The sequence below is a fragment of the Acidobacteriota bacterium genome (genome assembly GCA_039030395.1).
Classification (GTDB): Bacteria; Acidobacteriota; Thermoanaerobaculia; order Multivoradales; family JBCCEF01; genus JBCCEF01.
Genome location: JBCCEF010000025.1, coordinates 1 through 57671 on the forward strand (window position 1 = coordinate 1; position 57671 = coordinate 57671).

Annotated in this window: 44 protein-coding genes and 2 tRNA genes (1 of these 46 running past the window's edge); 13 read left to right on the forward strand and 33 right to left on the reverse strand. The window is 66.4% G+C overall.

Annotated elements, in window-relative coordinates:
- Positions 1–198 precede the first annotated feature (198 nt).
- The 3 genes from AAF481_17590 to aceE all read right to left on the reverse strand — a co-directional run bounded on the left by AAF481_17590 (position 199) and on the right by aceE (position 4538).
- Complete coding sequence (locus AAF481_17590) at positions 199–960, reverse strand: hypothetical protein (GenBank protein ID MEM7482992.1); 762 nt, start codon at positions 958–960, stop codon at positions 199–201.
- Between the two features lie 103 nt (positions 961–1063).
- On the reverse strand, positions 1064–1672 hold the full coding sequence (locus tag AAF481_17595; GenBank protein MEM7482993.1) for a YceI family protein: 609 nt from the start codon (positions 1670–1672) through the stop codon (positions 1064–1066).
- A 166-nt stretch (positions 1673–1838) separates the two neighbouring features.
- Positions 1839–4538 carry a pyruvate dehydrogenase (acetyl-transferring), homodimeric type gene (gene aceE, locus AAF481_17600; GenBank protein MEM7482994.1) on the reverse strand — a complete coding sequence of 900 codons (2700 nt, stop codon included), beginning with the start codon at positions 4536–4538 and terminating at the stop codon, positions 1839–1841.
- Positions 4539–4656: 118 nt separating this feature from the next.
- Between aceE and AAF481_17605 the strand changes: the two genes are divergently transcribed.
- Entirely contained in the window at positions 4657–5721 is a 1065-nt protein-coding gene (locus AAF481_17605; GenBank protein MEM7482995.1) for a glycosyltransferase family 4 protein, read from the forward strand.
- A 151-nt stretch (positions 5722–5872) separates the two neighbouring features.
- Here AAF481_17605 and add read toward each other — a convergent pair whose 3' ends face one another.
- The 19 genes from add to AAF481_17700 all read right to left on the reverse strand — a co-directional run bounded on the left by add (position 5873) and on the right by AAF481_17700 (position 29506).
- Complete coding sequence (gene add / locus AAF481_17610; protein MEM7482996.1) at positions 5873–6937, reverse strand: adenosine deaminase; 1065 nt, start codon at positions 6935–6937, stop codon at positions 5873–5875.
- 28 nt (positions 6938–6965) lie between these two features.
- Positions 6966–7460 carry a pantetheine-phosphate adenylyltransferase gene (gene coaD / locus AAF481_17615; protein MEM7482997.1) on the reverse strand — a complete coding sequence of 165 codons (495 nt, stop codon included), beginning with the start codon at positions 7458–7460 and terminating at the stop codon, positions 6966–6968.
- Positions 7457–9706 carry a hypothetical protein gene (locus tag AAF481_17620; GenBank protein ID MEM7482998.1) on the reverse strand — a complete coding sequence of 750 codons (2250 nt, stop codon included), beginning with the start codon at positions 9704–9706 and terminating at the stop codon, positions 7457–7459. Before AAF481_17620 ends, coaD begins: the two co-directional genes overlap by 4 nt.
- Complete coding sequence (locus tag AAF481_17625) at positions 9703–11559, reverse strand: hypothetical protein (protein ID MEM7482999.1); 1857 nt, start codon at positions 11557–11559, stop codon at positions 9703–9705. Before AAF481_17625 ends, AAF481_17620 begins: the two co-directional genes overlap by 4 nt.
- A gap of 19 nt (positions 11560–11578) precedes the next feature.
- Positions 11579–12265 carry an L-threonylcarbamoyladenylate synthase gene (locus AAF481_17630; protein ID MEM7483000.1) on the reverse strand — a complete coding sequence of 229 codons (687 nt, stop codon included), beginning with the start codon at positions 12263–12265 and terminating at the stop codon, positions 11579–11581.
- 7 nt (positions 12266–12272) lie between these two features.
- Entirely contained in the window at positions 12273–14045 is a 1773-nt protein-coding gene (gene recN, locus AAF481_17635) for a DNA repair protein RecN (protein MEM7483001.1), read from the reverse strand.
- Positions 14046–14067: 22 nt separating this feature from the next.
- Positions 14068–15090 carry a GGDEF domain-containing protein gene (locus AAF481_17640; protein ID MEM7483002.1) on the reverse strand — a complete coding sequence of 341 codons (1023 nt, stop codon included), beginning with the start codon at positions 15088–15090 and terminating at the stop codon, positions 14068–14070.
- A gap of 231 nt (positions 15091–15321) precedes the next feature.
- A complete protein-coding gene (locus tag AAF481_17645) occupies positions 15322–16020 on the reverse strand; it encodes a type 1 glutamine amidotransferase (protein ID MEM7483003.1) in 699 nt (232 codons plus the stop codon).
- 5 nt (positions 16021–16025) lie between these two features.
- The gene (proC, locus tag AAF481_17650; protein ID MEM7483004.1) at positions 16026–16847 is read right to left on the reverse strand and encodes a pyrroline-5-carboxylate reductase; all 822 of its coding nucleotides are present in this window, start codon (positions 16845–16847) and stop codon (positions 16026–16028) included.
- Positions 16844–17749, reverse strand: coding sequence for a proline dehydrogenase family protein (locus tag AAF481_17655; GenBank protein MEM7483005.1), 906 nt, complete (start codon positions 17747–17749; stop codon positions 16844–16846). Before AAF481_17655 ends, proC begins: the two co-directional genes overlap by 4 nt.
- Before the next feature lie 68 nt (positions 17750–17817).
- Positions 17818–19155: a Phenylacetic acid catabolic protein gene (locus AAF481_17660; GenBank protein ID MEM7483006.1), complete on the reverse strand. Its 1338-nt coding sequence runs from the start codon at positions 19153–19155 to the stop codon at positions 17818–17820.
- A 266-nt stretch (positions 19156–19421) separates the two neighbouring features.
- A complete protein-coding gene (locus AAF481_17665) occupies positions 19422–19877 on the reverse strand; it encodes a GNAT family N-acetyltransferase (GenBank protein ID MEM7483007.1) in 456 nt (151 codons plus the stop codon).
- A 153-nt stretch (positions 19878–20030) separates the two neighbouring features.
- Positions 20031–21038 (reverse strand): hypothetical protein, encoded by a 1008-nt coding sequence (locus AAF481_17670; GenBank protein MEM7483008.1) that lies wholly within the window; start codon positions 21036–21038, stop codon positions 20031–20033.
- 611 nt (positions 21039–21649) lie between these two features.
- On the reverse strand, positions 21650–21886 hold the full coding sequence (locus tag AAF481_17675; protein MEM7483009.1) for a hypothetical protein: 237 nt from the start codon (positions 21884–21886) through the stop codon (positions 21650–21652).
- Positions 21887–22272: 386 nt separating this feature from the next.
- Positions 22273–23250, reverse strand: coding sequence for a lipoyl synthase (gene lipA / locus AAF481_17680; protein ID MEM7483010.1), 978 nt, complete (start codon positions 23248–23250; stop codon positions 22273–22275).
- Positions 23251–23530: 280 nt separating this feature from the next.
- Entirely contained in the window at positions 23531–24406 is an 876-nt protein-coding gene (nadC, locus tag AAF481_17685) for a carboxylating nicotinate-nucleotide diphosphorylase (protein MEM7483011.1), read from the reverse strand.
- Entirely contained in the window at positions 24399–26072 is a 1674-nt protein-coding gene (locus AAF481_17690; GenBank protein ID MEM7483012.1) for an L-aspartate oxidase, read from the reverse strand. Before AAF481_17690 ends, nadC begins: the two co-directional genes overlap by 8 nt.
- A complete protein-coding gene (gene nadA / locus AAF481_17695) occupies positions 26069–27079 on the reverse strand; it encodes a quinolinate synthase NadA (GenBank protein MEM7483013.1) in 1011 nt (336 codons plus the stop codon). Before nadA ends, AAF481_17690 begins: the two co-directional genes overlap by 4 nt.
- 210 nt (positions 27080–27289) lie before the next feature.
- Positions 27290–29506 carry a thioredoxin domain-containing protein gene (locus AAF481_17700; protein ID MEM7483014.1) on the reverse strand — a complete coding sequence of 739 codons (2217 nt, stop codon included), beginning with the start codon at positions 29504–29506 and terminating at the stop codon, positions 27290–27292.
- 153 nt (positions 29507–29659) lie between these two features.
- On the opposite strand from AAF481_17700, the gene AAF481_17705 reads away from it, so the two are divergent.
- Positions 29660–30418 (forward strand): hypothetical protein, encoded by a 759-nt coding sequence (locus tag AAF481_17705; protein ID MEM7483015.1) that lies wholly within the window; start codon positions 29660–29662, stop codon positions 30416–30418.
- On the forward strand, positions 30415–31326 hold the full coding sequence (locus AAF481_17710) for a cobalamin-binding protein (protein ID MEM7483016.1): 912 nt from the start codon (positions 30415–30417) through the stop codon (positions 31324–31326). Before AAF481_17705 ends, AAF481_17710 begins: the two co-directional genes overlap by 4 nt.
- Here AAF481_17710 and AAF481_17715 read toward each other — a convergent pair.
- The 3 genes from AAF481_17715 to AAF481_17725 all read right to left on the reverse strand — a co-directional run bounded on the left by AAF481_17715 (position 31323) and on the right by AAF481_17725 (position 36993).
- Positions 31323–32294: an alpha/beta fold hydrolase gene (locus AAF481_17715; protein ID MEM7483017.1), complete on the reverse strand. Its 972-nt coding sequence runs from the start codon at positions 32292–32294 to the stop codon at positions 31323–31325. The genes AAF481_17710 and AAF481_17715 overlap by 4 nt on opposite strands.
- A 32-nt stretch (positions 32295–32326) precedes the next feature.
- Positions 32327–35059, reverse strand: a complete 2733-nt coding sequence (locus AAF481_17720) for a M20/M25/M40 family metallo-hydrolase (protein ID MEM7483018.1) — start codon at positions 35057–35059, stop codon at positions 32327–32329.
- Between the two features lie 440 nt (positions 35060–35499).
- Positions 35500–36993, reverse strand: a complete 1494-nt coding sequence (locus AAF481_17725) for a peptide MFS transporter (protein MEM7483019.1) — start codon at positions 36991–36993, stop codon at positions 35500–35502.
- Between the two features lie 258 nt (positions 36994–37251).
- Between AAF481_17725 and AAF481_17730 the strand changes: the two genes are divergently transcribed.
- The 4 genes from AAF481_17730 (at position 37252) to AAF481_17745 (ending at position 40555) form a co-directional block, all read left to right on the forward strand.
- Positions 37252–37328, forward strand: a tRNA-Pro gene (locus tag AAF481_17730).
- A gap of 139 nt (positions 37329–37467) precedes the next feature.
- A tRNA-Pro gene (locus AAF481_17735) sits at positions 37468–37546 on the forward strand.
- A gap of 71 nt (positions 37547–37617) precedes the next feature.
- Positions 37618–39405 carry a long-chain fatty acid--CoA ligase gene (locus AAF481_17740; protein ID MEM7483020.1) on the forward strand — a complete coding sequence of 596 codons (1788 nt, stop codon included), beginning with the start codon at positions 37618–37620 and terminating at the stop codon, positions 39403–39405.
- A 37-nt stretch (positions 39406–39442) separates the two neighbouring features.
- On the forward strand, positions 39443–40555 hold the full coding sequence (locus AAF481_17745; protein MEM7483021.1) for a VWA domain-containing protein: 1113 nt from the start codon (positions 39443–39445) through the stop codon (positions 40553–40555).
- 18 nt (positions 40556–40573) lie between these two features.
- Here AAF481_17745 and AAF481_17750 read toward each other — a convergent pair whose 3' ends face one another.
- The 5 genes from AAF481_17750 to AAF481_17770 form a co-directional block, all read right to left on the reverse strand.
- A complete protein-coding gene (locus AAF481_17750) occupies positions 40574–41335 on the reverse strand; it encodes a Stp1/IreP family PP2C-type Ser/Thr phosphatase (GenBank protein ID MEM7483022.1) in 762 nt (253 codons plus the stop codon).
- Positions 41335–41982, reverse strand: coding sequence for a DnaJ domain-containing protein (locus AAF481_17755; GenBank protein ID MEM7483023.1), 648 nt, complete (start codon positions 41980–41982; stop codon positions 41335–41337). Before AAF481_17755 ends, AAF481_17750 begins: the two co-directional genes overlap by 1 nt.
- A gap of 80 nt (positions 41983–42062) precedes the next feature.
- A complete protein-coding gene (locus AAF481_17760) occupies positions 42063–43088 on the reverse strand; it encodes a hypothetical protein (GenBank protein ID MEM7483024.1) in 1026 nt (341 codons plus the stop codon).
- On the reverse strand, positions 43085–44014 hold the full coding sequence (locus tag AAF481_17765; GenBank protein ID MEM7483025.1) for a helix-turn-helix domain-containing protein: 930 nt from the start codon (positions 44012–44014) through the stop codon (positions 43085–43087). Before AAF481_17765 ends, AAF481_17760 begins: the two co-directional genes overlap by 4 nt.
- Positions 44015–44091: 77 nt before the next feature.
- A complete protein-coding gene (locus AAF481_17770) occupies positions 44092–44904 on the reverse strand; it encodes a hypothetical protein (protein ID MEM7483026.1) in 813 nt (270 codons plus the stop codon).
- A gap of 53 nt (positions 44905–44957) precedes the next feature.
- On the opposite strand from AAF481_17770, the gene AAF481_17775 reads away from it, so the two are divergent.
- The 5 genes from AAF481_17775 to AAF481_17795 all read left to right on the forward strand — a co-directional run bounded on the left by AAF481_17775 (position 44958) and on the right by AAF481_17795 (position 51843).
- On the forward strand, positions 44958–47030 hold the full coding sequence (locus AAF481_17775) for a GreA/GreB family elongation factor (GenBank protein ID MEM7483027.1): 2073 nt from the start codon (positions 44958–44960) through the stop codon (positions 47028–47030).
- Between the two features lie 282 nt (positions 47031–47312).
- Positions 47313–47885: a sigma-70 family RNA polymerase sigma factor gene (locus AAF481_17780; protein ID MEM7483028.1), complete on the forward strand. Its 573-nt coding sequence runs from the start codon at positions 47313–47315 to the stop codon at positions 47883–47885.
- Positions 47882–48556, forward strand: coding sequence for a zf-HC2 domain-containing protein (locus tag AAF481_17785; protein MEM7483029.1), 675 nt, complete (start codon positions 47882–47884; stop codon positions 48554–48556). Before AAF481_17780 ends, AAF481_17785 begins: the two co-directional genes overlap by 4 nt.
- A 79-nt stretch (positions 48557–48635) precedes the next feature.
- A complete protein-coding gene (locus AAF481_17790; GenBank protein ID MEM7483030.1) occupies positions 48636–50009 on the forward strand; it encodes a mannose-1-phosphate guanylyltransferase/mannose-6-phosphate isomerase in 1374 nt (457 codons plus the stop codon).
- A gap of 160 nt (positions 50010–50169) precedes the next feature.
- Positions 50170–51843, forward strand: a complete 1674-nt coding sequence (locus AAF481_17795; protein MEM7483031.1) for a proprotein convertase P-domain-containing protein — start codon at positions 50170–50172, stop codon at positions 51841–51843.
- Positions 51844–51934: 91 nt separating this feature from the next.
- On the opposite strand, the gene AAF481_17800 is transcribed toward AAF481_17795, so the two are convergent.
- The 3 genes from AAF481_17800 to AAF481_17810 are packed head-to-tail and all read right to left on the reverse strand — an operon-like array spanning position 51935 to position 56901.
- The gene (locus tag AAF481_17800; GenBank protein MEM7483032.1) at positions 51935–54343 is read right to left on the reverse strand and encodes a DUF87 domain-containing protein; all 2409 of its coding nucleotides are present in this window, start codon (positions 54341–54343) and stop codon (positions 51935–51937) included.
- The gene (locus AAF481_17805) at positions 54340–55461 is read right to left on the reverse strand and encodes an esterase-like activity of phytase family protein (protein MEM7483033.1); all 1122 of its coding nucleotides are present in this window, start codon (positions 55459–55461) and stop codon (positions 54340–54342) included. The genes AAF481_17800 and AAF481_17805 overlap by 4 nt, the downstream gene beginning before the upstream one ends.
- A gap of 24 nt (positions 55462–55485) precedes the next feature.
- A complete protein-coding gene (locus tag AAF481_17810; protein ID MEM7483034.1) occupies positions 55486–56901 on the reverse strand; it encodes a Glu/Leu/Phe/Val dehydrogenase in 1416 nt (471 codons plus the stop codon).
- Positions 56902–57232: 331 nt separating this feature from the next.
- On the opposite strand from AAF481_17810, the gene AAF481_17815 reads away from it, so the two are divergent.
- Positions 57233–57671, forward strand: the 5' portion of a protein-coding gene (locus tag AAF481_17815; protein ID MEM7483035.1) for a hypothetical protein. 209 nt of this gene lie beyond the right edge of the window; only the first 439 of its 648 coding nucleotides appear in the window; its start codon is at positions 57233–57235; the stop codon falls past the right edge of the window.

Consider the following 57671-nt stretch of genomic DNA (forward strand, 5'->3'; position numbering starts at 1 on the left):
AGTTTGCCCAAGGGGGGAGGCTCCTGTCGGGTACACCGACATCCGCCTCGCTGCCAACAACGAAGAGAAACGCTGCTTCTGGGAGCGCCTGAAGGTGAAATATTCCAGTTGACAGTGGGTTCAAACTGGGGAGCACGTCACTCGGTGTAGATTTCAGTAGTGCCTATACTGCGTGGGCGAGCAGCGGCTACCGGGCGGCTAAACCCGCGAACGCGAGCTAGCCGCCGCCTGGGGAATCGCCCGCCGGCGGAGCCGAGGGACGGGCATGGTGCCGAATTCGAAGGACAGCGGCATGGAGTGGCAGAGCCAGGCCGAGTGCAGGGCCGGCCAGAGTACGCCCGGGTAGCGCTCGGCGAGAAGGGCCGCGTCGTGCACCTCGGCCGATACGGGGCTGACCTCGACCTCCGGCACCGCCGCTTCGAGACGGCGGAGGCGGTCGCCTACCTGGACGTAGCTCCGCTCCCGCTCCAGGAAGTAGGCCACCGTTTGGCGCCAGTCGCCCAAGTCCGGGCGGCCGCCGCCCGGTGGGCTTCCGAAACGCGCTTCGACTTCCAGGGCGGTGCCGTTGGTGACGCTCCAGGACCAAGAGTGGTCGTCGCCCTCCTCAGCCGGCTCCGGGAAGCGAAAGCGCGCCCCGGTAGAGGGCTGCCGGGCCAGCAGCGCCGTTGCCGGCGCCACCCAGGCGGGCACCAGCAGGGTGCCGACAAAGAACGACGGCATGCGCACGCCATCGAGGACGCAGAAGCGCAGGTGGAGTTGCGGATAGGAGAGGCGGAAGAACGGCAGCGAAAGACGGTGGAGGCCGAACTGCCGGGAGAGCAGAGCCGAGGCGAAGACGACGTCCTCCCCTTCGACCCGGTGGAGTTCATACCGCAGTGGCGAAGGCAACTCCGGCAAGGCTTCGACCGGCAAGGCCCAATTGAGGAACAGAGCGTCCCGCAGCACCGTTTTGAGTTTCATGGATGAGTGGAGTTTATCGTCTCGCGGCGGCACTTCCCCAGCAAGAGAAAAGGCGGCCGGGACTGCCCGACCGCCTCGGAAGATCCATCCTGAGCCGTCGTTTTCAGCGGCTGGCCTGGTCGCCTTCGGCCTCGGTTACGACCAAGTCCGCTTCGACATCGATCCGCACCTTGACCTCGTCGCCGAGGATGGTGCCGCCCTGGTCGAGGGCGCGGTTCCAGGACACGTCGTAGTCCTTGCGGTCGACCGTGAACTCCGCCGAAAAGCCGGCCTTCTTGCCCATCACGCCGAGCACCTCGACGGGCACGGTGATCGACTTGGTGACGCCGTGCATGGTGAAGTCGCCGGTCACCTGAAGGGTGCTGCCGGAACTTTCGACGGCGGTGCTCTTGAAGCTGAGTTGGGGGTACTTCTCCACGTGGAAGAAGTCCTCGGATTTCAGGTGGCCGTCGCGATTCTCGTTGGCGGTGTCGATGGACGCCGCGTCGACGGTGATGTCGACGGACGAGTTGGACGGCTCGTCGGCGTCGTAGACGATGGTGCCCTCGAAGTCATTGAAGCGGCCGGGCACCTGAGTCAGGAAATGGCGCACCGAAAAGCCGACATGGCTGTGGGACGTGTCCACCGACCACTCGGCGGCGGTGGCGAGAAGCGGCAGGGCGAGAAATGCGACTGCGGCGAAAAAGACTGCAAAACCAGTACGTACCTTCATGACTCTCCTCCTTGTCGTGGTAGATGCCGCGCGTGCACTTCGGCTCGGCGCCCACGGTTTTATTCGTTGCCCATCATACGTGCAAATTTGATTCCCGCGCGCCGGCTCGGCCCCAGAGGTTCGGTCTTCCGGAAAGCGACGGTTCGACGTGGCGAAGAGATCTGCCTCAGGAACGGATCGGATCCGGGCGGTCCGGGTCGATGCCAAAGTCGGCAATCGCCTTGCCGGCCACCGCCGGATCGATCTCGCCCTTCCGTGCCAGGCAAGACAGGGTGCCCACCACCACGTGGGCGGCGTCGACCTCGAAGAAGCGCCGCAGCGCCTCGCGCGTTTCGCTACGGCCGAAGCCGTCGGTGCCCAACGGGAAGATGCCGTTAGGCACCCAGCGGGCGATCTGATCCGGCACCAGCTTCATGTAGTCGGAGACGGCGATCACCGGCCCCGGTGCGTTCTCCAGCAGTTGCGTCACATAGGGCGACCGCGGGGTTTCGCCCGGGTGCAGCATGTTCCAGCGCTCGGCTTCGAGCGCCTCGCGCCGCAGTTCCTTATAGCTGGTGGCGCTCCACACGTCGGCCGCCACGCCGTAGCTCTCGGACAGGATCTGCTGCGCTTCGAGGGCGGTGTTCAAGAGCGGGCCGCTGCCGAAGAGCTGCGCCCGCGGCCGGTCGCCGGAGCCTTCCGGCGCCTCGCGCAGCCGGTAGAGCCCCTTGAGAATGCCCTCCCGGGAACCCTCCGGCATGGCCGGCATCTCGTAGTTCTCGTTGCACAGGGTGATGTAGTAGAAGATGTCCTCGCGATCCTCGTACATGCGCTTCAAGCCGTCTTGAATGATCACCGCGAGTTCGTAGGCGTAGGCCGGATCGTAGGCCAGCAGGTTGGGCACGGTGGTCGCCAGGATGTGGCTGTGGCCGTCTTCGTGCTGCAAACCTTCGCCATTCAGGGTGGTGCGGCCGGAGGTGGCGCCTAGCAGGAAGCCCCGGCCCCGCATGTCGGCGAAGGCCCAGATCGAGTCGCCGATGCGCTGGAAGCCGAACATCGAGTAGAAGATGAAAAACGGGATCATGTCCACGCCGTGGGTGGCGTAGGCGGTACCGGCGGCGGTGAACGACGCCATGGAACCGGCTTCGGTGATCCCCTCCTCGAGAATCTGGCCGTCCTTCGCCTCCTTGTAGTAGAGGAGCATCTTGGCATCCACCGGCTCGTAGACCTGCCCCACCGACGAGTAAATACCACTCTGGCGGAACAGCGACTCCATGCCGAAGGTGCGCGCCTCGTCCGGCACGATCGGCACGATGCGATCGCCGATCTCCTGGTCTTTCAACAGCTTGGAGAGCACCTGCACGAAGGCCATGGTGGTGGACACGGGACGATCGATGCCGTTGATGAAGTCGTCGTAGATCGACTTCGGCGGCTGGGGCATTCCCTGGGCGTACACCTTGCGGACGGGAATTGGCCCACCGAGGGCCGCCCGGCGCTCCTTGAGGTATTGGATCTCCTCGCTGTCCTCCGGCGGCTTGTAGAAAGGCGCCTCGCCGAGTTGGTCATCGGGAATCGGGATGTCGAAGCGATCCCGGAAATTGCGCAGTTCATCTTCGTTGAGCTTCTTCTGCTGGTGGGTGACGTTGCGCCCCTCACCGGCTTCACCCAAGCCGTATCCCTTGATGGTCTTGGCGAGGATCACCGTCGGCTGACCCTGGTGCTCGGCGGCGGCCTTGAAGGCAGCGTAGACCTTGGCCGGATCGTGGCCGCCGCGGCGTAGCTTCTGGAGGTTCTCGTCGGACAGGTGCTCGACCAGCTTCAGGACTTGCGGGTATTTGCCGAAGAAATCCTCGCGGATGTAGCCACCGGACTCGACGGTGTACTTCTGGTATTGGCCGTCGACCACTTCGTTCATGCGGCGGCGCAGCAGGCCGGAGTCGTCCGCCGCCAGCAGCGGATCCCAGTCGTCGCCCCAGATCACCTTGAGCACATTCCAGCCGGCGCCGCGGAAGATGGTCTCCAATTCCTGGATGATTTTGCCGTTGCCGCGCACCGGTCCGTCCAGGCGCTGCAGGTTGCAGTTGATGACAAAGATCAGATTGTCGAGCTTCTGGCGCGACGCCAGGGTGATGGCGCCCAGCGACTCCGGCTCGTCGGACTCGCCGTCTCCCATGAAGAACCACACCTTGCGGCCGGCGGTGTCGACAATGCCGCGGTCCGCCAGGTAGCGATTGAACCGCGCCTGGTAGATGGCGCTGATCGGCCCCAGGCCCATCGATACGGTGGGGTACTCCCAGAAGTCCGGCATCAGCCACGGGTGCGGGTAGGAGGCCAGGCCGCCGCCCGCCTCGAGTTCCCGCCGGAAGTTGTGAAGCTTCTCCACCCCGATGCGCCCTTCGAGGTAGGCCTGGGCGTATATACCCGGCGAACCGTGCCCCTGGAAATACACCGAGTCCCCGGCGAAGCCGCCCTCGCCGCGGCCCCGGAAGAAGTGGTTCATGCCGACCTGGTAGAGAGTCGCCGACGACGCGAAGGTCGAGATGTGGCCGCCGATGCCGTCGACCTTCTTGTTCGCCCGCACCACCATCGCCATGGCGTTCCAGCGGATCAAGCTCTTGATGCGCCGCTCGAGGTCGCGGTCGCCAGGATAGTCCGGCTGCTCCGACAGGGGAATGGAATTGACGTAGGGGGTGCTGGCGACGAACGGGAAGTCGAGACCGTGGCGGTAGGCAGCGCCGATCAGGCGCTTGATCAGGAACTCGGCGCGCTCCGGGCCGTGGGTTTCGACCACGTCTTCGAGGGCTTCGAGCCACTCGCGGGTTTCCTGCGCCTCCGGATCTTCTTCGGCGGTGTACCAAGTGACCGGCAAGGGTATTTCAAAAGCCATGCGGGAATTTCCTATGGGCCTGGTTTGGAAGCAATATCGTCGAGGCCCCATCCTCTCCCGATCACCGGGCTGACCGCAACCGAAACCCAATCCGTTCTACACTTGAGCGAGTTCGCCGGTGATCCCCTACTCCCCGATGCCCGAGTCTCCCTCCAGCACTCCCACCGCCCTCTTCTGGAGCTACGACCGCCAGGTGCCCTCCTTCCGGCTGCGCCTGGAGCCGGTGATCGAGGAGCTGCGCCGGCGCGGCTGGCGGTGCGAAACGGAAATCCTGCCCCGGGGACGGTATCTGCGGCGCATCGTCGAGCGCCGCGCGGCCCTGAAGGCGGCCGACCTGCTGGTGATCGCCAAGCTCAACCTGGCCCCCGGCGAAGGCCCTTTGCTGCGCCGCTGGGCGCGGCGGGTGGCCTTCGACTTCGACGACGCCATCTACCTGCGCAAGCCGAAACGCATCGGCCAGGCGCCGGACCGCTCCTGGATGCGGCGGCACAAGTTCCTGACTACCTGCCGCGCGGCCGATCTGATCCTGGCCGGCAACCGGGAGCTGGCGCGGGCCACCGGCGCCGCGGCGGAGCGCCTCGCCATCACCCCGACCGCCGTCGAGGTGACTAGGTATCCTTCCAAAGCGCCGCCCAACCGGCAGCCGCGCACCCTGGTGTGGATCGGCCTGCCGGAGAACCTGTTGTACCTGGAACCCTTCCGCCCGGTCTTCGAGCGCTTGGCCCGGGAGATGCCGGACGTCAAGCTGCGCATCGTCTCGTCGGAAGCACCGTCCTGGCCGGAGGTACCGATCGAGTTCGTGCCCTGGAGCCTCGAGGGCGAGGTCGAAGCCCTGACCACCGCCGGCGTCGGCCTGATGCCCCTGGCCGACGACGCCTGGACCCGCGGCAAGTGCGCCTTCAAGCTGCTGCAGTACATGGCTGCCGGCCTGCCCTGTGTGGCCTCGCCGGTGGGGGCGAACCTCGAAGTGGTGGTGCCCGGCAAGACCGGCTACCTGCCGCGCACTTCCGAGGAGTGGTGGTTCGCCTTGAAGACGCTGTTGGACGATCGAGCGCACGCCCAGGTACTCGGCTGGACCGGCCGCCGGCAGGTGGAATCCCGCTACGACCGGGAGCGCATCGCGCCGCGGGCGGCGGATCGGCTGGAGGCGTTGGTTAGCCCGACCTTCTCACCAACTTCGTAGCGAGAGGGCGAAGGCACCTGTAGCTGCAAGGAATTAGGTTCTCGAAGCGACGCAGGCGTGCTCGAAGTGCGTCGAGGAGCGGAGAGGCCAAAAGACGCCGCAGATACAGGTGCATCCGCCCGCGCAGCAGAAGGCTGGGGAGAAAGTCGGGCTAAGGGCCCGCCGCCGCGGACGGATTGAGGTCGATTCCCAGTTCTTGGGCCAGAGCGGCGGTTTCCCGCTCGAAGCGCCTCTCGAAGTGCCCCCGCTCCTCGGGCGACAGGAAGGCGTGCTCGAATGCGCGGCGAGCGAACTCCACCAGTTCCACGGGTGTGTAGCCGAAGGTGACCGCCAGGGCGCGGTATTCGTCCGTCAGGGTGGTGCCGAAGAGCGGTGGATCGTCGGAGTTGACGGTTACCGCGGCGCCGGCGCGGTGGAGGGCGTCGAAGGAGTGCTCGGCCAGGGAGGGGAAAACCCCCAGCCGCACGTTCGAGGTCGGACAGACTTCGAGGGGAATACCGCTCGCGGCCAGCTCCGCCACCAGCGCCGGATCCTCCACCGCCCGCACGCCGTGACCGACGCGCTCGGCGCGGCAGACCTCCAACACCGACCGGATGGACTCCGGGCCGGCATGTTCGCCGGCGTGGGCGACGCAGCGCAGGCCCGCCGCCTCGGCGGCCCGAAAATGTTCGCGGTAGGGCTCGTTGGGAAGGCCCTTCTCGATTCCCGAAACGCCCATCGCCACCACCCCCCGATCGCGGCCGGCGAGGGACCATTCGAGGGTCGAGTCGGCGTGCGACAGGGGGGCGTTGCGCACGATGTCCAGGATCAGCCGGATGCCGATACCGTGACGCCGCCGGCCGTCCTCCATCGCCTCGTGTAAGGCGTCGAGCACCGCTCTACCGTCGGCACCGTTGCCGATGTGGGTGGCGAGGGTGAAGTGGACTTCCGTGTAGAGGATGTTCTGGCGCGCCTGTTCGGTGAGGAAGTCCGCCATCAGCAACCGGAAGTCCTCCGGCTCCTTGAGGCAACGGGACAGCGTCAGGTAGACCTCGACGAAGTGCTCGAAGTCGCGAAACCGGAACCACTCGTCGAGCCCTTCCGGACCGCTCACCGGCAGGTCGATGCGGTGACGCTGGGCGAGCGCCCAGAGGGTGGCCGGCGGCATCGACCCTTCGAGGTGGACGTGCAGTTCCGCCTTCGGCAGGCGGAGGAGAAATGAATCGAGCGGCGTCAAGGGAAGCGGGGTTCGGCGATCAGTTCATCTACGGGTTGGGCGACTCGGCGAGGCGGTTCGCCAGGTGGTCGAGGACGACCTCCGGCGCCAGGCCCTCCAGCTTGCCGCCGAGGGAGGCCACCTCCTTGAGCAGCCGGCTGGAGAGGTAGGTGTAGTCCTCCCGCGGCATCATGAACAGGGTTTCCACCCGCGGGTCCAGACGGCGGTTCATCAGCGCCATCTGGAACTCCGTCTCGAAGTCCGACACGGCCCGGAGGCCGCGCACTACCACCCGCGCCCCCACCTGATCGGCGAAGTCCACCAGCAACCCCGAGAAGGTTTCCACCCGGCAGGACGGGTAGGGCTTGAGCACCTCGGAGATCATCGCCACCCGCTCCCGAACCGAGAACATCGGGCTCTTCTCCTCGTTGCGCAGTACCGCCACCACCACCTCGTTGAAGATCGGCACACAGCGCTGGATCAAGTCCAGATGGCCGTTGTGGATGGGATCGAAGGAGCCCGGGTAGATGGCGATTCCACTCATCGGCTCGCTCCGTCCGACTGCGCCTTCCGCAGATCGAAGGTCTTGACGTTGAAGGCCGCGTCCATTGCCCGCAGGAGGACGAGGCGCGCTTCGGAAGGCACTTCCACCTCCACCGACTCCCGGCGGCCGTCGAGCAGGCCGTCCGTCGGCTGAACGGCCCGCCAAGCCTCGCCGTCGACGCTCACTTCGAGCTGGCGCAGGGGATTCCAGCGATCGACCAGTTCCACCGTCGCGGTGGTGCCGCGCCAGAAGGTGGCGGCCAACTCCGGAACCGTGTGGTCGATCAGCACCGGGCCGGTCACCTGCGTCTCGCTGGCCGGTTCACCGCCCTCGTTGCCTTCTCTGTCGTCGGCCTCCAGCCGGAAGCGGTAAATGCCGTCCGGCAGGGCGGTCGCATCGAAGCTGTAGTGGGTCGCCTCGAGATCCTCCTCGACCACCATCCAGGGATCGGCGGCGGTCGCTTCCTCCGGTCGCACCGACAGTCGGTAGCGCAGCTCGTCGCCGTTGCCGTCCTCGGCGGTCCAGCGTAGCGAGCGGTAGCCCTTCTTCCACAGGGTCTTGAGGCGCGCATCGGTCTTGCCGTCGTCCTCGCCGACGGTGGTGAAGATGCCGTCGCGGTTGGGGCTCGCCGGCTCGTAGATCTGATTCGACGGATTGAAGTTACTGCGCACCAGCACCTCGCCCGGGTCGAGGGCCTGGAAGGCGGTGATCTTCGGCGCCACATTGACCTGGCGATAGCTCACCTCGACGGCGGACACCACCGGCGCACCTCGGCCGGCCGCACCTCGGCCGGCGGCAAGGCGCACGCGCCACTGCAGCCTGCGGCCGGGGGGAGCGATCTCGGCCAGCGCCACCTCCGCCAGAGCGACGCCGCCGGTGGGTCGGTCGACCTGCCGCGACACGCCCTTCTGCCAAGTGGACCAGGTGGCGTCCGGCGTCGCACTCAGGCCGCTCCGCACGGACCATTGCAGCTCGGCCCCGGGCGGCAGCTCGCCACGCCAGCGGAGGGTGCCAAAGCGAGCGAGCTGGCCGGCATCGAGCACCACGCTCTGGTAAGTGCCCACCGCCCGTTCCCGACCGGTGGGACGGTAAACGGCTGCGGCGTTGCTGGTGACAAAGGTTGGGCCGGCACCTTCCTCCGCTTCGACGAGGGCGACGATCTGACGATCCTCGACGGTGGCTTCGAGCACCCGCTCGTCGCCATCGAAGGAAAAGACCTGCCCTTCGAGGCCGGTCGCCGCCCACAGGCGGCCGCTGCGCCAGGCGAGGTCGAAGACCGTTTCGTTGTCCGTCTCCCAGCGGGTTTCCACCGCCCCCGAGGGCGCAATGTCGAGCAACCGAGTGCGCGGTCCCTGGTAGCCGCTCCGGCGGCTGCCGGCGGAGCTCCCTTCGACCACCTTGACGGAACCGCCCTCGGCCTGATCCTCATCATCGTCATCGGAGCTGGACGAGCCATTGCCGGAGGAGAGGTCCACCAGACTCGATTCCGACGCCAGGGCGGCCGCGTAGATCGTTCCGTCCGGCGACTCCTCCAGGGCGACGATCTCCGGCTCGTCGGCGTCGTACAGGGTGCGCACGAGGACCTTCGAGCCGGATCCGCGGAGGTGCTGCACCAGGCCCTCCCCGGCGGTGCCGATCAGCACCGAGCCGTCGGAGCGAACGGAGAGGGTGCGGATGTGGCCGCTCCCCAGGTCGTGGAGGGTGGTGGCGACACCCTCCGGGTCCACCTGAAAGAGCTTGCCGGTGGTGCCGGTGGCGACCAGCAGATCCTCACCGCGGCGCTCGAGCGCCCAGACGTAGACCTCGCCGGAGTCGAAGAACACTCGCGCCTCGCTCCCCTCACGCCAGCGGTAAACCTTGCCGCCGGGCGAGCTGCCGGCGTAGACCGTTCCGTCCGGGTCGACCCATAAGGCGAAGACCTGCGGCTCTTCCGTTTCGAACAGGGTGCGCACTTCGCCGGCCTCGGATACATGGAGCACCCGGCCGGAATTGCCTGTCCCCACCACCACCCCGCCCTGAGGGTGAGCGACGGCGGCGAAGGCGAAGGGTTCTTCGAGGGCGACGGTGCGCTCCAGATCCATCCCCAAAGAGAGCCGGCCGGCGGTGTCGACGGACACCCCGTCGAGGGTGCCGGTGAGGAAGGAGGCACGGGTATCGGTCTGAAAGAACTGCACTTCCGCCGCGCTTAGCGTCGCGGCCGTCCACAGGGCGCTCAGGCCGAATACGAGAATCGAAAATCTTCTCACCGGGACTCCTTGCTCAATGAACCTGTCGGCGTCGGCCTCGCTCCGGTGCCGGCCGCCTTGCGGGAAACCTGCAGGTCAATACGGGCAACCCCCTCGATCGGCACTTCGGATGCCACCGTCTCGTCGGCGACGATTTTGAGGCGCACGCCGGACGCCGAGGCAGTGGTGCCGGCGGCCCCCCAAAGAGAGCGCATCGAAGGAGGCAGCTCCGGCAGCAGCTCTCCACCGGCCGCCAGGCCCGCTCCTTCGACCGCCGCCAAAAGCGCCAGGTCCCGCTTCGAGCGATAGGCGCGCAGCCGCTCGAGGGCCTGATCGAGGTTGGTCGGTTCCGCCTTTTCCAGGGTAAAACGGGCCACGTCGACGCTCGGTCCGTCGCCGACGAACAGGTAGAGCTTGCCGTCGTTCAGGTGTTCCGGCACCTCGAAGGTGAGGGTGCGGCGTTCGGTTTCCCCGCGAAACGGCGTCGTTTCCAAGAACAGGCGGACCGTATCGCCCGGCGCCACCACCGAGCGATCGGCGTGGGCCGCCACCAACGAAGCGGTGCGCGGTTCCGGCCACTGGGAGACGTCGATCTCGATCGATTCGACCTCGATCTCTTCGAAAGCGTTCTGGATCAGGAAGCCGCCGAAGGCCAGCACCAGGGTCGACGCCTCGGCCACCGCCGAGCCGCCATCGAAGCTCTGCTCGATTTCGAGATCTTCATAGTCGGCCAAACGGAAGCGTGCCGTGATGTCCAGGCCCTGCAAGCCATTCTGGTAGCTCGACGCCTCCAGAGCGCCGAGCACCGACAGGGAAACCAGCGCCGGCGTCAGGGCCGGAATGGGCGCCAGACGAACGTTGTACTCGTCCAGCGGCTCGTCGCCGGAGCGCATCCTGAGGCGCAGCGGAATCATCTCCGGCGCCGGTCCCACCCGGCCGCGAATCCCCGCCTGGCGATCCTGAGAGAAGGTGCCCACCACCGGGCCGACATTCGAAATCTTGAAGGAACTCGACAGCGAGGACAGCACCATCACGACTTCCGACGTCGCCAGCGGCATGTCGAGGGCACCGGCCCCGAGAAAGGCGTGGCCGAAGGCGAGAACGTCCTCTCCGTCGACATCCGTGACGGTGGCGTTGGCGGCCAGGGTGAGGTCCCCTTCGATCAACACCGCCGCCACGGCACCGCCGGGCACGATGGGCGCCGACGCCCGCGACCGACCGGCCGGGGCCGCCGACCCGAGGGAGCGCTGCAGCACCCCCCCGCCCAGCTCACCGAAGCCCGAAAACGCCCACTGCAAGCCAGTGCGCGCTTCCCCGAAGGGCGTTCGCCCGAGGGCCATCGGTCCCAGGAAGCGAGACAGTTCTTTCTCCAGCAGGTCTGTCGGGAGATCGCCCGTCGCCAGGTCCCGCCAGCTCCAGGCCAGCGAACCGGCCGCCGCCTTGATCGGCGCCTCCGATGGCAGGCCCTGGGCAGGGATTTCCCGCATCAACTCAATCGGAGTGATACCGGCGATCGCCCCCTGGGAGAAAGACCAGGAGAAGGCCACGGCGCCGGCCAGGCGATCGTCGAAGTAGACCGGGCTGCCGCTCATTCCCGCCGCCACGCCGCTCTTCTCCAGGCCGTGGCCGGAGAGGCGCGCCAGGATGTAGCTCACACCGGGGCTGACGTTGCGCATCACTCCGACCACCTCCGCCTCGAAGCGTGCCGGCTCGGTACCGGAGAACACCGACAGCCCATAGCCCCTTTGACCGGGCTGGATCTCATCGAGATCGATGGTCGGAGCGGTGGCGAAGGCGGAAGAGGCGCACAGCAGACCGACCAGCGCCGCAATCAGAGCGAGGGAACCTAAAAGGCGGGGGGATCTTCGGAGCATGGCTGGGTCGGACATCATCTCAATCCCTATACGTCAATGCCGGCGCGGCGGTCTCCATCAGCTCATCGAGGGCCGGTCCCTGAAAGGCGCCGAGGCGCAGCACCCGCGGCGCCGAACCGGAGAGATCGATCAGCGTAGATGGCGGTCCGCCATGCAGCCGGCCACCGTCGATCACCGCATCCCCACCCTGAGAAACACCGTCCCGACGCCCGAATTCCGCCATCCAATCGGCAACCGACAGGGCATCGAGGAATGGCGCCTCGCCGCTACGGTTCGCACTGGTGGCGGTGAGCGGGCCGGTCTCTTCGAGCAGTCGCCGCAGGCCGGCGTGGGCCGGCCGTCGCACCGCCAGGGTCCGACGACCGGCCGAAGCGGCCAAAGGCTCGGCGATCGGCAAGACCGCGGTCAGAGGCGCCGGCCAGTGCGAGCCGAGCACTGTCCGCACCGCTTTCGAAGCCTTCACTCCAAGGCCTGCGAGCTGCGCCATGGAGGCCACCACCACCGGCAGCGGTTGATCCGCTCGGCGCCCCTTGAGGGCGAAGACCCGATCCACCGCCGTTCGATCGTCCGGCGCCGCCGCCAGACCATAGCTCGATTCCGTGGGGATCGCCAAAACACCGCCGGCTGGCGGCAAGGGCCGCCAGCGACTGGCGGCAAAGGCATCGGATTTCGCAACTTCTTCCGCCGGCAGCGGCACGATCTTCACCACCGGCCTACGACACCTTGGCTTTCTCGGCCGGAGCGCCGGTCCCCTGAGCGACCAACTCCCGGGCATGGGAGAGGGTGAGATCGGTCGTCGCCTCGCCACCGAGCATGCGAGCGACCTCCGCCACCCGGGCGTCTTCGTCCAGGACCTGGACCCGAGTGCGGGTTCGCTCCTCCTCGACCGTCTTTTGGATACGGAAATGATGGTGGCCGAAGCTCGCCACCTGCGGCAGATGGGTCACCACCAGCACCTGGGAGGATGCCCCCAACCGCCGCAGCTTGCGCCCAAGGGCCGCCGCCTGGGCGCCGCCGATGCCGGTGTCCACTTCGTCGAAGACCAGCGCCGAGCCCGGCGACACCGGGTCCGTGGACGCCCGATCAGCGGGCGCGGCGAGCTGCAGGGCAAGATAGATGCGCGACAGCTCGCCGCCGGAAGCGATCACCGACAGGGGCCGCTCCTCCTCACCGGGGTTGGGGGCAAACTGAAAAACCACCTGGTCGATTCCCTGAGGACCGAAATCCACTCCTCCATCGAACGCCTCTCCGGACAGAGTGAGGGGACTGTCGGCGCGCGGACGGCGCTCCAAGTCCACTCCCAACCGAGCCTTCTCCAAACCGAGGTCCGACAGCTCACCTTCGATGCTCCGGGCGAGTTGTTCGCCCCATTCCCGGCGGCCGGCGGAAAGGGCGAGGGCTGCCTGCTCGTAGCGCCTGAGCGCCTTCGACGCCTCTTCTTCCAGGGCCGCCCGGTTTTCTTCAGCAGCGGTGAGTTGCTCGATCTCCCGGCGCATTGCCGCGCACCGCTCCAGCAACTCGCCGCAGCTCGCCGCCCGGTGCTTGCGCAGTAGCCGTTCGAGCAAGGCCAGACGCTCTTCGACCTCATCGAGGCGCGCTGGATCGGCCTCCAATCCATCGAGCCGGCGGCGCATCCCCTCGGTCACCTCTTCGAGGCGGGTGCGCACTTCCAGCAGTTCCTTGAGCCAATCTGCGGCGGCCGGCTCCCACTGCTCGATGCGTTCGAGAAGACCTTCGCTGGTGCCCAGCCGATCGACCGCGGCACCGTCCCCCTCGAACAACAGATCGTAGGAGCCGGCGAGGGCCTGGACGATGGCCTCGGCGTTGCGCAGAACGTCGCGTTCCTGGCGCAGCGCCTCGTCCTCCCCTTCGCTGACCCGCGCCGCTTCGATCTCCGCCGCCTGGAAGGACAGCAAATCCAGCCGCTCGGAGCGCTCCGCCTCGTCGCCGGAGAGCCTGTCGAGACCACCGGTGAGCTCGTGCCACTCCCCGTATGCTGTTTCGACGGCACGCAGCCGCTCGGCCGCCTCGCTCCCGCCGCTCAAATCGAGCCAGGCGCGTTGGAGTTCGGGATCGATCAGGCCCAGCTCGTCGCGCTGCCCGTGAATCCGAAGTAGCGTCGGCGCCAGTTCCGCCAGCAGCCGCAGGGTGGTCGGCTGATCATTGACGTAGACGCGGTTGCGGCCGCTCCTGCTGATCTCCCGGCGGATCAAGAGATCTTCGCCCTCGGCCTCGACGCCGGCCGCGGCCAGGATCTCCCGCCAGGCCTCGCCGGCCGGCTGAAATCGGGCGATCACCGACAAGGAATCGGAGCCGGTGCGGATCAGGTCGCTGTCGGCCCGCGAGCCAGCCGCCAGACCGAGGGAATCCACCACGATGGACTTGCCGGCACCGGTTTCGCCGGTGAGAACCGTCAGGCCCGGTTCGAATTCGAGGGAAGTGCTCTCGACGACGGCGAGATTGCGGATATGCAGTTCGCGCAGCATCGTGGACGCCGGGCGCTCGCTCTCAGCTAACCGCCGGGCCGTCCCCGGTCTCGGCCAGGGTCACCCGGTTGCGACCACCCCGCTTGGAGCGCATCAAGGCTTGATCGGCGGCGCCGTAGAGGTCCTCACGGTGCGTCATGCCGGCGCTCAGCTCCGCCACCCCGAAAGAGCAGGTCACCGATACCGTGAAGTTGCAGTAGTGGTACTCCAGCGAGGCAATGCGCTCGCGCAGCTTGGACGCCAGCGCGACCGCGCCCTCGGCCGAGGTCTCCGGCGACAGCACAACGAACTCGTCGCCGCCGACGCGGGCGAAGACCTGTTCCGGCCGCAGCACATCGCGCACCAGGGAGGTGACCCTTTTGAGCACGAAGTCGCCGCACAGGTGGCCGTAGTTGTCGTTGATCAGCTTGAAATCATCGAGGTCGAACATCACCAGGCTCAGGGGCCGGGAGTGGCGCAGGGAACGTGCGAATTCGCGCTCCGCTTCCTCTTCGTACTTCCGCTTGTTGAAGATCTCCGTCAACCCGTCGCGGGTCATCAGGTCGTAGATGGTCTCGTAGTAGGCGTGCTCCGGATCTTCCTCGTGCAGGAACTTGAAGTGCACCGCCGCCACCTGAAACCGGTCGCCGCTCCTGAGCACCGTCGGTTCGTGGATGAGCTGGCCGTTGACGTAGGTGCCGTTGGTGCTCCCCAGATCCTCGAGGGTCACATGGCGGCCACGGAAGTAGATGCGGGCGTGGCGCCGGGAGATGGAGAGAACTTCCGGCAGCGAAATCCCCGCCTTCGGCGACCGCCCCACTTCCAGGCTGGTACCGGAACTCATCCGCAGGCGAGTCCCCAGCCGCTCACCGTCCGGATGGGCGATGAGGATGAGGTTGGCCTCCACCACGGCTCGCTCGCGGGCCTCTTCCATCACCCCCGTTTCGGCGGTGGCGTAGGCCTGCGTCAAGCCGCTCTCGTGCAGGCTCGAGATGTCCAGGTTATCCGTATCGTGGACCTGAGCGGTCACTTCCGTGTCGGACTCGCGATGGGACTCTTCGGTCATCAAAGGGCTCGGAGAAATCAGGCTCGGGACCCTACGGAGAGGTCCGCCGGGAGCCGCGAAACCGCACCGACGGGCGATTCAGCGGCGCCTTGGTACGGTTTGCTGTGCCGCGGATGGGTGGGGGACATTTGGCTGAAAATATCACCCCTTTCGGCGACCGGTCAACGTCGCTGCCCCACCGGATCCTGCACCGAATCCCACAGCAACACCCACGCGCCTCACCGATCTGGATCAGGAATAGAGCTCGACGAACCGGCGCAACAAGCCGTCCGCTTCGGGCGTCGGCCGCACCAGATCTGCCGGCCGTTTGCCGGCGGGGAGGTAGCCGTCGCGGTACCATTCCAGTCGATCCAGCATGTCACCGGCGCTCATCTCGCTGTGGAACTGGGTACCGTAGACCGGCGCGTCCACCTGGCGGATGACCTGGTGGGGACAGGCCGCGGAGTTCGCCAACTCGACGAAATCCGGCGGCAGCCGGGTCACCCGATCGTGGTGACCCAGGTGGACCGGAAACTGCTCCGGAAACGACTCGAACAGCGGATCCGCCCGTCCGGCGAAGGTGAGCGCAATCGGCAGGGTGCCGACCTCTTCGTGAGCCGGATCGGTCACCACCTTCCCGCCGAACATGACGCCGAGGAGTTGATGCCCCCAGCACGAACCGAGAAACGGCCGGCCTTCGTCGATCCATCGACCCACCACGTCGAACAGCGGCGGAAAGAACGGCTCCGGCCGGGTCACCGAGTGCTCGCCGGAACCACCGACAAAAAGGACATCCGCATCGCTCAGGTCTCGCCAGCGATAGGACACATCGCGCGCCGCATTGATCACTTGGAGCTGATCTGCAGTGAGATGGCAGCGGGCGCGGAAACACTGCTGTTCCTGGAGTTCGGCCGCCGGATGGAGGCGCACCTGGAGGAGAACCGCGCGCATCGGGGCTAGCCGAGGTTGCGGGCGCGCTCAGCCGCTTCGGCGACGGCCTTCAAAAGGGTCACCCGCAGGCCCCCCTCTTCGAGCTTCAAAATGCCGTCAACGGTGCAGCCGGCCGGGGTAGTGACGGCATCCTTCAACAACGCCGGGTGCTGGCCCGTTTCGATCACCATCTGCCCCGCTCCGAGGCAGGCCTGGGCAGCCAGCTCGATCGCCACGTCCCGCGGTAAGCCGACCTTGACACCGCCCTCGGCCAGCGCTTCGATCACCACGTAGACAAAGGCCGGACCACTCGCCGAAAGACCCGTTACGGCGTCGAAATGGCGCTCCCCGAGAACCACCGTCCGCCCCACCTGACCGAAGATCCCCTGGGCGGTGGCAATGTGCTCGTCAGTCGCCCGGCGCCCGCCGGCCAGGGCGGTCATGCCGGCCCCCACCAGGCTCGCCGTGTTGGGCATCGCCCGCACCACCGCCGCCTGGCCGGCCGGCACCAGCCGCCCTTCGATGTGTCGCGAGGTGACACCGGCCAGGATCGAGATCAGGAGCTGCTCCGGGCGCCAAACCTCCGCCAGCTCGTCGAGCACCCGCTCGGCGCTCTGCGGCTTGACGCACAGCAACACCACATCGGCTCCTGCCACCGCCGCTTGGTTGTCGAGGGTGGTTTCGATCGCAAGACGCTCGGCCACGCGATCGAGGGATTGCCGATGGAGGGCCGTGGCGACCAGCGCATCGGCTTTCACGAATCCCGAATCGAGCAGTGCCCGGCACAGGGTTACCCCCATTTTGCCGGCGCCGATCACCGCCAGACGGCGGGGTGAAGATGGACTCAAAAGCCTCTCCTACGCAACAAAGCCACGGTCACATGCCGGGCGATCTCAGGGTTCTCGCGCAAGCGGCGAGTGGTGTACGGGTACCAATCGCGACCGTACGGCACATACACCCGCAGCCGGTGCCCTTCGGCGAGCAGGATGCGCCGCAACTCGCCATCGACGCCGAGAAGCATCTGAAACTCATAGCGATCCCGCGGCACCTGCAGCCGATCGATCAGGGCCGTGGCAGCGCAGGCGAGGTATTCATCGTGGGTGGCGATGCCCACGTACACCCCGCGCCGCAGCATCTTCTCCAACGCCGCCAGGTAGTTGGCGCGTACCGTCTCGTAGCCTTTCCAGGCGACTTGCCGGGGCTCCACATAGATACCCTTGCATATTCTAACATTTGCATCCTGGATTGGCAGCCGATCGATGTCCGCCAGGGTCCGACGCATATAGGCCTGCAGCACCACACCAACGTGGCCGAACCGCTCGTGCAAGCTGTCGTAGAGGCGCAGCGTCGCGTCGGTGCAGGAGCGATCCTCCATATCCAGCCGCACGAAGTTGTCGCGCTCCTGCGCCGCCCTCACCAGCTTTTCGATCTGCTCGGCGCAGAACACTTCGTCGATCTTGAGACCGAGCATGGTCGGCTTGACGGACACATTGGAGTCCAGGCCATGGTCCTCGATGGCGTCGAGGACCCGCAGGTACTCGTCCGTCGAGGCCTCCGCCTTTCGCCGCTCGGAAACCTCCTCGCCGAGCAGATCGAGGGTGGCCATAGCCCCCTCGGCGTTGAGTTCTCGAATGGTGGCGATGGCATCGTCCAAGGTCTCGCCGGCGACGTAGCGGGCAGCGACCCGACGGATCAAGAACCGCGGCACGAGCGGCATCGAAGCCACGAGCAAGCGGTCGAAGAAAGCCATCGATCAGAGGCGAGAGAAGAAGGGGGAGGCCCCGCGAGGAAACGAGGGGCCTATCGCGGGCTAGGGTTTCAGGCGGAGATCTCCGTCCGCTCGTCGACGGCCGGTAGCGGATCGTCCACCACCCACCGAACGGCTTTGGAACAAGGACAGGAACCGCCGACCCGCCGGAGGTCCGGCATCTTGCGCGCGGCGTCTCCGATCTCCAGCTCGCCGCCGTCGACCTTCTTGAGCACCTCGAGGTAACCCTTGAAATCGGCGCTCGCCAGGTACGACTCCGGCAACGTGTCGCGCAGATGCGCGATGTACTCCGGCAGGCCGTCGAAGCGGGTGCCATCGTGACCGATTTTCTCGAAGGCCGGCACGCCGCGGCGGCGGAAGTAGCCCGGATCGGGCATGCGCAGAATCTCTTCCGGCTGAATGCCCTGGAAAGAGTCGCCGCCTTCGAGTTTCTCGACGGCGCTGACCGCTTCCCGACGATCGACTTCTTCGAGGCGCGCGCGGACGTAGCGCATATTCACGTCCCGCAGCAGCTTCGCCACTTCTTTCAGGTAGCCCTCCTGCGCTTCGGCGTTTTTCATCGGCTTGAGGCCGTAGCGGACGTTGGTGCCGCCGCCGCGCTCGTCGCCGAACATCTCGGCACCGCGCGGCAGCCACTTGTTGATCGCCTTCTGGAGCATCGACATGGTGACGTAGATCTCGCCCTGGGCCGCCTGCGTCGCCCAACGGCGCATGGGAACGACCCCGGCTGCCAGGTGGAAGGCCTCCTCGCGCAGCATCTGCGGCATCGACTCGGCCATCGGCTTGTAGGCGCTCACCCGCTGCATGGCGAGCTGGAACTTGCCCACTCGATCGATCAGAGCGCAAAACACCACATTGTCGACGAAGGAATCAAACTCGATGTTGAAGGCCGACAGTACGTGCGAGCCGGTGGTCATGGACAGGATCTCCTCCACCATGTCGGCACTCGACTCTTGGGAGACGGAACTCCAGTCGTCGTCGAGTAACAGGTGGAGCATCTGGTAGCCGTGGCGCAGTTCCTCGGCCATCATCCGCAGGATCCAGAACTGCTCCTCCTCTTCCTGCGCCCGGGCGAGGGTCAGGCGGTGCTGCTGGATCGAACCGAACTCGGTGCTCGCCTGAGCTCGAATGGCGCCCAGCAGATGACTCGCGGATTCCGGCGTCAAATCAGCCGCCTTGGTGGCCTTCGGCTCGCCCTTGCGGTCGCCGCACTCGATCTCGTCGCACATCCCGAGTTCGCGGTAGGCGCACAGCTCGAAGCGATCGTTGTTGGGAAATTGCTTCTCCCAGTTCTCGATCAGAAAACCGTAGTCCGGAAGGAAAGTATCGCGCCACCGCAACACGGCATCGTGGTATTTCTTCGGCAGGGTGGTCGTCGTGACAGCCATGGCAACCTCTCTCTTCAGTCTGATTCCGACCGGCCTCGTCCGATGAAGCCGGCGTTCCGTTCCGCGAACTGCGACCTAACTCCTCGGCGTAGGCTTTTAGGCTGCGAAGGGAATCTCACAGCCCGCGACCGAGCCCACAGGGCGAGGCGGCGGCGAAGCCGCCGTGGACGGGGTGAGCCCGAAAGATCCTTTCGGGCGAGGGGACGCCCAGCCCCCATTCTAGAAAACAACCAGCAGGATTGCTGAAGTAATGGGCGAAGCCCTGTTCAGCAGTCGTGCTGGAGACGGCGAACGTATGGGCGAAGACTCGCCGGCTCGAATCCCAGGGCGCTGAAAAACTCGCCAAGGTCCTGCCGTTCGTCGTCTACGAAGGTCCGCACCGCCTTCGCACCGCGTCCCCGGAAGTGCTCGAACATCGCCTCGGCCATCTTGCGCCCGACCGATTGGCCGCGCCGCGCCGGATCGACCCCGAGCACCTCGACCCAACCGGTGGGCTCGTCGAGACCGAACTCGCCGGAGCGTACTTCGCCGAGCATGAAGCCGACCACTTCACCGCCTATCTCGGCCACCAGGGAAGCATCTGGATCCCGCCGTAGGTAATAGCCTACACGGCGCTCCCAAACGTCCGGCTGGTACCGGCCGGAGATCTTTTCGTCAATCGCTCCAATCGCCTCGAGGTCCAACTCATCGAGGGCGCGGACTTGAATCGAGCTTTCAGTCATGGTCGTCCGTCAGCCGGGCGCCTAAGACGTGCAGCGCCCGGGAGATGCTCCCATTCTATGCGGGAACGGTGCCACCGGCAAATGGATCTGCGATCACAGCAGGGAGCGGCGAGGGAACACCGACCTGGGACTTCGTACCTGAGGAATGAATCGCTAACCGGACTGTCGAACCTGATCGAGGCGTCGCTCGACTTCGCGCAGCAAGGCTGCCGTCAGTTCCTTGCGCTCGGCTGCCTGATGAAGCAACAAGTACGCAGCGAGAGCTTCTTTCTCGACCCGGTGGGCCTTGAACACGGCCAGCATTTCAGTTGCGAGGCGGAGAACCTCGGAATGCCGTCGCTGCTGCGACAGGAGGCCGGCGAGATCGAGCGAGACCAGGGCCGCGTCGATCGGAATGCCCTGCTCGATAAAGCGCTTTCGCGCCTCCTGGAAGCAGCCCTCGGCCTGGTCCGGACGATCGAGGGAGCGAGCGATCATGCCCTCGAGCCACTGAAGGTGAACGAGGGCCACGCGATCTCCACAGCTCAAATAGAGCGGCCGTGCTTGCGACAGAAGGGCCAGAGCTTCTCGGCTGTTCCCACACTCGTGCAAGGACCAAAGGAGGTTGTGCCAGCCGGCAAGAGCCAGACGGGCATCCTCCGAGGGGTCCACCAAAGACATGGCCTCGCGAACCAGTCGAATCTCCTGCTCGTGCTGCCCTTCTTGCGCGTAGAGGAAGGCCAAATTCATCGTACTTCTGCCGGCCAGATGTTTCTTTCCGATCGCGAGATACAGCAAGCGAGCCATCTCCGCCGCGAGGCGTCCTTCTCGGAAACGCTCGAGCACGCCACACAAACTGGCACGAACCTCCAAATAGAAGGCCAGCCCGTCCACCGCGCCGGTCCCCTGCAAGAGGTTCTCCTTCGCCGACTCCAGAGCGCTCATCGCCTCGACCAAGGACTCGTTCGACCGGAGGAAGTTCGCTAAATAGCCGTAACAACGCGCTCGCAGATCAGCCAGCGCAAGGTCGCCTTCGATGTCCCCATCGAGCCGCTCCGCCACGCTGACCGCGAAGCGGCAAAGCTCTTCGGCCCGATGAGGATCGTCATATCTCAGCGCCCAGGCCAGCTCGACCATCGCCTCGGCGACTCCCCACCTGCGGTAGGCCTCTGAATTCTCCACCTTCAAGACCTGCCGTGCTGGGGGAAGGGAACCGAGATCGATGACCCGCTGGACGTCTACGGTGCTAGCGCATCCGGATTCTGAAGTCTCGAACTCGTCCAGGCAGACGCCTAGCAGTTGACGTCCCCTCGCCGCGCCTTCAGCCGATTCGCAGTCTGGGTTCCAGGCGAAAAAGCTACCGGGTTTTGAATGATCCAATTCCCGATCCAAAACCGTGAAGGACTGGCGGATCAGCCGTAGCTGAGCACAGCACACCTCACATCCTTCCACCAAATGCCGGAGGGTTAGGCGTGTAGCGTCCACCGGCAAGTCGGCAAGCAAGAACCCCGTCAACGTGGACGAGTCTGGATGGACTTTTGATGTAGTCAAAGCCATATAGAAACCAGTGACATAGCACCTTGGCGCTGGAGCATTACCTCTTGGCAGATGATAGCAGCATCAAACCAAGAGATTCAACAGCTCCGCTCTCGCAGCCGAGTCCTCGGTGCACCTCGGACTCGGCACAAGTCAGTGGCCCCAGACTCCAGGGGTCTTTCGGTTCTGCCGCCTCCCAGCAGAATCGTTGGGGACTTCTTAGGTGGCCCGGCTATGGCAACAGGCCCCCCGGACCCTTAGCTGAGGCTTCGTCCCATCGGGTCGAGTCCCGGGCCCCGCTCGTTGTCCGACGTGGGTCCGAAGCGCTCCATGAGCCACTCGTAAATCTCTACGAAAAGACTCACAGAGGAAGTGTCTTCCTGGGCCCCGGCCGCTTCGGCCTCATCCGCGAAAGCAAAACCGACAGGCATGGTGAGCAGGGCGACGACGACAAACACGACAGATAGACGACGCAGGGTAACGAAAGTGCGCATAACAAATCTCCCCTTGCCGGAGCGACGAGGAACCGGAATTGGTTTTCGACGTCCGACTTCCAGTGAATAGGTTGCCGCTTGACGGCGATCCGAGACAGCTAAGAACAAATTTCAGAATAATCTCTTATGTGACATATTTTATGTCAATTCGCGACCGGAAGCAAAGATAGAGTATAAGTCCCGGCATACGTATCCCGGAAACTTCCCGGAAGAATAACTCCTGAACAGGAAAAAGGCACCCCGCCAAGAGTGTCGAGGGACTTCCCTGCTGGTTACGAAAGCAAGTCGTGCCTAGGCTTGGCCACCCTCGTTCCGCCTCGCCTGAATTTTCGGTTTTCCTCGATCGACCGGGCGGCGGGTGGCTCGCCAGGAAGACTCCACATCCCCTAGCGAGTAGGAGCCGCTTTGACGTGCTCGTGAGCGTGGTAGCTGCTGCGTACCAACGGCCCGGCCTCGCAGTGGTCGAAACCGAGGGACAGTGCAAAGTCCCGGAAATCGGCAAATTGATCCGGCGACACCCAACGATCCACCGGCAGATGGTCCGGCGTCGGCTGAAGGTACTGCCCCATGGTGACGATCTCGACCCCTGCTGCGCGGATGTCCGTCAGGGTGGACCGCAGTTCATCGTCGGTCTCGCCGATGCCGAGCATCAGGCCGGTCTTCACCCGCCCGTCATAGCGGCCTGCATCGCGCTCCTGCGCAGCCGCCGCGAGCAGGTCGAGGGAGCGCTCGTAGCGGCTTCCGGGACGGGCCTTTCGGTACATCTTCGGGACCGTTTCCATGTTGTGCGAGAAGACTTCGGGCCGTGCTCCGAGCACAATGTCCAGCGCGTCGTCCACCTTTCGAAAATCCGGCGTCAGCACTTCGACGGCGGTGCCCGGACTGGTGTCGTGAATGGCTTCGATCACGTGTGCGAAGTGGCCCGCACCGCCGTCCTTCAAGTCGTCCCGGTCGACGGAGGTGATCACCGCGTGCCGCAATCCCATGGTGCGCACCGCCTCGGCGACGTGCTCCGGCTCTTTCTCGTCCACCCCCGCCGCCGGACGGCCGGTGGTCACGGCGCAGAAACCGCAGCGCCGCGTGCAGATGTCGCCCAGGATCATGAACGTCGCCGTACCGTGTTCACCCCAGCACTCGTAGATGTTTGGGCAGCGGGCTTCCTGGCAAACCGTGTGGAGGTCGAGGCGGTCGACCAGCGACTTGACCTTATGGTACTGCGAAGGCGTGGCCAATCGAATGCGCAGCCACTCGGGACGACCTTCCCGCGGCGGCTGCTTCGGAGCCGCTCCGATCTGCACCAAAGACGCGCCGGCGGCAGCGGGGTTGTGAACTCGGGCGGGAGCGGAAGTGCTGATTTCTGACACGATGAGAATCTCGGAAAGAGAGTGAATCGAGGGCGGAGCGATCAGCGGAGAAATGCACCCGACCGCTGGGAGCTACAGTCTAGCAGCCCTTCCGACAGAGCTATTCCCCTACAGACTTTATTGGCTCGATTTCGCGACCGAGCCCGAAGGGCGAGGCGGCAGCACAGCTGCCGAGGACGGGGGGAGGTGGAAAAGGCTTGCCTTTTCTACCGAGGGGGCGCCCAGCCCCCTGGAAAGAAAAGCTAGCGGGGCAGCTGAAATCATAGGCCGAAGGCCTTTTTCAGCAACCCGCTAGCTCGATGTCCAAGCCGACGTCGAGGGCCGGCGCGCTGTGGGTCAACCAGCCGACGGAGAGCAAATCTACCCCGGTGGCGGCGATCTCGGCGGCGGTGTCCGGCCGGATGCCGCCGGATGCCTCGATCACCGTCCTGCCCCCCGTGCGACCCCGGACCCGGCTCACCGCCTCACGCAGTTGATCGAGGGACATGTTGTCGAGCAGCAACGCCTCCACGCCGACTTCCAGCGCTTCGTCCAACTGCTCCAGATCATCCACCTCGACCTCGATCTTGACCAGGTGGCCAACCCGGGCGCGGGTCCGAGCCACCGCCGCCTTCACCCCGCCGGCGAGGGCCAGATGGTTGTCCTTGATCAACACCGCGTCGTCCAGGCCGAAGCGGTGGTTGGCGCCGCCGCCCAGCCGCACGGCGTGTTTTTCGAGCGCCCGCAGACCCGGTGTGGTCTTGCGGGTGCACACCACCCGGGCGCCGTGGCGCTCCACCGTCGCCACCAGGTCGCGGGTGACGGTGGCGATGCCGCACAGGCGCCCCAGCAAGTTGAGGGCGACCCGTTCGGCGGCGAGCACCGCTCGCCCTTCACCTGCCACCCGGGCGACGGCCCGGCCGGCGTCCGCGTCCGCACCGTCCGGCACCAGAATCGAGATTTCCGCCGACGGATCGAGCAGCCGGAAGGTCCTGAGGGCGACTTCCAGTCCGGCCACCCGGCCGGCACTTCGGGCCGCCACCAGCGCCCGGGCACGGGTACCCGGCGGCACGATGGCATCGCTGGTGAGGTCGCCGGCGCGGCCGAGGTCCTCTTCGAGGGCGCGGCGCAGCAGCGGTTCGTAGAGCAGCGGAAAGGGCAGCGTCACCTCACTCACCGGCGGCTCCCTCGCGGACACGACCGCCGGAGCGGGCATCGATGACTTCTTCTCCACGCCAGCGCAGACGATAGGCGAAAGCCGGGTCCACCGCCGGGAAGTCGCGACGGAAATGAGCGCCGCGGCTCTCCCGTCGCCGCTCGGCGGCCCGCGCCACCCCGAGGCCGACGGCCACCAGGTTGCGGGATTCGAGGGCCGCGAAGGTACTCTCCTCGATCGCCGGCAGCTCCTCGGCCAGGCGACGGTACCGGCGCTGGACCGCCTGCAACCCCTCCGCCGACCGCTCGAGCCCCAGGTGTCGCCAGGCCAGGTTGCGCAGCTCCGCCCGTTGAGCGGTGGCATCCTCCGTCGGCGGCCGGGAGGCCGTCTTGCGCACCGCCAAACGCGGCATCGCCATCGGCCGGGGCTTGGCATCGGCCGCCACCCGAGCGCCGAACACCAGCCCCTCCAGCAGCGAGTTGCTCGCCAGGCGGTTGGCCCCGTGAACGCCCGTCGAGGCCACCTCACCGCAGGCCCACAAGCCCGGCAGGGACGTCCGGCCACGGGCATCGACGGCCACTCCGCCCATGCTGTAGTGGGCCGCCGGCACCACCGGCATCGGCTGCCGGCGCGGGTCGATCCCAAATCGGCGGCAGGCCTCGAAGGCCGTTGGGAATCGTTCCGGGAAGCGCTCCCCCACGGCCTCCCGCGCATCGAGAAACACCTCTCCGCCGGCGGCGCTGCGCCGGGCGATGGCGCGGGCCACGATGTCCCGCGGCGCCAGTTCCGCCAGCTCGTGTTCGTCCACCATAAAGCGATGGCCGGCGCCGTCGATCAGCACCGCTCCTTCGCCACGCAGGGCTTCCGTCAACAGCGGCAGCGGCGCCGTCGGGTGGTCTTGGCGGGCGGCGAGGGCGGTGGGATGGAATTGCACCATCTCCAGATCCACCAACTCGGCGCCGGCGCGCGCCGACATCGCCAGACCGTCGCCGGTGACCTCCGGCGGATTGGTCGTCCAGCGGTAGAGCTGGCCGCAGCCACCGGTGGCCAGCACCACCGCGGCGGAGCGGTAGAAAATGCGCCGGTAGGGCTCGCCCGCCCGGCCGCCTTCGACCGCCAACACGCCGAAGACTCTCCCCTTCTCGACCACCAGATCGAGGGCGAAGGTGTGCTCCGCCACCCGGATCCGTGGATCCGACCGCACGGCGCCGATCAGCGTGCGCACCAGTTCGGCGCCGGTGGCGTCACCGCCGGCGTGCAGGATGCGCCGCCGGCTGTGGGCGGCCTCGCGCCCCAGGGCGAGGGGTGCCTCGGCACCCCTATCGACCCGGTCGAAGCGCGCGCCGAGGGCGATGAGCGAAGCGATTCGGGCCGGCCCCTCGCGGGTCAGGATGTCAACCGCCGCCGGATCCGCCAGTCCCCCGCCAACGGCCAGGGTGTCGGCGCCGTGGAGTTGCGGCGAGTCGTCTTGCCCGACGGCGGCGGCGATGCCGCCCTGGGCCCAGCGGCTCGAGCCACCCGCGCCGAAGGCCGTCTTGGTCAACAGCGTCACGGAACGGGCGGCGGAGCCGAGAGCGGCGCTCAAGCCCGCGACACCGCCTCCGACCACCAGAACGTCGCAGCCGCGCACTTCGTCGGCGTAGATGGGATCCCGCCCCTGGGTCGCCGCCTCGATCGATCGCGTCATCGGCCGGCTCCACGGCCCACCGCCAGCATGCGCTCGACCGCCCGCCGGGCGTCCGCCGCCACCGCCGGGTCGACCTCTACCCGATGCCTCATCTCTTCCAGCGAGCGCAGGATCTTCGGCAGAGTGATGCGCTTCATGTGCGGGCAGAGGTTGCAGGGACGAATGAACTCCACCCCCGGGTGATGCACCGCCACGTTGTCGCTCATCGAACACTCGGTGATCATCACCACCCGCCGGGAGCCGCTCTCGCCGACGTGGCGGATCATGCCGGACGTCGAGCCTACGTAGTCGGCCTCCGCCAACACCTCCGGCGGACACTCCGGATGGGCCAACACCTCCAGGTGATCGAAGCGCTCCCGGTAGGCGCGAATCTCGTCCGCAGTGAAGCGCTCGTGCACTTCGCAGTGGCCCCGCCACAGGATGACCTCGACGTCCGTCTGGCTCGCCACCCACTTGCCCAGGAACTCGTCCGGCAGAAAGATCACCCGCTCGACTCCCAGGGACTCCACCACCTCCACGGCGTTGGCCGAAGTGCAGCAGATGTCCGACGCAGCCTTCACCGCCGCCGAGGTGTTGACGTAGGTCACCACCGGCACCCCCGGATAGCGCTGCCGCAGCAGATGAATATCCTCGGCGGTGATCGAGTCAGCAAGGGAGCACCCGGCCCGCTCATCGGGGATCAGAACGGTCTTTTCGGGACTCAGGATCTTGGCCGTCTCGGCCATGAAGTGCACGCCGCACAGCACGATCACGTCGGCATCCGTCTCGGCCCCCTTCTGGGCCAACGCCAGGGAATCGCCCACCACATCCGCCACCCCGTGGAAAATCTCCGGCGTCTGGTAGTTGTGGGCCAGAACCACCGCGTTGCGCTTACTCTTGAGGCGCTCGATCGCGTCGATATGGGGCGCGAAGACCGGCCACTCCACCGCCGGGATGACGTCCTGCACAAGGTCGAACACCGGCGCGGTGCGGCGCTCGACGTCTGGGGTGTAGGCGAGGGTGGTCATGGCTGCTCCTCCTGGGCTCAATGCCCGCATGATCGAATCGATCTGCTGATGCCTGGATCGAATTATGCTCAAATCGAGTATTAATGAGGGCCAAAAAATGCGCGGCCGAAACAAAGCGGTTGTTAACCGCCGACCGCTACGCCCCTTATACTACTAGTGAGTATATCTATCTGTCAAGGAATGTGCGACGGAAGTGGCATGGGGCATGCCTCAGTCGACGGTCAGTTCGATGCGCGCCGGCGCTAGGCAGCGCGCATCATCACAGGCCTGGTAGGCGAGCACCAGCCGCGCCACAGGACCGTCGGAACGCAATCGCCCCCGCAACGTCACCCCGCCATGTAGCACCGGCACCGGTTCGCCAACCACCGCCAGCGGCTCACCGGCGGGAATCTCCACCGCCGCCAGCTCTCCCTCGACCACGGACAGACTCACCGGACGCAAGCCCTGGTCCGCGGCGTCCGGAGCGTAGAGATGCCAGCCGGCGGCGATCTCCAGTTTCAGTTCGAAGGCTCGCCAGCCGTCCTCCCCGGCGGGTTCGACCGCCAGATCGACTTCCACCGAACCGTCTCCCGCCTCCAGCGGCGGTGGTGCATGGCCCTCGGCCTCCGCCCGGAGGTCTGCACCGTGCCAACGACGCGCCGCCAGGCTCAGAGTTCGGGCCGCCTGCGGCAGCGCTTCCGCCTGTGGGCCGAAGGCGGCGAGGGCGGCTTCCGCTTCCTCTCGCCAGCGGTCGCCTTTGGGCCCTTCCGCCAGGCGCAACAGATTCAGAATCGCCACCGAATTGGCGGCCGGCAGGGCGCCGTCGAACACATCGCGGCTGCGAAACAGCAGGTCGTCGCCCTCGGCGGCCACGTAGGATCCACCCTCCGGCGCCCGCAAGCGGGTGATCTGCTGCTCCGTCAGTTCCTCGGCAGCCGCTCGCCAGACCTCCTCCGGCTCGGCGGCGGCGAGGGCCAGGAGACCGGCGACAAAAAAGGCATAGTCCGGGAGCATCGCCGGGATCTTCGCCTCACCTTGGCGCCAGGAGTGCAGCAAGGTGCCGTCAGCAGCCCGCAGATGTGCGAGCACGAAGCGCGCGGCCCGCGCCGCCTGGGCTATCAGCACTTCGTCTTCCAGCACCCGGCCGGCTACGGCGAGGCCGGCGATGGCGGTGCCGTTCCAGTCGGTGAGGATCTTGTCATCGGTCAGTGGCCGCGGGCGTTCGGCCCGGGCGTCGAAGAGCTGCTCCATGCCCGGCGCCATGGCGGACCGCAGCTCGTCGACGGACTGCCGCCGCCGCGCCGCTTGGGCGGCTAAGGTCTCCGGCAGATGCAGAACCCAGTCGCCCTCGAAGAATGCCCGACCGTCCAAGCCGAGAAGAGGCGCCAGAAAGGTCCGGGTCTCGTCGTCCAGTGCGGCGGCGAGCTGGTCCCGGGACCAGGCGTAGAAGGCGCCCTCGCGACCCTCCGTTTCGGCGTCCAGAGCGCTCCAGAAACCGCCTTCCGGCGAGGTCAGCTCGCGGGCCAGAAAAGCCGCCGTTTGGCGGATCACTCGCTCCGCCTGGGAATCGCCGGTGGCCTCGAACCAGCGCCCGTAGACCTCCAGCAACAGGCCGTTGTCGTAGAGCATCTTTTCGAAGTGCGGCACCTTCCACTCGCGGTCCGTCGCATAGCGGTGAAAGCCGCCTCCGAGCTGGTCGTAGATGCCGCCGCGGGCCATCTGGTCAAGGGTCGCTTCGAGCATCGGCCGGGCCGGCGGATGGGATTCGAGGGCTTCCAGCAGCAGCAACAGGTTGGCCGGCGTCGGGAACTTCGGCGCGCCGCCGAAACCGCCCCACTGGGGATCGAAGGTCTCCGTAAGAGAAGTGACGGCCCGACCGAAAACCGCCGCCGACGGCGGTGCGTCACCGGCTTCGAAACGCCCTTCGATGAACTTCGCCATCGCGTCGGCGACTTCCTCGGCCTGCAACTCCACGTCCGTTCGCCGCTCTCCCCAAGCGCGGGCCAAGCCGGCCAGCAGGGTGGAGAATCCCGGCCGGCCGTGGCGATCCTCCGGCGGAAAGTAAGTGCCCGCATAGAACGGCTTGAGATCCGGCGTCAGGAACACCGAATTCGGCCAGCCGCCCTGTCCGGTGAGAATCTGGGTGGCGGTCATGTAGATCTCATCGACATCGGGGCGCTCCTCCCGGTCCAGCTTGATCGACACAAAGCCCTCCGCGAGCTGCCGCCCGATCGCCGGATCGGTGAACGACTCCCGCTCCATGACGTGGCACCAGTAGCAGGTGGAGTACCCGACCGACAGGAAGATCGGTTTGCCTTCCTCCCGGGCGCGCTCGAAGGCCTCCGCCCCCCAGGGGTACCAATCCACCGGGTTGGTCTTGTGAAGGAGCAGGTAGGGACTGCTTTCCTGGGCCAGGCGGTTTTCGCGCCCGGGGGTGATCTGGCTCATGGAGTTCTCCGGCGAATCAGGCGGTGGTGAGATCCCGACCGAGAGGCCAGGATAGCAGCCGGCCGGCCGCGCCGAAATCTCCGGATGGGCTGCTAGGATTCGGCCCTCGCACCGCCCGGTCGGCGGCACCGCAACCATCCCCTGGAGATCGTCATGCGCTTACGAACTGTCTTGCTGCTTATCTTCATCTTCGCTCTCTGCGCCGTCGGCACCCTGCAGGCGGACGATGAGTCCAAGGCCGAAAAAGCCGCCGCCATCGCTGAACGGGTGATGGAAGCCCTCGGCGGCGAGGAGGCCTGGGAGTCCACCCGCTACCTCAAGTTCGGCTTCTTCGAGCGCCGATTCCACACCTGGGATCGGGCGACCGGACACTATCGGCTGGAGGGCACCGACCGCGAAGACCGCCCCTACGTGGTGTTGATGAACCTCAGCAGCAAGCAGGGACGTGCCCAGCGCGACGGCGCGGCACTGGCTGGCGAGGAACTGACCACAGCGCTGGAAAACGCCTGGGCCGCCTGGGTCAACGACACCTACTGGCTGCTGATGCCCTATAAGCTCAGGGACCCCGGAGTGAATCTCACCTGGGATTCCGAGGACACCCTCGATGGCCGCGGCTACGACAAGCTGCTGATGACCTTCGGCGACGACATCGGCCTGACCCCCGGCGATCGCTACTGGGTGTGGGTGGATCGCGAGACCGCGCAGGTCGATCGCTGGGCCTACGTGCTCCAGAGCCAGGAGCCGGATTCCGATCCCACCGCCTGGACCTGGGAAGGCTGGGAGACCTACGGCGGCATCCGCCTGGCGCCGATGCGGCAGCAGGTGGGCGGCGATCGCCAGATCAGCCTGGCGCCGATCGAAGTGCCCACCGAGCTGTCGGAAACCCTGTTCACCGAATTCGAGGCCGATTGACCGCCTCGCCCGAGCGCGTTGTCCCGCCCGGCCGCACCGTCTCTCCCCGAGTCGTCTCACTGGTGCCCGGCGGTACGGAGATCCTCTTTGCGTTGGGCGCCGGTGCCACGGTGGTGGGCGTCAGTCACGAGTGCGACCACCCGCCGGCAGCGGCAAACCTGCCTTCGGTGACCACCACCTCCCTCTCCGCCGGCTCCACGCCGGCGGAGATTGACCAGGCGGTGCGGCAGGCCGTCGCCACCACCACCCCGCTCGCCACCCTCGACGAAGGGCTCCTCCGGCGCCTGCGGCCGGAGGTGATCGTCACCCAGGATCTGTGTCCGGTGTGCGCGGTGGATGAAAGCCAACTCGCTGGGCTGGCGGCCTGCCCGACGGTGGTCTCGCTCGCCGGCGGCACCCTCGAAGGGGTATTCCGGGACATCCAGCGGACCGCCGAGGCGCTGGGCCGGCCGGATGCCGCCACGGAGTTGATCGCGAACCTTCGGCGGCGCCTGCGGAACGTCTCCCAAACCATCGCCCACCGCCGACGCCCGCGGTTGGTGGCGGTGGCCCTGGAGTGGCTGGACCCGCTTTTTCTGGGCGGTCACTGGGTGCCGGAGATGTTCGCCTGGGCGGGTGCCGAGGATGCCCTGGTGGAGGCCGGAGAACCGTCCCGCCGGACGGACTGGAAGGAGCTCGCCGCCGCCGACCCGGACGCCTTGGTGATCATGCCCTGCGGCTTCGACGAGGTATCGGCCCGCCGGCAGATGACCGCCCTCATCGGCCTTTCCGAGTGGCGAGCGCTACGGGCGGTGCGCCAGGGCAGGGTCTATCCGGTGGACGCCAACGGCCTGTTCAGCCGGCCCGGGCCGCGGCTGGTCGACGGGGTGGAGCATTTGGCGCGCTTGCTCCACGGGCCGCCTGCTTAGACGGTGGCCAACCACCCCAGAATCTGCTCCTCGATCACTTCCGGACCGCCGCCGGTACTGGACTCAGCCGGCAGGTGGCCGAGACCGAGGTTCACCGCCTTGGGGAATCCCAGGTGCCCGCCGATCGCCACCCGCCGAACCGTCAGGGCCGCCGGCCGGTCCGCCAGCCGCTCTTCGAGGGCGGTCGCCGGGATCATCGGATCGTCCTCCGAGAGCACCAGCAGGGCCGGTACGGTGAGGTCGCCGAGGCGCGGCCCGACGCTGGCGCGGGCATAGTAGTCGTCCGCGCCGGCGAAGCCGTGGCGGGGGGCGACCACCCGATCGTCCCACTCCCGCAGGAAGCGGATCTTTCTGGCCTCGGCGGGGTCGATGGGGACCTCCCGGCGCTCCGCGACGGCGGCGTAGATGGAGCGCAGGCCATTCAACAGGTAGGTGCGGTACACCACCCGGGAGGCGCGGTCGATGTGCCGAGCGCAGGGTGCCAAATCGAGCGGCGCGCACACCGCCGCCACCGAGTGCAGCCGAGGATCGCAGGCCTCCGTCGCCATCCGCAGAGAAACGTGGCCGCCGATGGAATAGCCCAGAACGTAGAGATGGTCGTAGGCCGCTAGGTCCTGGCAAGCCAAGACGCGCCGCAGATCCTCACCGAGACCCGCGTGGTAATAGTCCTCACCCCGGCGATCGGATCCCCGCAGGTTGATGCGCAGCACATCGAAGCCGGCGGCCAGGGCGGCGCGGGCGGCCCGCGTCATGTAGGGGCTCTCGGAACAGCCGCCGAGGCCGTGCACCAGCAACAGCAGCCGGTCGCCGGCGGCCTCGCAGCGGCTCAACCGGCCGGACAAGCGCACCGTACCCAGTTTCGAATCGGCAATCTCGAGGGCCCATTCTGCCGACGGCGGCTCCGGCACCGGCGAGAAGGCGTAGCGCAGGCGCGGCACGACGGTGTGGAAATGGCCGGCGATATTCATCTCGGGTTCACCAACAACTCTTCGCCAAACGCTCAGGGGGTCATCCGGCCGCTACGGCCGTAGGTGATCTCGAATTCCAGGCGCTCGCCTTCCCGCACCACGACCGCCGTCGCCGTTTCGCCGGGCTTGGCGTCACGCAGGATGTAGACAAAGTCGTAGATGTCGGCCACCGCGCGGCCGCCGAGGGAGACCAGCACATCACCGCGCTGAAGACCGCCTCGATCCGCCGCACTACCCGGCCGCACCCCCGCCAGCAACACGCCGGGGCCGCCGCCGGGGGGACCGGCATAGTCCGGAATGGTGCCCAAGGAGGCGCCACTCGACCGGGAGTCGCCGGCCGGCAGCGGCCGTGGACGCTGCTGATAGCTCAGCGGTTCGGTGCGATCCGCCAATTGGGCCGCCAGGCCCGCCGCCAGAGAGGCGATCTGCGCGCCGCCGGCGGCGTTGAGCAACGGCGTGTCGTCCGTGTCCTTGTGGTAGTCGTTATGGGTCCCGGTGAAGAGATGCAGCACCGGCACACCGGCGGCGTAGAACGGCGTCTGGTCCGACGGACCGTAGCCGTCGCCGCCCAAGGTGCACTCGAGGAGCGCTTCGGCGCACAGCGCCGGCACCAGCTCGCCCCACTCTGCGGCGGACTCACCACCCAAGACCGCCAGCAGGTTGTTGCGCAGCCGGCCGACCATGTCCATGTTGACCATCGCGACCAGATCCTCCACCGACCCCAGATCCGCCGGCGGCTGCCGGGTGAAGTGGGTCGAGCCCAGCAGACCGGACTCCTCGGCGGAGAACGCCACCAGGTAGATGTCGCCGCCGGGCCCTTCCGGGCGCTCCATCAGCTGGCGCGCCGCCTCCAGCAACGAGGCCACGCCGGAGGCGTTGTCGTCCGCCCCGTTGTGCGGCTCACTCGAATCCGGACTGAGCGACGAGGAGCCGCCAAAGCCGAGGTGATCGTAGTGCGCGCCGAGTACCACCGCACCGGCGCCGGAACGGCCCTCACCGGCGGGGATCTTCCCCACCACGTTGAAGGCCTCCTCCGTTCGGCGGGTCAGCCGCAATTCGAGCTGGGCGCGGTGGCCGCCGGAGAACAGCCCTGCGCCCACCGCGCGGGAGATCATGGCCACCGGCAACCCGGCGTCGCCCTTGGAGTCCACCCGTAGGACCGGGAAGGAGGCCTCCTCGGGCATCTCCTCACCGTCCGCCGGCTCCGGCAGGTCGACGATCAACAGCGCCGCGGCGCCGTGCTCGCGGGCGTTCCAAGCCTTGTAACGCAGGTCGCTGTAGCGCCGCTGATCAGCGTCGTTCTCGATGCCCTCCGCCGGCACGAAGCGGCGCACCAGCACGACCTTGCCGGCCACATCGAGGCCGGCGTAGTCGTCGATCGCAAGATCCTCGGCGGTGATGCCGTAGCCCGCCGCGATCACCTCACCGGTCACCGAACCGGAGGTGGCAAAGGGCAGCGGCCGGAAGGCATCGTCGGCCAACGACACGCCGTTGAGAATGAGGGAAGTGCCCTCTTCGACGGCCACCTCCACCTCGACCTCGAAGGGCTGGAACCAGCCGTCCTCGCCGGCCGGCTGAACACCGAGACTGGCGAGGCGACCGGCGATGTAGCGACCCGACGCTTCGAGTCCCTGAGTACCGATGCCGCGGCCCTCTCGCTCGTCGTCCGCCAGCCAGGAGACGTCGTCCAGCCAGCGATCCGCCGCCCGGGGCTCGAATACCGGCTCGAAGTCCCGCCAGTCGGCGACGAACACGTTGGTCTCACCCGGAGCGCCCTGGTTGCGGTTCGAGGCGAAGGCGAGGCGGCGGCCGTCCGGTGAAAACATCGGAAAGCCGTCGAAGCCCGGCGAGCGGGTGATGCGCTCCAGGCGGGTACCCTGTACGTCCACCGCCCAGATCTCGAACTCCCGCGGGCTCTCGGAGCCGTAGTTGGTGGAGAACAGAACGCGGTCGCCGTCCGGATGGAAGTAGGGAGCGAAGGAGCCGGTTTCGAGGTAGGTGATCCGCCGGGCGTTCTCGCCGTCCGCGTCGGCCACCCACAGATCCAGCCGGCCGGGCCGCACCAGGCCCTTTTCGAGCAGGTCACGGTACTCGTCCAGCTCGTTTCCCTCCTGCGGCCGCGAGGCGCGCCACACGATCTGCGAGCAGTCCGGCGAGAAAAAAGCGCCGCCGTCGTAGCCCGGAGCGTGGGTCAACCGCTGGACGTTCTTGCCGTCGAAGTCCATCCGGTAGAGGTCGAGGTCGCCATCGCGGGTGGAGGTGAAGACGATCGAGCCGTCCACCGGACAGACGGTGGCCTCGGCATCGTAGGCCGGATGATCCGTCAGGCGGACCCGCTCCGAGCCGTCGGGCCAGGCGAGGAAGATGTCGTAGGTGTCATAGATCGGCCACACGTAGCCGCGGGAGCGGTCCGGCGGCGGCGGGCAGGCGGCATCGCCCAGGTCCGTCGACGAGTACAGGATGCGCTCGCCGTCCGGATAGGCGAAGTAGGCACAGGTCGTGCGGCCCTCGCCGGTGGAGACCAGAGTCGCCTCCGGCGGCGCCACCCCGCCCACGCCCAACTCCGGCACCGCAATGCGAAAGATCTGGTCGCACTCGTAGGGCGGACGGGAGGACTGGAAGATCAGCTCCTCACCGTCCGGCGACCAGTAGGCCTCGGCGTTCTCACCGCCGAAGGTGAGCTGGGTGATATTCGCCAGGTGAGATTCACCGCCAAGGGATCCGGGCGCGACGGAGGCCGGGGCCGGCGGCGCCTCGGCGGACATCGGTGCCGTCTCCGCGGCCGGCGCCGGAGGAGGAGCCGTTGGAGTAGCCGAAGCACAGCCCAAGAGAGCGCCTCCCAGCAACGCCAGTCCCCCGATTCTGACGAGCCGAGTCGCCGCAACGGTTTCCTTCGCCTGGTGATTCATCGTCTTCCTCTGCATCTCGTCGGTACATCCATCTAGAAGGTTGCTGAAAAAGGCCTTCGGCCTATGATTTCAGCTACCCTGCTAGATTCTTCTCCAGGGGGCTGGGCGCCCGCACGCGGTCCGCCCCTCACCCGAAAACTCCAGAGTTTTCGGCCTCACCCCGTCCTCGGCGCCTCTGGCGCCGCCGAGCCCTATGGGCTCGGCCGCCGGCCCCCAACTTCTGGTGCCCTCGCAAGCAAAAAGGCGGGACCCCTTGAAAGGATCCCGCCTCGGTCGCGCGAAGTCCAGCGGTGAGTCTACTTAATTCCCACCGTCAATCTTCGAATCACCGGCACCAAAATCAAGGCCACCACTGCCGCGATCAGGGTATTGCGGCCGACGGCGCCGAACAGCGGCGCCGGATCGAGGTCCTGCAGGCGTCCGGCGACCAGCCCGGCGTAGACGTTGCCGAGGGCGGTGCCGATGAACCACACACCCATCATCTGACCGACGCGGCCGCGCGGCGCCAGTTTGGTGATAGCGGAGAGGCCGACGGGGCTGATGCACAGTTCTCCGACGGTGTGGAAGAAGTAGGTCACCACCAACCAGTTCGGGCTCACCAGGTTGCCGTCGGTGGCACCGGAGGCGCCCCAGGCCAGCACAAAGAAGCCGACCGCCAGACCCAAGAGACCGAGGAAGGCCTTGAACGGAATGGACGGGCTGCGGCTGCCGAGCTTGGTCCACACCATACCCATCACCGGCGCCAGCAGGATGATGAACAGCGGATTGACGGACTGCAGCCAGGAGGTGGGCATCTCCCAACCGCCGATCATGCGGTCGGTGTAGTCGTTGGCGAACAGGTTCATCGACGAGCCGGCCTGCTCGAAGCCGCTCCAGAACACCGCCACGGCGAGAAACAGGAAGAAGATCACCCCCAGGCGCTTCTTCTCGGTGACGTTGAGGCTCTTCTGCAGCAGCAGATAGAGGAAAAAGAGGGCGACGAGAACCAGGATGATGTAGGTCAAGCTCTCGGCGATCTGGGTCAAGGTGATCGGGAAGACCCCGCTGTAAACGGCATATCCGAAAGCCACCGCCGCCAGGGTCACCGCCCCAAACACGACGTAGGCGGAGTTGCGACGCTTGTTGTAGGTCGGGGTGCCGGCATCGTCTTCAGAGTACAGACCGGCGGTCCCGAGCCGCTTCTCGCCCAGCTTGTACTGGATCAGGCCGAAGACCATGCCGATACCAGCCGCCGAGAAGCCCAAGTGCCAATCGTACTTCTCGCCCAGGAAGCCGCAGATGATCGGTCCCAACAGGGCACCGATATTGATGCCCGAGTAGAACACCGAGAAGCCCGCATCGCGGCGCGCGCCACCCTCCGGATACAGTTCGCCGACCACCGTCGAGACATTCGGCTTGAGCAATCCGGTGCCGATGCACACCAGAATCAAACCTAGGAAGAAGAAGAACTCCGACTCGATGACCATCGAGAAGTGGCCCGCGGCGATGATGCAGCCGCCGACGAAGACGGCTTTGCGCTGACCCCACAGTTTGTCGGCGATCCAGCCGCCGGGAAGCGCCAGCAGGTAGACGAAGCCGGTATAAAGGCCGTAGATCGCGGCCGCTGTCTCGGTTTCGTAACCCAACCCACCGTCCGAGACGGTGGCCACCATGAAGAGCACGAGGATGCCTCGCATACCGTAGTAGCTGAGGCGCTCCCACATCTCCGTAAAGAAGAGGGTCCACAGACCGGCCGGGTGGCCGAGAATCTGCTTAGAAGTGGATGGATCGAAGGTCGCGGACTGGCTCATGACGGGCTCATCCTTTACGCAGGAAGTTGAAACGCATCCCCAGTGGGGCCGCCGGAAACGGGAGCTCCGGAGGCCGTCTGTTCAGCAGGCTCGGCGTAGGATAGCAGGCCTGCCGTGCCCGTCCGTCAACAACTCGCCACTCCCCCGAATACGTTCCCCTCGCCGGTGGGTTGACCCCCCGGTCAGCCTCGGGTTATCGTTCCGCCTTCGCGCGGGCATCGCCCGCGTACCCTCGTGCCCGGATCAGGGCAACGAACTCGGGGCGTAGCTCAGCCTGGTAGAGCGCACGGTTCGGGACCGTGAGGCCGGAGGTTCAAATCCTCTCGCCCCGACCATCCTTCTCCCGCAACAAGCTACGAAATGCGCGACCCGAGCCCAAAGCGGCGAGGCGGCGAGGCGGCGACAGCCTCGCCGAGGACGGGGGTGAACCGCCAAGAATGACACTTCTTGGCGGTGAGGGGGCGGTCCCGCGTGCGGGCGCCCAGCCCCCCCCTTGAGTTCCGTGCGCACGGTTCGGGACCGTGAGGCCGGAGGTTCAAATCCTCTCGCCCGACCCTCCTTCTCCCGCAACAACTGCACTCTTCCCCTCGCTCCACCGGCGAGCAGCCGATAGACTTTCGGATCATGTCGATTCGAACTCTCTGCGATGTCTTCCGAGTGACCTCCGGATTCCACAAGAAGCAGCATCTTCTCCACAAGGTCGATGGCACCTACCAGCCCGTTTCGACGGCCGAACTGACGGATCGGGTGCAGCGAGCAAGCCACGCCCTCGGCACCCTGGGGGTGGCGCCCGGCGACTGTGTGGCCCTAATGGCCGACAACGGACCGCACTGGCCGGTGGTGGATTTCGCCACTCTCTGCCGTGGAGCCGTCACGGTGCCGGTGTACCCCACCCTGCCGGCGGATCAAGCGGCCTATGTGATTTCCGACAGCGAGGCGAAGGTGCTCTTTGTGGAGACCCGCGAACAGCTCGATGGCCTGCTCGAAGAGCGCGCCGCCTTGCCGGCGGTGGAGCATTTCGTGCTGATCGATCCCGCCGCCGCCGGGCCGGAAGAGACGGACGCCGAGGTCACCTCCTTCGCTTCCCTATTGGCCGGCGCCGAAGGCCACGACCCGGCCGAGTTCGAGGCTCTCGCCGCCGCCGTCGAGCCGGACCACCTGGCGAGCCTGGTCTACACCAGCGGCACTACCGGCAAACCCAAGGGCGTGATGCTGTCGCACGACAATTTCGTCTCGAACATCTCCGCCGGTCTCGCTCTCAACGACATCCGAAGCGACCAGACGGCGCTGTCCTTCCTACCGTTGTCGCACGTCTTCGAGCGCACCGTTTCCTACTGCTACTACTACCGCGGCGTCTCCATCGCCTTCGCCGAATCGATCCACTCGGTGGCTCAGAACTTTCAGGAGATCCGGCCGCACGTGTTCGTTTCCGTGCCGCGGGTGTACGAGAAGGTGTTGGCGAAGGTGCGGGAGAACGTCGCCGCCGGCTCGGCGGTGCAGCAGAAGATCTTCCGCTGGGCACAAGGGGTGGCGCGCCGCTCGTTGCCGGAGCGGCTGGCGGGCGACCATCCCTCGGGCTTCCTCGGCCTGCAGCTCGCCCTGGCCGACGGCCTGGTGTTCTCGAAGATTCGCGATCGCCTCGGCGGCCGCTTCGAGTTTGCCGTCTCCGGCGGGGCGCCGCTGGCCAAGGACGTGGCGGAATTTTTCTGGGGCGCCGGCATTCCAATCTACGAAGGCTATGGGCTGACGGAAACCTCCCCGATCATCACCACCAACAGCCCCGGCGCGGTGCGGCTGGGCACCGTCGGCAAGGTGATCCCGCGGGTGGAGGTGAGGATCGCCGACGACGGGGAGATCCTCACCCGCGGCCCAAACGTCATGCAGGGCTACCGCAACCTGCCGGAGGAGACGGCCGAGGCGATCGACGCCGACGGTTGGTTCCACACCGGCGACATCGGCGAGTTGGACGACGACGGTTACTTAAGCATCACCGACCGCAAGAAGGAGCTGATCGTTAACGCCTATGGCAAGAACATCGCGCCGGCGCCGATCGAGAATGCCCTCAAGGCCAGCACCTACATCTCCCAGGCGATGGTGATCGGCGATCGCCAGAAATTCCTCGGCGCCCTGCTGGCGCCGGACTTCGAAAACCTCGCGACCTGGGCGCGAGCCCGCGGCCTGGCGGCCACCGATCCCGACGCGATGATCGCCGACTCGGCGGTGCGCGAACTTCTAGCGTCGGAAGTTCAGAAGGTCAACGCCGAACTGGCGCACTACGAGGAGATCGTTCGCTGGGAGCTCGTGCCGCGGGAGTTCACCGTCGAGGACGGCGAGTTGACCCCCACCCAGAAGCTCAAGCGGCGGGTGATCCGAGAACGCTGGCAGGACGAAATCGCCAAGCTGTTCGCCTGACGGAGCCGGCACACGGCGTGCATGGGAGATGAGGGTTATGAGGCGCCCACATTCCTTCACCGTCGTGTTCACCCTCGCTGCCGCCCTCGCCGTTCCCCTTCTCCTACCGCTGCCGGCGCTGGCCCAGGACGACGCCGGATCCTTCGACGACCGGATCGTCGTCGAGGAAGTCCTGCTCGATGCCCTGGTGACCGATCGCAAGGGCAATACCGTCCTCGGCCTCGGACCCCAGGACTTCCTGGTCAAGGAAGCTGGCGAGCCGGTGAACCTCACCGGAGTGACGTTCTACAGCAGCTCTGAGCTGCTCGATGATCCTGGCGCCATTGCCGGCGATATCGACACGGAACCACGGGACCGCACCTTCATCCTGCTGTTCGAGGACCAGAAGCGCAATCAGACCAATGTCGACCTGATTTCCCGCCAACTGCTCGCCGCCCGCGACGCGGCCCGCTGGATTGAGACGGAGCTGGCGCCGGCGGACTGGGTGGCCGTTGCCGGCTTCGATTACGAGCTGCGCATCTACCAGGACTTCACCCGCGATCGGGCAGCCCTCACCCGCGCCATCGGCCAGGTCGCCAAGGCCACCGGACCGGACGGCAACTGGCGGTCCCGCGGCGGCGGCGAAAACCTCGACCGCTCGCTGCGCGCCCACCTGCCCGCCGGCAAGGAGCTGAGCCGCGAGACGCCGCGCAACTACGACGCCCTGGAGTGGTTGGCGCGAGCCTCCGGCCACATTCCCGGGCGCAAGAACCTGATCTACTTCGGCCTCGGTTTCGGCGAGGTGGACCGGAACGGCATTTATCGCCAGGATCCGCGCTACTACCCGCCCATGGCGCGAGCGCTCAACGACAACAACGTCGCCGTCTACGCCCTCGACATCACGCCGACCAACGTGCGCCACGCCCTCGCCGACTCGATGAGCCAGCTCGCTCAGGAGACTGGCGGCCGATACTTCGAGCGCTTCGTGCGCTTCGGAGCTCCCCTGAAAGAGGTCTCGAAGGAAAACGGCGGCTACTACCTGCTGAGCTACCGCACCGAGCACCCGGCCGGCGACAGCGGCTTCCAGAAAGTGGATGTCGAGTTGAAGGATCCGAGCCTGCGGCTACGGGTGCGGAAGGGCTATGGCTGGGGCGACGTGGACTCCGAGTAGCCGCGCTGGAACCAGCGCCTAGCCTTCGATTCCGAGGGCCACCACCGTCACGTTGTCGTGACCGCCGCGGGAGTTGGCGGCGTCCACCAGGTTGTGGCAGATCTCATCGAGACTGGTGGAAGACTGCGCTCCGGCGAGGATTTCTTCGTCGCTGAGCATGGTGGTCAAGCCGTCGGAGCACAGGATGAAGAGGTCACCGGATTCGACCTCCACTTCCTTGATGTCCACCGCCACTTCCCGCTCGCCGCCCAGCGCCCGGGTCACCACGTTCTTGAGCGGATGCACCCGCGCCTGATCGGCCGACAGAAAACCCGCCACCACCTGCTCGTTGACCCAGGTGTGATCGTCCGTCAGCAGCTCCAGATTGCCGTCGCGCAGGCGGTAGGCGCGGCTGTCCCCGACGTGGGCAATGGCGGCGAAGCCGTCCTCGAGCAGCAGACCCACCACCGTCGTCCCCATGCCGAACAGGCGCCGATCCTCGCGGATCGCGTACATCACCCGATCGTGCGCCAGACGCACCGCCATTTTGAGGATATTGGTGGGCCGCCGAAGCTCCGGCTCCGGCACGAAGGGCCAGGTCGTCTCGGGATTGGCGGTCTTGTCAACGAAGTCCTTGATGGTGCGCACGGCAAGCTGAGAAGCCACCTCGCCGTGGCGATGGCCGCCCATGCCGTCGGCGACGAGAAACAGATTCTGATCCGAATCGATTTCGAAGTAGTCTTCGTTGTGGGGACGCGCCAGGCCGCGATCGGTCAACCCGAAGGCCTTGACCTCAGGCATCAACTACCCCTTCCGAAAAGCCCGCCCTTGGCCTTTTTGCCCTGCCGCAGTTCTTCCACCTGCTGGCGGACGGTATCGTCGTCGCCGCCCCAGGTCAGCGCTTGCTCGTAATACTGCAGCGCCTGCGTGGCGCGCCCGCTTTGGCGATGCAGGCGACCGGCGGTCTTCAGGTAGTTGACGTTCATCGGTGCGAGTTCACAAGCCCTGGCGATGGCCTCCAAAGCGCGCGAGGTCCAACGCTGTTGATGGCTGCAGGCGAGGGCCAAGTTGTACCAGCCGAGGGCGTTGCCGGGCTCCGCCTTGGTCGCCCGATCGAAGTTGTCCGCCGCCTGCAGGTAGTTTTTCTCGCGGTAGGACTTCACCCCGCGCTGCAGATACACCTTTGCCAGCTGCTCCGCGTCGACTCCCTGCTGATCCTGACTTTCGGGCCGGGCAATCTCTTGATCGTGGAGACGCCGCCGCTCGGGGTTGGTCAGGACGTTGAGCGCTTCCGTCAAATCCTGGAAGTCGGTCTCCGCTTGTGCCTTCTCTTCACCCTGATAGCGATCTGGATGCTTTTCACGGGCCATCGCCCGGAAGCGCTCACGAATTTGCTGATCCGTGGCGTGCTGGGAGATCCCGAGAATTGCGTAGTAGTTCTTAGCCAATCGTTCGCTTCCCAGGCGGCCAGCAGAAGGCAGAGGTTTTCAGAACGGCTCAACCTCGGGGAATACCCTCCCCGATGAATCTATCGACGCTTGATTCTATACAAACGACCTGCGGTGGAGCGAACCGGTTCCGGCACGTTTCGATCTCGGGTGAGATTGCGCAGATCCCGCACCGCCAGCCGGGGGACCAAACGCACGGCGGCGCCTAGCGGCGTGCGAGGATTCTTCACCAACGCCGTCACGATTTTGTACTTGCTCATCCACGAACGATTGCGCACCACTTCTTCGAGCACCTCTTCGCACACCATACGGCTGTGGGCGATCTGCTCCACCTCCTGCTCGGTGATGGCGTTGAATTTGACCACCGCCACCGCCACGTAGGGATTGGTATCGCGCACCAGGATGCCGCGCAAGGAATGCCGCGCCCCGCGGGCCAAACGCAGCCGAACGGGCACCGGAAGGCTGCGAATTTGATGATCCGTCAGGCCGGTCGAATCCTCCGCCTCGTCGTCCGAGTCCGCCGGTTCCTCTTCGCGAACTTTCTCGATCGCCTCGGCCACCTCCTCATCGGAGGCCTCCTCGACCGGTCCGGTCTCTTCGTCTTCCTGCTGCTGGCTGCGCGGCAGCAGGTGCTCCCGGTACTCGCGGATGCGGCGGCGAGAATAGCGGCTCAGGTCGGGATTGCGCTCCAGCGCATCGAGGACGGCCGGTTCCTCGACCACCACGTCCTGGCGCAGCAGGAGCAGTTCCTGGTAATCCGGTTCGAGGCTCTCGGCCAGTTCGACCAGCAGCGGCCGCGATACGTCGCGCCGACCGAGGATGGTCTCCATCACCTGGGGATGACGGCGGTGGGAAGCGAAGTAGGCGATCACCTCGTTGCCCGCCTCGCGTTCCAGGAAGTGGCTGACCAAGGCCACCTCGAGGGCGGAGAGAGAATCCTGGGCGATCTCCGCCAGTTCTGCGTCGGAACCGTCCGCCAGGGCGACCTGCACGGGAATCAGCTCCGCCGGTGCCACGGGCAAGAGCCCCTTCGCCGCCAGCACCTTGAGCTGTCGGCTTTCGCCCGCCAGAACTTGGTTTAGGAGATCTTCCGGAGACTCGGTCAAGGGCCTTCGAGCGCCGCCAGCGAGTTCAAATCGATGCGGATGCCACCTACCACGTCGCCAGCGACGCCCTGGAGGTCGAAGGGCCGACCGTTGACTTGCACTTCCACCCCGCCGGCGTTGCCGATCTTGCGCAGGAAGACTTCGCGCTGAGCCGCCAGCAGGAGGGACTCACCCTGCACGTGAAGTTCGCTGATCCGTTGGCGTCCGTCGATCACCGCCTCCACCCAGCACTCGCCGGTGAAATCCAGGGTGACTTCGAGGGGCGCCGAAGGCGGCTCCTCGATCGCCGAAGAACCCTCGCTGGCGTCCCCAGAGGCCGAACTCACGGCGGGAGAGGTCTCCGCGGCGATAGGCGCTCCCCGCAGAGCCGCGGGGGCCACCGCCGCGGACTGTGAAGCGGACGAATCGTCCGCCGGTTCCGGCCGGCGGTTCTCCAGGTAGTAGGCCACATACATAGCGAGGGCGGCGAGCAGAAGCACCACCAGGGCGAGGACCAATCCGTACCGCCAGGAGTTGGATCGGCCAAGGCGCGCGGGCGTTTCATCCTCGTCGGTGACCTCCATGTCCTCATGGGCGGAGAGGTAAAAGTTCACCACTTCGTCGGGACTCAACCCCACATAGCGAGCGTACTCGCGCAGAAAACCGCGGGCAAACACCGGCGCCGGCAGCAGATCGAACCGATCCTGCTCCATCGCTTTCAGGTAGCGCAGACTGATCTTGGTGCGATCCGCGATCTCGCGTAGGTCGATCTCGCGGATCTCCCGTTGGCGTCGCAACCAGCGGCCGAAGGATCCCTCCTCGACTTCCTGATCACCCTTGCTCCAGGGCGTGGCGCGGCCCTCCCCTGCGGAATCTTTCGTTAGATCCTCCGAAGGGGTGGGTACATTCCGCTCCCGCGGCTGAGGTGAGGCTTGTGGCTCGCCCATCGCAACGTACAGACTCTAGCAGAGTTACCCGCTTTTGGTGAAAGGAAAGGCAGGCGCGTTCGAAGCCCTGGCACCGGTCAGGGATGCTCCCCCAACAGGAGCCGCGCCCGGCGCCGCACCACCGGCGACAACTTCGGGTCCGAGGCCACCGCTCGCTGGTCGTTCTTCTTGAGCTGCGGCAGGAGCCGCAAGGCCACCGGATCGGGCGTTCTGCGATTGCGGCTGAGAGCCCGCCGCACCGCATAGCGGCTTCCCCATCGCCGACTTCCGGCGATCGTCTCGAGCACCGCCGGCTCGGCATCATCTCGGCGCAGGAGCGGCGTCAAAAGCCCTTCCGTCAAGCGGGGGTTCTCCAGCACGGCGGCCATCACCCGCGGATTCTTGTCGTTCCGGGCGTGCGCCAGCAGGGTGCCTCCGGCCCGCCGGGCGATGGCCGTTTTCTCGCCCAGGGACAGGCCCGCGAAGCGCCGGATCAAGTTGCGATCAGCGGCCCGCCGCAGCGCCGGATGAACCCGCATCTCGGCTCCGAGGGCCACCAGGTCCCGCCAGTACAGACCGGGGACCAGGTCCAGCGCCCGAGCCTGAGGCGTCGCCGGATGGAAGGCGAGATCCCGCCGCACCTCGTACACCGCCTTGAGGGCCGGCCGCCCCAGCACCCACTCGGTCACCGCGGATCCGGCGAAGGGATTGCGCAGCGCCTGGCGTGCGGCGACGGCGTCGAACCGGTCATCAGGCGTCTCCCGGATCAATCGCAGGAGCCCCTCTTCATCGGCCTCGCGCAAGCGGCGTCGCAGGGTCGCCACGGCGCTTTCGGCGGCGGGATCGGGGCGACCCGCGGGAGCCGGCGCGGCCACCGGGAGGGGCTCCGATTCGGATGAGCTTTCGTTCACCGGGCTATCGTACCGATCAAAGGATTCCTGTGCTATCTTCACCGACTCTTCCTATGGCCGTCTCACGCAACACCCGCGGGCAGATCGAGAAGGGCGATTTTTCCGCCCTGGAAGACGACTGGCTCGCCCGAGTCGAAGAAGATCCCACCGACCTCGACTACTTCGTGGGCGCCGCCCGCGCCCTCGGCGGCACCGGCCAGGACGACCGCTCCCGGGTGCTCCTGGGGGTGCTCGACGAACAGCTCCGGGAGCGCGAGAGCTGGGGCCTGCGCCTGGAACTCCTGCGCCTCGCCGGCCACTTGATGTTCGCCACCGGCGACATCCACCCTCACATCATGGAGACGCTGGCAAAGATCTACCCGGACGGCGAAGCGCTCTCGGCGATGGCCAACAGCGTCGCCCTGGACAAGGCGACCCAGGACATCCCCAAGAGCTGGGAGAAAGTCGAACGGCTCCAGGCCTTGATGCGTTTCGAACAGGGCACCATCGTCGCCATGGAGGGCAAGGGCGTCGGCCGCATCGCCGAGGTCAATTTCGCCCTCTCCACCTTCAAGGTCGATTTCGATCGCATCTCCGGCGTGCCGGTGGGATTCCGGGCGGCGCCCAAGCTGCTCGAATCGCTACCCGAAGGTCACATTCTGCGGCGCAAGCTGGAGGACCCGAAGGGCCTACGGGCCGCCGCCAAGGACGACCCGCCGCAGGTCCTGCGGGCGCTCCTTGAGTCCCACGACCGTCCCCTGAAGGCCGGCGACATCCGCAAGGGCTTGACCGGCATCGTCAAGGACTCCGAATGGACCTCCTGGTGGTCGGCGGCCCGCAAGCACCCGCAGGTTCTCGCCGGCCCCAAGCAGACCTACTCCTGGGCGGAGTCCAGCGACGACGCCGTGGATGCCGTGTGGCGCTCCTTCGAGGGGGCCAAGACCCGGGCGCGGATGGCCATGTTGCGGCGCGACGGCGCCCGCGACGAAGACCTCAAAGCGCGCATGGGAGCGGAACTGGCGAAGAGCGCCGTCGAAGCGTTGGTCTCCGATCCGGGGCTGACCTTCGAGATCTGGCACGCCCTGGAGCGCGCCGGCCTGCCGACGGAGGACCTGCATTTCTCTCCCGACGGCCTGATGCGGGAAACCAAGAACATCCCGGGGTTTTTGGCCGGCATCGAGGATCGAGCCTTGCGGGAAGAGGCATACCGCCTCCTCGCCGACCGTCGGGATGACGCCCAAGGACACCTCCTCGACCGGCTTTCCCAGGAAGACGATCCGCGGGCGATCGACGTGTTGATCGACCTTGTCGGCGGCACCTCGAAGCTCGACCGTTTCCTCGACGGCACCCTCGCCCTGCCCCACCGGGCGCCGGGCGCCTTCACCTGGATCGCCGAGCGTGCCGCGGAAGACGAAACCCTCCGCGACCGCAACCCTCTGCGGCTGCTGCAGCAGATCCTGGTCTACCTCGGGCGGGACGAACTGGCTCCCTTCCGGCAGCGACTCCAAAGACTGATCGAAAGAGGCGGGACGGTCTCCAAGCTGATGGCGGTCTTGTCGCCGGATCAGGCGCCGGCCGCCGCCGATGCCATCGACCGAGCCGGCACCTTGGAACCCTACGAGCGCGAGGAGCTGATGACCGCCCTCGAGCTGCGCTTCCCGACGCTGCGCAAGGACGAGGCAGCGAGCAGTGGCCTGTACGCCACCAGCGAGTCCATCGCCGCCAAGCGCGAGGAATTCGACGAGCTGATGAAGGTCGAGATCCCGGCCAACCGCGAGGCCATCGCCGAGGCCCGGGCGATGGGCGATCTACGGGAGAACTTCGAGTACAAGTCTGCTCGCCAGCGCCACGAGTACTTGAACGCCCGGGCGGCGCAGCTCAATCAAGAGCTCTCCCAGGTGCAGCCCATCGACTTCGATCGCATCGACCCGTCGCAGGTGCGGGTCGGCACCCGGGTGCGCTTGGAGGCGGCGGACGGCGGCGAGCGCGAGTTGGTGATCCTCGGCCCCTGGGAAAGCGATCCGGACGGCGGGGTGATCTCCTACGAGTCGGATCTCGCCGCGGCGCTCCTCGGCAAGGCCGTCGGCGACACCGCCGAAGTGGCCGGCGAGACGGTCACCGTGGCGGCCATCGCGCTGGCGCGCTAGCGGGTCGCTGAAGAGGCCTTCGGCCTATGAGTTCAGCTTCCCTGCTAGTTTTCTATTCCAGGGGGCTGGGCGCCCCCTCGCCCGAAAAGCAAGGTCTTTTCGGGCTCACCCCACCCTCGGCGCCTCCGGCGCCGCCTCGCCCTTCGGGCTCGCTCGCAGGGTTCTGAAGGTCCAGTCGAAGTTTTTCAGCACCCTGCTAGCGCCCAATCACGGGACGCCTCATTTTCCTGACTTCCCGCGCGGGAACTTTCCACCCGCTCAAGGGTCTAAACTGGCAGGACCATGACCGCCTCGACCGCAGAGCTTCGAGATCTCGACTTCGAACTGGTCGAACGCCACCTGCACGGGGACGAAACGGCGTTCGAAGAACTCTATGAGCAGCACGCCGACATGGTCTACAACCTCTCCCTGCGGATGGCCGGCAACCCCGAACAGGCGGCGGACTGGACCCAGGAGATCTTTCTCCGCATCTTTCGCCACCTGAGCAAGTTTCGCGGCGGCGCCCGGTTGAGCACGTGGATTTACCGCATCGCCTTGAACTACTGCAACGGACGGCTCCAGCGCCGGCGCCGCAACCACGACGACCGGCCTCTCGAACGGCTGGTCGATCCGCGGCGATCGCCGGAAGCCAACGCCGCCGCTTCGGACACCGGACGGCAGGTGGCGGAGGCGCTCGAGGCGCTCCCCCGCCGCTACCGCGAAGCGGTGGTCCTGCGGGATCTGGAGGGACTGGCCTACAGCGAGATCGCCGAGATCACCGGCAGCCGTATCGGCACCGTACGCTCGCGCATCGCCCGCGGGCGCGACCGCCTGCGCAAGTTGCTCGAAACCGACACTGCGGAGACCCCGGCATGACCACCCACGCCTCCACGGACCTGCTCTCCGCTTACCTCGACGGCGAGCTTTCGGCGGACGACTCGCAGCGCATCGCAGAGCACGTGGCCGATTGCCCGGCCTGCCGGGCGGACCTCGCTTCCCTGCGGCGGGTGATCGACCGCCTGCGGCGCGTCGAGCGGGCGGCGCCACCGCCGGTGCTCGCTCAGCACGTCCAGCGCCGAGTGGCCCTCGAAGGGCGGCCCCAGGGGCTGGTGGACCGATTGGAGAACCGCCTGGGGCGCTTCGGCGGCGACTCCTCGATCCTCTCCATGCTGGGGGTCATCCTCGCCTTGCTGCTCTTCATCTACCTGTTCTCCGTCGGCGTCGAGCGGGAGCGCGGCCGCTCGGAGACGGTGATCGTGCCGGTGCCCGACGCCTACTGGCCGGAAGACGCGCCGGCCGCTGGCGCAGAGAGACCCACGACTCGGAGCCACCTGGCCGGCGAGCGGACCTTCCACTGGTCATCGGACCGGCGCTGGGTCGAGCAGACCGGCAAAGGCCTCACCGATCGGGAGGCGTCCCAAGAACTCCTGTGGCCGGACGCGCTGGCGGCCTATCCTTGGCTCGCCGAACTACCCAGCGGGTGGCGGGAAGTGCGCTTTGTCGAAGGCGACCAACAGATTGTCGTAAGACCGTCACCCGCCGGCTGACGCTTCCTCCGTCGCGAGGCGATATGATCGCCGCCGTTCGCGGATCGGATCGCGGACGGGCGAGCGAGAGATAAACCCAATGATTCCAGCCGTACTTTCCGGCGGCAGCGGCACACGCTTGTGGCCCGTGTCCCGTGCCGCCTTTCCGAAACAGTTCAACCGCCTGTTGGACGAGTCCCTGCTGGTCAAGACGCTCAAGCGCCTGGTGCCCTTCGGCGCTCCGCGAGTGATCGCCGTCAGCGGCTCCGAACATCTGACCGGCGGCGTCTTGGAGGGACTGGGCCTCGATCCCGCCACCGCCCTCTATGAACCCTACGGCCGCAACACCGCACCGGCGGTGGCGCTGCTCTGCCGACAGCTCGAACTCGAAGGGCGAGGGAACGAAATCGTCGGCATCTTTCCGGCGGACCACCTGGTGGAGGACGAAACCGCTTTCGCCGCCGCCGTCCGCCTCGCCGAAGGCGCGGCCGCCGACGGCGCCATCGTCACCCTCGGCATCCGACCGACGGAACCGGCGACCGGCTACGGCTACCTCGAGGCGACGGACCAAGTGGTGGCCGGCGAACCGCCCCTCGCCGCCTACCGCGCCCGGGCGTTCCACGAGAAGCCCGACGCGGCCACCGCCGAGGAGTATCTTGCCGCCGGCAATTTCTTCTGGAACGCCGGCATGTTCGTCTTTCGGGTGAACACCCTGATCGCCGCCTTCGAACGCCACATGCCGGAGATGTGGGCGCAGCTCTCGGAGCTGAGGGACGACCACTCGAACCTCGGCGAGGTCTACCGCACACTGCCCGCCGAAAGTCTGGACTACGGAGTGATGGAAAAACTCGACGGCCTGGTGACCATTCCCTGCGCCATGGGTTGGAGCGACCTCGGGAGCTGGGACGAGGTGGCCCGGGTGCGGCCGAGCGGCACCAAGGTCTTCGAGGTCTCTGCCAAAGGCAACTTCGTCCTGCCCCACGGCGACAAGGTCTACGGCCTGGTGGGCGTGTCCGACCTGCGGGTGGTGGACACGGCGGACGCCCTTCTGGTCACCGGTCAGGGCGCCACCCAGGGCGTCAAGGAGCTGGTCGACCAGATCAAGAACGCCGACCTCAAGGAAGCCGAGGCGCACGCTTTCGAGGAGCGTCCCTGGGGCTCCTTCGAGGTGCTTCGGGATGGCGAGGAATTCAAGTCCAAGATCTTGCGGGTGGCACCGGGAAAGCGCCTTTCCTACCAATCCCACAAAAAGCGCTCCGAGCACTGGGTGATCATCCGGGGCCGACCCCAGATCGTGCTCGATGGCGAAACCCTCACGCCAGGACCGGGGGAACACGTTTTCATCCCCGTCGGCAGCAAGCATCGCATCGCCAACCCCACGGGCGATTGGGTCGAGCTGGTGGAGGTGCAGGTCGGCAGCTACTTCGGCGAAGACGACATCGTGCGCTACGAGGACGACTGGCAGCGCTCGTGAGGTCCATTCCCGGGCCTTTCTGATAGATTGCTGCCCAAATCACGAGTTTTTCTACATCGGGTGGACTTGGGCAACGGTCACCGCCCTTGCGGTGTGCGCCCAGTGCGCCGAACCTTCTGCCAGAGGCGCGGAAGTCACAAGAACTCAAGGGGGGGCCAAGATGAAAACACTCGGAAGCCGCTGGCTCGCGACCGCCGGCATCGCGGTACTGCTCACATTCCTAGCGGTGCCGGCCTTGGCAGGCGTCAAAGAAGACATGCACGCGGAGATGATCTCCATTGCCGACGAGCTGGCTTCGATCAAAGGCAATCCCATTCACGCCGTGCGTACCCAAGAACTCCTGGGACGCTACCAGCAGTTGAGCGACGCCCTCGGCGGTGATGATCCGGGGCGGGTCGACTTCCAAGGGCGGAGCGGCGGTACCGCGCCGGTGGTGGCTCCCGTTCCGCCGAACTGCGCTCTGGACGCCCCCGGTGCCGGCAGCAGCTCTCCCGGCGGGCCGATCGACGACGCCAACGATCCGATGGACACCATCACGATCGCCGGCGCCGGCACCTTCATCTATGACGTGGACCTGACCCTCAACATCACCCACACCTTCCCGGCCGATCTCGACATCCTGCTGACCTCGCCCGAAGGCACGGTGATCACCGTCACCACCGACAACGCCGGCGGCAACGACGACGCCTTCGCCGGCACCTTGTTCGACGACCAGGCCGGCGCCACCGCGCCGCCGGGACCGGTCGGTGACTTCGCCTATGTCAACGGCACGGCCGCCCCGACGGTGGCTCCCGAAGAGGCCCTCGCGGCCCTCTTTGGCGAGGATCCGAACGGCGACTGGGCGATCTCCATCGTCGACGATGCCGGCGGCGACTCGGGCACCTTCGTGTCCTGGTCCCTGAGCATCGAGACCCTCGCCGTGGCGCCGATCGACGATGCGCCGATCACGGTATCCAACAGCCCCGGCCTGGGCTTCGATGTTGGGGCTCCGGTCTCGGACACCTTGGCGATTGCCGGCGCCAACACCTTCCTGTGCGACGTCACCGTCAACACCGACATCAGCCACACCTTCGCCGCCGACATCGAATTCTTCCTCACCTCGCCGGCGGGCACCCAGATCACCATGTCGACGGACAACGGCGGCGGCAACGACGACACTTTCGCCGGCACCGACTGGTTCAACGACGGCGGCGAGTCGGCCAGTGACTTCCCCTACGTCAGCGGCACGCCCGCACCGATGCTGTCACCGGAAGAGTCCTTCGCCGCCTTGATCGGCGAGGATCCGAACGGCGACTGGGTGATGGACGTAGCGGACGACGCCGGTGGCGACCCGGGTACCTTCAACAGTTGGGAGCTTTCGGTCATCACCTGCTCCTGCATCCCGCCGGAGACCGACCTGGCGGTCGCCAAGAGCGGCGTCGCCAGCGGCGACAACATCATCTGGACCATCGGGGTCGAAAACATGGGCCCGGACGACGCCACCGGCGTGGTGGTGACGGATCCGCTCGATCCCTGCACCACCTACATCAGCGACGACTGCGGCGGCAGCGACGTTCCGCCGTGGACCTGGAATCTCGGAGCCTTGCCGAACGGTGCGATCGCCTTCTGCAACGTCACCGTGGACGCCTCGGCCTGCGGCGCCAATGAGGTATTCAACACCGCGATGGTGATGGGCAACGAGATGGACTCGAACACCACCAACCAGGCCTCGACGGCCAGCGTGGCGGTCGGCTCGATCCTCGAGATCCCGACTCTGGGTAGCGTCGGCATGCTGGTGCTGATCGGCCTGTTAGGTCTCGGCGCCTTTGTCCTGATGAGGCGGCGCTCCGCCTAGCGTCAAGCGCCAATCGTCAGGCATCGGAAACGCCGGAGTGCGCTGAGCGCTCCGGCGTTTTTCGTTTGCTCGGGCTATTCGCAGGAAGGCGCTACCAGGCCGCCTCGCCGGCCCGGTAGGGCGCCCAGGCGAGGGTGACCAGGCGCACATCGATGTCCGCTCGCCGGGGTTTGACCTCCACCTCCTCGAGGGGCAGATTGCGCGCCTCCCAGCGCTCTTCGATCGTCTCGATGTCCTGCCGCAGATCCTCTTCCACCTCGGCGATCTGCCGCCCATAGGACTCGACGTTCTCCAGCGCCCGCTCCACGTCCTGCCCCTGCTTGAAGGAGCGGCCGACGCCGCGCGCCGCGGTACTCAGACTGCGCCTCCGACCGCCGAACAGAGCGCCCAGCAGGGTACTCCCCAGGGAAACCGCCGTCTGGAGCTTGGCGTCGCGAGCTTGGTCCCGCTCACGCTCCACCGCTTGCTCCGCCTTGCGCTTGCGTTCCCCCAGGGTGGCGAGCTTCCTCTCGGCCTTCTCCCGCAGCTTTTCGATCTCTTCGTCGCGCGCTTCCCGGGCGAGGTCGGTGAGCCGAATGCGGAAGTCCCGCTCGCTCTCGCCCGGCTGCGAAGTGAGATCGAGGCCGGGACTCACCCACAGGCTCAAGCGCCGATCCCGATACAGCGTCTCGGACAGTTCCTTCTCCCAACTCCGGTAGCTCTTTGTCTTGGTCGCCGCCGTCGGCAACTCGCCGAAGGCGATGGAATCGGCCGCCGGATCGGACTCCAGATCCGCCAGTTCCAGGCCGCTTTCGGTGGCGTCATACCAGTCGATCGACGCCACCTCTTCCGGCACCGCCGCCAGCAGCGCAAGATCCCGGTGGTGATCGATGTCCCGGCGCTTGTCTACGAAGTGGACGCGGCCCAAGCCCATCAGCCGCGGGACGTAGGTCACATCGTCTCCCGGCCGACCGCGGAGCGGCAGGTAGCGCTGCGGAATCTCCGACGGCAGGACCGGCCGGACGGCCTTCGCCGACGACGAAGGTGCGGCCTGCCCCGAAGAGCGGGCTCCATTGTCGGCGGCCAGCGGCGGCACGGGCAGGTCATCGGGCACCAGGCGGTCGATCTGGTCGCGGGTCAGCGGCCCGCGCAGGTAGGACATCGCCCAGCGAGTGTGGAACACCTCCGGCGCCGGCTCGTGGACGTTGTGGAGCAGGAACACCCGCTTGCCGAGGCCCGCCAGGAGCTGCTCCATCTCCCGCCGGCCGAACTCCGCACCGCCGGCACCCACCCCTTCCAATCCGTCGAGCACCCGCGCCTTGTCGCGCTCCGTCTGCAGCCGACCGAGGAACCAGGTGCCGATGTTGGAGAGTGCCTTGTAGTCCAGATCGGCCGGATTCTGGGTCGCCAGCACCACCCCAAGGCCGTAGGCTCGTGCCTGCTTGAGCATGGTCAGCAGCGGCTTCTTCGAAGGCGGCTCCGCCACCGGCGGGATGAAGCCGAACACCTCGTCCATGTAGAGCAGCGCCCGCAGGCTCGACGAACCGGGGCGGCTGCGCATCCAGCCCAAGGTCTGCTGCAGCAGCAGGGTGACGAAGAACATGCGCTCCGCGTCGGACAGGTGGGCGATCGAGAAGATCGAAACGCACGGTTTGCCGGAGGAATCGTAAAGCAATCGATCGACGTCCAGCGGCTCGCCCTCCATCCAACCGGCGAAGCCCGGCGAGGCGAGCAGGTTGTTCAATGCCATCGCCAAACCGAAGCGGTCCTTTGCCGGAAAGAAGGAGTCGAGGGGAAGCACCCCCACCCGCTCCAGCGGCGGCTGCTGCACCTGCTGAATGAGGCCGCCCAAATCGAGGTCCTGGCCCTCGTTCCAGGCCCGCTCGAAGAGGGAGGCGAGCAGGATGTGCTCGCGGCTCTGCACCGGATCGGCGTCGATACCGACCAGCCCGAGGAGGCCTTGCACCGTCGCCGAGATCCGATCGCGCAGCAGATCACGCTCGCCGCGCACCTCCGGCGGCGGCGCCTGGAAAGAAGAGAGCACTGAGACCGGCCGGCCGGCATCGCTGCCCGGGGTGTAGATGCGAAAGTCCACCGCCTGGCGCAAGCGCTGGATGCGGGTGGCGTCCTGGCCCCATTGGCTCAAGCCGTTACGCCACAGTTCCGCCTGGGCGGCGGCGAATTCGTCCGGTGACTTGCCGGCGCGGCCGGCGGCGTCTTCGTCGATCCACGGACGGAACTCCTGCGGCGAAAGATTCGGGAAGGTCAGCAGCAGATTCCCCATGTCGCCCTTGGGATCGATGATCAGCGCCGGTACCCCGTCGATCGCCGCCTCTTCGAGCAGGCAGGCGCATAGGCCGGTCTTGCCGCTGCCGGTCATCCCCACGCACATGGCGTGGGTCAGCAGATCCTTCGCATCGTAGAGCAGCGGCTCGTCCGCTGTCTCGCCACTCGTCACATCGTGCGGACTGCCGAGGTAAAAGGCTCCGAGCTTCTCGTAGATCGCTGCGTCCCGACTCATCGTGCTCCCTCCACCGGCCAACGCAAAGCGAAGACCATGATCAGATTCCGTTGCTCCGGCAGAAAATTGTTGTCCGACACCACCACCAGAAACCGCCGGCCGTCGCCCAACCGGGGTCCCAGAGCCATGCCCTCCAGATTGTCCATCGGCACTCCAAAGGTATCCAAATCCGCTACCAGCGACTTCTCCACCGGCGATCCGGCTTCTGCCATCGGCAGGGAGGAGATGTCCGGCGCCTGGTCGAGGCTCGCCTGGTATAGCCGCACCGTGGTGCCGGCACCGGCCGAATAGGAGCGTTCGAGAAACAGGAATCGACCGTCCCCACTAGCCATCAACTCCACCAGGCCGGCGGTTCGGTAGTCATCGAAAGGACTAGGCTCCTCGGCCACCGGATCCACCCGGTAGTGCACCTCCCGCGGGGTCCCCCCGGCGGCCAGGTCATAGGCCAGAAGGCGAACCGAACTCGGCCGATCCAAATCCGCCTTGGCATCCTCCTGGGCCAGAGCATTCTCCGTTGCCACCCACAGCAGACGGGTCTCCGGATCGAAGGACAACCCTTCGAACCCCAGGTTGTTCCGCACCCCATAGGTTCGATTTCCATCGGGCAGGAACTTCTCCGGTACCGGCAGTTCCGCGATCTGCTCGCCGGTACGATCGAATCGCCGCACGAACGGCGCAATGGCTTTTCTGGCATTGCCCTCCGAAGAGATGAAAATCCCCTGCCCCGGTACCCAGGCAATCCCCTCCGGGTCCAATGTGTCCTCGGCGAAGGGTTCTCCGTTTTGCTGCAGGGTGGTGACCGCAAGGATCCGCAGATTGCCCTCGTCGAAAGACTCGGCAGTCAGGTCCAGAGCCAGGGTGTAGAAGCGAGCCGGCGCATGTTCGCTGCGATCGTCCGAAATGGCGTAGTAGACCTGCCCCTTGGAATCGAAGGTCAGTCCCGAAAGGCCCCCGACCTCCGTGCCGTGGAACAACGTGCCCGTCGGCAGCTCCGCATAGCCGATGAGTTCCAGCACCGGCCCCGATTCGGACACCTTCGCCGGCCCGAAAACCCCCGAAGAGGTACAACCGGCGAGCAGCAGGGCTGCAAACCCGGTGACGAGACGAGTGAAGAGCATTGCCAAGCCGTCGAGGATTTCTTGCTAAGGGAAAATTCCCATGGCGTTGTACGCCACGCCCACCTTTTCGATCGCGTTCACGAAAGCCGCCGTACGCAAATCCACGCCGTTGTCCAAACGCTGACGTACGGCGCGGATCTCATCCAGAGCTTCGATCATCGTTTCTTCGAGCCCCGAATCCACGATGTCCGCCTCAGAAGCACCGAGCACCACTTCCTGATGGATCTTGGAGTCGAAGGCCTTTCCGGTGAGTTCCTCGATGGCTTTCAGCATGCGGGCGTTGGAGGCCTGCTCGAAGCGCCGGTTGAGGCGCCCGAAGCGAACATGGGAAAGGTTGCGCAGCCATTCGAAGTAGGACACGGTAACGCCGCCGGCGTTCAGATAGATGTCCGGAAGGATCAAAACACCGCGCTGCCGAAGCTGGTCGTCGGCTCCGGCGGTCACCGGTCCATTGGCCGCCTCGGCGACGATCTTGGCCTGGAGGCGAGGCGCATTGTTCTCGGTGATCACCCCTTCGAGGGCCGCCGGTACCAGGATCTCGCAATCGAGTTCCAGGGCATCGGTGGAGCGGGCCAGATCGGAGGCGCCTGAGTAGCCTAGGATCGAGCCGGTTTCCCGACGATGGCGGATCACATCGTCCACATCCAGCCCCTGGGGCCGGTGAATGGCGCCTTCGTACTCCGCCAACCCCACCAGCACCGCGCCGCCCTCCTGCAGATTGCGCGCCGCGTGGTAGCCGACGTTGCCGAGGCCCTGCACCACCACCCGCTTGCCCTCCAGCCCCGCTTCGAGTCCGAGCGCCTTCATCTCCTCGGGAGCGTTGCACAGCTCGCGAATTCCGAAGAAGACGCCTCGCCCGGTCGCCGCGTCCCGGCCGCGGATGCCGCCTTGCCCTACGGGCTTGCCGGTGACACAGGCCAGGGCGTCGAGCGGATCGTCGGTGAGGGAACCGTAGGTGTCGAGGATCCAGGCCATCTCGGTGGCGCCGGTGCCGTAGTCCGGCGCCGGTACATCAGTACCGGGGCCGATAAAGCCTTTGCTGTGCAGTTCGAAGGTGTAACGACGGGTTATGCGTTCGAGTTCTTCCGCCTCGAAGTCCTTGCGGTCGATCCGCACTCCGCCCTTGGCGCCACCGAAGGGTACGTTGACCACCGCACATTTGTAGGTCATCAGTGCCGCCAGGGCGCGCACCTCGTCCTCGTCCACCGTCGGCGCGTATCGGATGCCGCCCTTCACTGGCAGCTTGTGGTGGCTGTGCTCGGCCCGCCAGGCGCGGATCACTTTGATCGATCCGTCATTGCGACGGAGGGGAAACTCCATCGAGTAGGTGCGGTTGCAGATCTTGATCTGCTCGAGCAATCCGGGCGGTTGGTCTACATGATCCGCCGCCCGATCGAAGGCACGGTTGACTTGGTCGAGAAACGAACGGCCGCTGGTCATAAGAGGTCCACACTCCTTTAGGGTGGCTGGCTTGGCAAACGGGTCGAAGGGTAGTCTAACCGGGAGTCGCCCCCTGTCACGCATTCTTGCTTTGGGAGCTGGACCTAAGATAATCTTTGATCCTAGGTCCCCATGAATGAAGATTTTAGACAGGAACGGCCCCGTCCAGTGCGGTTGAGCCGAAGGGGCTATTTACGTCTTTGAATCAGCGCAGAAACGTGATCATCGAGTGCCGCCGCCGACCGGACCGATGATCGGGCTTCCACCGAGGTCGCGATGACGGCGGAGTTCAGCGTCACGGTGGGCTGCAACCCTACGGAGGAGAACGGAAATGTGGAGCAATAAGAGACACTTCAAGGCCATCGTGGGTGCCTTCGCGGTAGCCCTGCTCATGACCGGTGGAATCGCCTTCGCGGACGACGAGGCGAACGGCAGCTACCGCGATGCCGGTCGGGACCTGCAGCTCGGCTTCGGTCTTGGCCTGGTTGACCCGGAGGACACCGAGTCGGCGGAGATCTACTACTCGGCAGCCCTTCGTTTCCGCATCGGCAAGTCCTACGACGAACCGGTCTGGGACGGCGACTCCTATCGCGGCCGCCCGCCGGCGGACACCGGCATTCGCGGCTACCTGGAGCCGGAGGTCTCGTACTGGAAGGGTGAGAGCACCGGCATCGAAGATTCCGATTTGCTGGTGGGCTTGAACCTCATCGGTGTGGTGCCGACCCGCAGCGCCGATTACTTCCTCGGCGTCGGCTTCGGTGTGCACTTCC

Excerpts from the sequence above, each read along its gene's own strand:
- AAF481_17590 (MEM7482992.1), bottom strand. The coding sequence starts at position 960 with ATGAAACTCAAAACGGTGCTGCGGGACGCTCTGTTCCTCAATTGGGCC.
- AAF481_17595 (MEM7482993.1), bottom strand. The coding sequence starts at position 1,672 with ATGAAGGTACGTACTGGTTTTGCAGTCTTTTTCGCCGCAGTCGCATTT.
- aceE (MEM7482994.1), bottom strand. The coding sequence starts at position 4,538 with ATGGCTTTTGAAATACCCTTGCCGGTCACTTGGTACACCGCCGAAGAA.
- coaD (MEM7482997.1), bottom strand. The coding sequence starts at position 7,460 with ATGAGTGGAATCGCCATCTACCCGGGCTCCTTCGATCCCATCCACAAC.
- AAF481_17625 (MEM7482999.1), bottom strand. The coding sequence starts at position 11,559 with ATGCTCCGAAGATCCCCCCGCCTTTTAGGTTCCCTCGCTCTGATTGCG.
- recN (MEM7483001.1), bottom strand. The coding sequence starts at position 14,045 with ATGCTGCGCGAACTGCATATCCGCAATCTCGCCGTCGTCGAGAGCACT.
- AAF481_17640 (MEM7483002.1), bottom strand. The coding sequence starts at position 15,090 with ATGACCGAAGAGTCCCATCGCGAGTCCGACACGGAAGTGACCGCTCAG.
- AAF481_17645 (MEM7483003.1), bottom strand. The coding sequence starts at position 16,020 with ATGCGCGCGGTTCTCCTCCAGGTGCGCCTCCATCCGGCGGCCGAACTC.
- AAF481_17655 (MEM7483005.1), bottom strand. The coding sequence starts at position 17,749 with ATGGCTTTCTTCGACCGCTTGCTCGTGGCTTCGATGCCGCTCGTGCCG.
- AAF481_17660 (MEM7483006.1), bottom strand. The coding sequence starts at position 19,155 with ATGGCTGTCACGACGACCACCCTGCCGAAGAAATACCACGATGCCGTG.
- AAF481_17665 (MEM7483007.1), bottom strand. The coding sequence starts at position 19,877 with ATGACTGAAAGCTCGATTCAAGTCCGCGCCCTCGATGAGTTGGACCTC.
- AAF481_17675 (MEM7483009.1), bottom strand. The coding sequence starts at position 21,886 with ATGCGCACTTTCGTTACCCTGCGTCGTCTATCTGTCGTGTTTGTCGTC.
- AAF481_17690 (MEM7483012.1), bottom strand. The coding sequence starts at position 26,072 with ATGACGCGATCGATCGAGGCGGCGACCCAGGGGCGGGATCCCATCTAC.
- nadA (MEM7483013.1), bottom strand. The coding sequence starts at position 27,079 with ATGACCACCCTCGCCTACACCCCAGACGTCGAGCGCCGCACCGCGCCG.
- AAF481_17700 (MEM7483014.1), bottom strand. The coding sequence starts at position 29,506 with ATGAGCCAGATCACCCCCGGGCGCGAAAACCGCCTGGCCCAGGAAAGC.
- AAF481_17705 (MEM7483015.1), top strand. The coding sequence starts at position 29,660 with ATGCGCTTACGAACTGTCTTGCTGCTTATCTTCATCTTCGCTCTCTGC.
- AAF481_17715 (MEM7483017.1), bottom strand. The coding sequence starts at position 32,294 with ATGAATATCGCCGGCCATTTCCACACCGTCGTGCCGCGCCTGCGCTAC.
- AAF481_17720 (MEM7483018.1), bottom strand. The coding sequence starts at position 35,059 with ATGTCCGCCGAGGCGCCGCCGGCCCCGGCCTCCGTCGCGCCCGGATCC.
- AAF481_17725 (MEM7483019.1), bottom strand. The coding sequence starts at position 36,993 with ATGAGCCAGTCCGCGACCTTCGATCCATCCACTTCTAAGCAGATTCTC.
- AAF481_17740 (MEM7483020.1), top strand. The coding sequence starts at position 37,618 with ATGTCGATTCGAACTCTCTGCGATGTCTTCCGAGTGACCTCCGGATTC.
- AAF481_17745 (MEM7483021.1), top strand. The coding sequence starts at position 39,443 with ATGAGGCGCCCACATTCCTTCACCGTCGTGTTCACCCTCGCTGCCGCC.
- AAF481_17750 (MEM7483022.1), bottom strand. The coding sequence starts at position 41,335 with ATGCCTGAGGTCAAGGCCTTCGGGTTGACCGATCGCGGCCTGGCGCGT.
- AAF481_17765 (MEM7483025.1), bottom strand. The coding sequence starts at position 44,014 with ATGGGCGAGCCACAAGCCTCACCTCAGCCGCGGGAGCGGAATGTACCC.
- AAF481_17775 (MEM7483027.1), top strand. The coding sequence starts at position 44,958 with ATGGCCGTCTCACGCAACACCCGCGGGCAGATCGAGAAGGGCGATTTT.
- AAF481_17780 (MEM7483028.1), top strand. The coding sequence starts at position 47,313 with ATGACCGCCTCGACCGCAGAGCTTCGAGATCTCGACTTCGAACTGGTC.
- AAF481_17785 (MEM7483029.1), top strand. The coding sequence starts at position 47,882 with ATGACCACCCACGCCTCCACGGACCTGCTCTCCGCTTACCTCGACGGC.
- AAF481_17790 (MEM7483030.1), top strand. The coding sequence starts at position 48,636 with ATGATTCCAGCCGTACTTTCCGGCGGCAGCGGCACACGCTTGTGGCCC.
- AAF481_17795 (MEM7483031.1), top strand. The coding sequence starts at position 50,170 with ATGAAAACACTCGGAAGCCGCTGGCTCGCGACCGCCGGCATCGCGGTA.
- AAF481_17800 (MEM7483032.1), bottom strand. The coding sequence starts at position 54,343 with ATGAGTCGGGACGCAGCGATCTACGAGAAGCTCGGAGCCTTTTACCTC.
- AAF481_17805 (MEM7483033.1), bottom strand. The coding sequence starts at position 55,461 with ATGCTCTTCACTCGTCTCGTCACCGGGTTTGCAGCCCTGCTGCTCGCC.
- AAF481_17810 (MEM7483034.1), bottom strand. The coding sequence starts at position 56,901 with ATGACCAGCGGCCGTTCGTTTCTCGACCAAGTCAACCGTGCCTTCGAT.